The following is a 55,699-nucleotide window of genomic DNA, read 5'->3' on the forward strand; positions in this document are numbered from 1 at the left end:
AGTGCGGCGAGATCTGCGCGCGCAGCGCCTTGATCTCGGCCTGCTGGAGCTGGTGCTTGGACTCGTCGAGCCGCGCCAGCTCGAACTGGGTGCACACGAACTGGGCGACGGCGTCGGCCATCTGCACCAGCCGGCCGCGGGTACGGCCGACGACGATCAGCGCCGCCTCGGTCTCGCCCTCCACCAGCAGCGGCACGATCACCGCGGTCTTCATCCGGCACGTGCCGCGGTGGTTGCACGGCATCCGGTCGTGCGCGACGACCTCACGGCGGTGCTTGCGGATCGCCGCGCCGATCGCCTCGACCAGGTCGACGTAGTGCTCGTTCGCCTCGCCGTCCCAGGACAGCAGCGTGCCTTCGCTGTCGGTGATGCCGACGGCCACGCAGTCGAGCATCTGCAGCAGCTGGGTGGTGATCTTGTCGGCGGCGTCCTCGTCCAGGCCGGAACGCAGGTTCGGCGCGGCCTTCGACATCCGGTGCACCGCCTGCAGCATGGCGTCCTCCACCACGCTGGCCGGACGGCGCTGCCGGACGAACAGCACGATCACCGCGACCGCGAGGAGCACCACAAGAGCCCACGGGACGATCTGCGCAAGCGGGAACCCGGACACGGCGTCCATGCTCTGCGCTCGACCGACCGGGTGCAAGGCCTGATCCCACTTTCTGTCCAACAGCGATGACCGAGGGTAGAGGAGACCCTACCCAGCGTCGGCGTCGCGCCTACTTCAGGAGGCGCGACATCCGGCGGTCGGCGAGCGGCTTGCCGCCCGTCTGGCAGGTCGGGCAGTACTGGAACGACTTGTCGGCGAAAGATATTTCGCGGATCGTGTCGCCGCAGACGGGGCACGGCAGCCCGGTGCGCGCGTGCACCCGCAGGCCGGACCGCTTTTCGCCCTTCAAGCGGGCCGCCTTCTGCCCCACCGACCGCTCGACGGCGTCGGTCTCGATCTCGTGGATCGCCTCGGCCAGGGTTTCCAACGCGCCTTCGTCGAGCTTGCCGATCGTCGCGTACGGCGAGAGCTTCGCGCGGTGCATGATCTCGTCGGAGTAGGCGTTGCCGATCCCGGCGAGCAGCGACTGGTCGGTCAGCGCCCACTTCAGCCGGGTGTTCTTGCCGGCGAAGAGCTCACGCAACCGGCCGGCGTCGACGGCGAGCGCGTCCGGCCCCAGCCGCGCCACGCTCGCGATCTCCTGCGGGTCCCGCACGATCCACACCGCGAGGCCCTTCTTCGTGCCCGCTTCGGTGAGGTCGAAGCCCGGCCCGGTGGCGGACTCGAGGTGCACCCGCAGCGAGATCGGGCCCTTGCCGGGCTTCAGCGGCGCCGCCGCGAGGCCGTCGGACCAGCGCAGCCAGCCCGCCCGAGCAAGGTGGACGACCAGATGCAGGTCGCCGGCCACGACGTCGAGGTGCTTGCCGTGCCGGGTCGCGCCGGTGATCTCGCGGCCGTGCAGCTCGGTCCACGGCGGCGTCGCCGTCTTCAGCACGCTCAACGATGCGACATCGATGCGGAAGATCGTCCGGCCGACGGCGTTCTCGCGCAGGTGGTGAGCCAGTGCTTCGACCTCGGGTAGCTCGGGCATGGCTCCAGTGTCCTACTCGACCGGGTGCAGCGGCCCGTCGAAGTCCGGCAGCGAGTGCCGCTGGATGGTCTTGGAGATCTTCTTGACCTCGCCCTGCACGGTGAACATGCCGCGGATGGTGCCGACCCAGCGCTCGGACGGCCTGTCACCCGTGACGTCGCCCTCGGTCTCCGCGACCACGGTCCACGGACGGCGCAGGATCCACCGCAGCGGGAAGAACAGCACCACGAGCAGCAGCGCCAGCAGCACCCACGCCGGGATGTTGACCTGGTCGGGCGTCCACACGACCAGGATCACGGCCAGCAGCGCCGTCACGACGATCATCGCGATACCGGGCCCGTAACTGCCGGCGACGTCGTGCTCGAAGTCGTCGGCCGTCGCCGGTGCGCGCCATTCCATCTGGGCACGGACCACCCAGTCGCGGCCGTCTTCGCCGCGTACCAGCCGGTTCATTCAGTTGCCTCCCGGGGCGCCCGCAGGGTGAGCATCACAACGGTACCGTGCCCGGGCTCACCCGCGCGAGGGAGGAATCCGGACATCCCGCCCGCCGGAACCGATCACCGCTGATCAAGAACCCGTCGGCGCACTCGGCGCCGGGTCCGCCGGTTCGCCCGACCCGGTGACGGCCGACGCGCTGCTCGGGCACGGCTTGCCCGACGTCGGCGTCACCGTCGTCGACGGCTCGGGCGGCGTGTCCGTGTCCGTGGTCTCGTCGTCCTTCGGCGCGGGCTGCTCCGAACCGTCCGGCGGCGGGAACGGCTTCCCGGTCGGCGACAGCTCGGGCGCGCCGACGTCTTCCGGCGCCGTCGCGTCGGTGGATTCGGTGGTCATCGTCATGTCGGGCCTCGACGTCGTGTCCAGCCGCGGCGACGTCGCCTGCTGGTCGGACGCGGCGAAGCTCGACGAGATGGGGTCTTCGCGCGGAGCCGGCTGGTCGGCGGCACCGCCCACGGCCCCGACCGGGACCTCCCCGGCGACGGGCAGCTGCGGCACTTCGTTCACGGCGACGTGCCGCTCACCGCCCCGCGCCCGAGCCGGGACGGCGGCCCCGGTGCCCCGGCCGTTGAGCACGCCGATGCCGATCCGCGGCTCCGGCGGCGCCTGCGGCGGCGGCTGGTGGTGCGTTTCCGACGGCGGCACCACGACGAGCTCGGGCGCCCCACCGGGCAACCCGACGTCCTGCACCGGCCCGGTCGAGAACAGCACCGGCCCGGCCGCGACACCGACCGCGCCCACGGCGGCGGTCGACGCCAGTGCCATGCCGATCTTGACCTTCGAACCGACCAGCACGCCCTTGATCGTCGCGCCGAGCCCGGCCAGCACCCCGCTGCCGCCCAGCGACGCGGCGGCCGGCACCAGCAGCACCAGCACACCGGCGTGCGCACGCAGCGACGAACAGACGTCACGCAGCTCGTCCTGGGTCGCCCGGCACGACGGGCAGCCGAGCAGGTGCGCCTTGATCCGCTCGGCCTCGGCGCCGGTGACGCTGCCCGCGGTGAACCCGCCCAGCTTCTCGACGACCGCGCGGCACGAATCCGGCCCGCGGTTCACCGAAAGGTGTGCCTGCAGGTACGCCGCACGCAGCCCCTGCCGGGCCCGGCGCGCCAGCGCCGCCGTCGCGTTCGCGCTCAAGCCGAAGTGCGGCGCGACCATGGCGGGCTGCTCGCCCTCCACCTCGGTCTGCCACAGCACCGTCCGCCACCGCTCCGGCAAGCTGGTGAACGCCGTCGTGATCAGCGTGTGCTCGGCCGTGCGGGCGTGCGTGTCGGCACCCGCGCCCGCCCGGAAAGTCAGTTCGTCGTCCGAAACCGGGACGTCCCGGCGGGCACCGTGCCACTCCCAAGACACCCGGCGCGCCACGGTCAGCAGGTAGGCCCGGACGTAGTCACGGGGGCCGGCGCCACGACGAAGGGCCTGCAACACGCGGAAGAACGTCTCCGCGGTGATGTCCTCGGCCTCCGACCGGTCCGCCGCCAGGCTCTGCGCGAGCCGGCGAACCGCGGCGGCGTGCAGCTCGAACAGCTCCCCGAACGCGGCGTCCTCGCCGTTGCGCAGCCGTTGCAGCAGTGCCTGTTCGTCGGATTCCGAGGCCGCTTGTGGCGGCACCGTGCCCAGCTCGGTCATCCGGCCCGGCACCTCCTCCCCGAAGGTCTCCCCATTCGGTCGAATGGAGACACCATACGGAGGGAATCAGCCGTCGTCACCCCTTGTACGCCAGCTGTGACGCCGAAGCACCGGTCCGGGCGAGGGGGACCCCCGGTGACCGGGCCCGCGCCGGAGGGTATAGAGTTCTTCCCATCAGCAAGACAACGCGGATGTAGCGCAGCTGGTAGCGCATCACCTTGCCAAGGTGAGGGTCGCGGGTTCGAATCCCGTCATCCGCTCAAGATCGAGAACCGCTCCCTGGTCCAGCCGGGGAGCGGTTCTTTTTTGTTGTCGCCATCACAGCCGCGGCGGCTACAGCTCGTAGACGTCCAGGACGGTCGGGGCTACCGGGGTCAGGTGGGGGTCTTCGCGCTCTGTTACCTGGCCTCGGGCCATTCGGTACACGCGGAAATTGTTGTCGTTCTCCGTGTCCTGGTCGTCCCATGTGTACAAGAGACCGTAGGAGCCCGGGGCAAGTTCGCCCGCTCGGGTGAAGAGCGTGAGGAGTTCGGGGGCCAAGTGGCCGCCGTGCTTGTCGAAGCCCGCGAAGTGGAGCATGGGGATTCCCGCGCTCCAGCGGAGGTCGACCAGGTCGAAGTCGGCCGCGTCGCGGATGGCCCGGTGGACGCGGTCGACCAAGCGCTCCAGGAGCGCCGCGTCGTCGTCGCCGCTCGCGGTCGCCTGGATGGTCACCCAGCCGTGATATTCGAACACCCGCGAAACGGTAGCAAGAGATCAACCAGCGGTTCAGCGGGCCAGCGCGGATGGCTTCCCGTCGCGGCGCAGCACGTTCGACAGCACCCCTTCGCCCAGCCGCTCGAACGCCGGCACCAGCTTCTCGCCGAACACGCACAGCGTCCGCTCCCACGGATGCCCGAGCGTGCCGAAGGAGAAGTCCGCGGCCAGGAACAGGTGGTAGTCCGCGCGCGGGAACACCGGCACCGGCCAGCGGGCGCCCTCGGTCATCAGGTGCGGGCGGACCCGGTAGGACTGGTGCTGCCAGTGCAACGCCCACATCCAGTCGTCCGGGCCGCAGACCTCGCGGAACGCGGCCAGCGCGATGGCCGCGACCTGGTGCTCCTCGACCGCGTACGGGCCCAGCCGGAACTCCGCCGACGCGCGATCCAGGGTGCCGGGCGAGAGGTCCCACGTCCGCGACGGCGCCGGCTCCCGGAACCCCGGCCAGGCGTGGGCGTACGTGCTCGGCCAGAACCCCAGCTTGTCGTACACCCAGTACCAGGCGGGCTCGTCGACGACACGGGAGACGGCTTCCCAGGCAGCGTTCACGGTTACGACCTCAAGAAGTTGGCCAGGCACGGAAGAACACGCGAAAGCTTCGTGTTCGGTCTCCGGTTTGTCCAGTCCCCGTCCGCCCGCCGCGAACTGCGTCACTCATCCGAGTGGATTCTGCCAAGTTGTCACCATGCGGGTCCTCTTCGTCCACGGTGCGTTCGTCCGCGACGGCGCCTGGTGGTGGCAGCCGACGGCCGACGTGCTCGCCCGGCACGGTCTGCGCAGCTCAGCGGCCGTGCTGCCCAGCTGCGAGGGCGAGCCGCGCGGGGACCTGTACGCCGACGCCGCGGCCGTCCGCGCCCTGCTCGACGCCTCCGCCGAGCCCGCCGTGCTCGTCGGGCACTCGTACGGCGGCATGGTGATCACCGAAGCGGGCGACCACCCGGCGGTCCGGCGGCTCGTCTACGTGACGTCGTTCCTGCCGGACGTCGGCGAGGCGCTCGCGGACTTCGGCACCGGCGAGCCGGTGCCCGGGAGGAGCTGGTGCGGCCCCTCTTCGCCCAGGATTTCGACGACCGCACCTACGCCGCGGCCGCCGGCCGGCTCACCGCCCAGAACGAGGCGGTGTTCGGCCAGCCGGCGACCCGGGCGGCGTGGCGGGACGTCCCGTCGACCTACATCGTCTGCGGCGAGGACCGCGCGACGCTGCCCGAGACCCAGCGGACCCAGGCGGCGCGCGCCACCGACGTCTTCGAGCTGCCGGTGGCGCACCACCCCTTCGTCACGCGGCCGGACCTGGTGGCCGGCGTGCTCAGGCCGCGTCCCACAGCGTGAGGAACGCCGACGCCTCGCTGCGGGCCCAGAGCCGCAGCCGTTCGCGGTCGCGGGCGGAGAGCTGGTACTCCTTCGCCCGCCGGACGTCGATCACCAGCGCCTCGCCGCCGGGCAGGATGTCGGGCATCGCCTGCTCCAGCACCCACAGCGCGAGCTGCGCCGACGCCCTCGTCAGCGGTTCCTCCTTGAAGTAGAGCCAGGTCGCGTACCGGCGGCCGTCGCTCTTGCGCAGCCCGAGCTGCGGGCTGACGCCGATCTCGAGGTCGCCGATCGCGCACCGGCCGCGGCCGACCTCGACCAGCCGCGGCGACCTGCGGCCGAGGTAGCGCAGCCAGCCCTCGGCGATCGCCGCGTAGTGCGGTTTCGTGCGCTCGTCGGCGGCGTTGACGAGGGCGCGCAACGCGACCTCGTCCTGGTTCGCCGCCCGGCCGGACCGCACCGCGTTGGCCGCCCGCCGGTAGTAGTTGAACGCCGCGCGCGCCGGATCGAGGTACTGACGGCGCTGCCGCCGTACGAACGACGACCGCGACGGCCCGGAACTCGCGCTGTAGCCCACGAACGTGGACAGGGTGATGTAGGCCATGGCCCTGCCTTCCTCCATCACGCCACCCGCGGGTGCGGGCGGCATCTCCCCTGGACAACGCCAATTTTAGAACATACGTACGACAGTTTCCGGGGCCTGACGGGTGACCTGGATGGGCGCGAAAACGGGTCTCCCGCAAACGCCGGACTTGCGCTACGTTGCCGATCAACCTCAAACCGCAACCTTGCAGGTCGGCCGTGCGTGCCAGACTGATGCCCCGAACGGTGGATGGGGGTCCAGAGGATGAGCTGGCAGGAAGAGCTTCGCCGTCTTGACGCGGAGCTTGCCGAGGGTCGCATCGAGCCGGCTGAGCACCGCAAACAGCGGGACGAGCTGCTCGCGCAGGCCTCCGGTTCGACGGTGCCGTCACCGGTGCCGTCGCCGCTGCGCCGTCCGGGTGAGACCTGGCGGAGCGCCAACCCGGCGAACCACCCGGCACCCGCCCAGCCGACGCAGCCGGTCCAGCAGGCCCAACCGGTCCAGCAGGTCCAGCAGGTCCAGCCCGTGCCGCCGATGCTGCCGCCGCAGCGCGTCGAGTCGCCGCGGCCCGCGGTGCCGCCGCCGCCCTGGCAGCGCACCGGCCTGCCGAAGTCGCTGGCCACCAGCCACGTGCCCGCCATCCCGGACCACATGACGACCGCGCCGAGCCCGGCCGACATCACGCCGACCCGCTACCTGCGCGTCGACGGCCCGGCCGAGCAGGGACCGGGCAGCCGGTTCCCGCCGATCACGCCCCCCGGCGGCGAATCGCGGCCGGTCCCCGTGCCGGAGGAGCCGGCCGGCAAGCACCGGTGGGCCACCGGCGGCGAGCCGTCCGAGCGCACCGGGAAGACCTGGCCGTTCCTCGTGCTCGGCGTGCTCGTGGTGGTCGGCATGGTCATCGGCGCGACGATGTGGCTGGGCGACGACGACCAGCCCAACGCGCTGTCGACGTTCACGCCCGTCGTGACGCAGCCGCCGGCCGCCGCGGCCCAGCCGCAGCTGGAGGACCAGGTGCCGCCGCTGCCCGGGGTGCAGCACCCGGAGAGCTCCGCGATGTCGCTGGCCCGCGGCCTCGACCTGAAGCTGTACCCGAAGGAAGCCGCCCAGGTCTTCTCGCAGAACGGCGTCACGCAGTTCGTGTACCGCGCCTCTTCGGCCGGGGAAACCGGGTTCCTCGGCTACGCGATCCCCGCCGAGAACGAGGAAGGCGCGAAGGCGATCATCAACTACCTGCGCGAGGCGGCCGCGGCCGGCGGGTACTCCCCGATCCCGGCCGACCCGGGCACGGTCACCGGCCGCAACGGCGACCTGCGCATGGACGGCACCTGGTACACCTCGGGCAAGGTCGCGATCGTCCTCTGGGCGTCCCAGCCCTTCACCAAGGACAAGAACGAGCTGAAGACCAGCCTCGACAACGCCGTGGCGGTGTTCAAGAAGGCGTTGCCGCCGAGTTGATCACCCCGGCCAGGGTGTCCCTGGCGACGTCCGCGCCGAAGAGGCGGTCCACCACGGTCTTGCCCTCTTCGGACAGCCGCTGCCACAGCTTGTCGTCGTCGAGCAGGGTGACGATCTCGTCGGCCAGCTCCTGCGCCGTGTCGCCCACGAGGACGTCCCGGCCGTGGGTCAGGTGCATGCCTTCGGCCGCCAGCGGCGTGGCGACGACCGGGACCCCGTAGCCGAGGCTCTCCCCCAGCTTCCCCTTCACGCCCGCGCCGAAGCGCAGCGGCGCGACGACCACGCGGGCCTCGCCGTACGCGCTGTCGAGGTTCGGCACCCAGCCGCGGACGACGACGCCGTCGCGGGCGAGGTCGAACATCTCCTGCGGCGGGTTGCTGCCGACGATCTGGGCGACCGCGTCCGGACGGCGGCGACGCACCAGCGGCATGATCTCCTCCGCCAGCCAGCGCGCCGCGTCCCGGTTGGGCAGGTGGTCGAAGCTGCCGACGAACAGCACGCCCGACCGGCCTTCCGGAACCGCCACCGAGCCGTCGGCGTAGTGCACATTGGACAGCACCTCGACGCGCGCCGAGGGCACGAGCTCGCGCAGCAGCGCACGCTCCACATCGGACACGACGAAGGTGACGTCGGTGGCGCGGGTGAGGCCGAGCTCGGACTCCCGCAGCACTTCGGCACGCCGGCGCAGCGTCAGCTCTTCGCGCGTGTTGCCCAGTTTCGCGGCCAGGTCGGCCTGGCGGTTGAGCCGGACGAAATGCAGGTCGACCGTGTCGTAGGCGATGACGCAGTCCGGCGCGTGCTCGCGGACCTGCTCCAGCAGCTGCCAGGCGACGTGCGGCCGCGACAGCACGGCCAGGCTCAGGTCGGGGCCGGCGTCGCGCAGGAACTCCAGCTGCTCGCCGAGCCCGGTCACCACCGTGACGCCCGCGCGGTACAGCGCACCGGCGTACGGCTCCGGGAGCGCGTTGTTGAGCGGCATGAACACGACCCGGTGGCCGAGGCCGACGAGCTGTTCGAGGATGCGGAACATCCGCACCGAACCGGAGTCCTTGTCCGGCATCGGCACCTGGTGGTCGGCGACGAGCACGGTGCCGCCGCGGTGGCCGTCGGCCGTGCGCTGCCGCCCGGCCCACACCGCGCGCGGGCTCGCCTCGGGGAAGTGGTCGCGCAGCTGGACGCTCCACTTGTCGACGAAGATGCCGCGGTTGAGCTCCTGGTGGCGCTTGACGCCGGAGGAGACGTCCGTGCCGTTGGTGATGCCCTCGTGGTGCACGACGACCGACGCGGGCTGGACCATCGTCCGGTACCCGGCCGCCCGCACGGCGAACGCGAGGTCGGTGTCCTCGTAGTACGCGGGCGCGAAACGCTTGTCGAAGCCGCCGATCCGCTCGAACAGCTCCCGCCGGACGAGCAGGGCCGCGCCCGAGCAGTAGTCGACGTCGCGCAGCGCCTGGTACCAGGGGGCGTCCGGGTTCTGCAGCCTGCCGTAGTTCCAGCCGGTGCCGTCGGCCCAGATGATGCCGCCGCACTCCTGCAGGCGGCCGTCCGGGTAGACCAGCTTGGCGCCGACGAGCCCGACGTCCGGCCGCGTTTCGACGACGGCGACCAGCTCGTCGAGCCAGCCCGCGCGGACTTCGGTGTCGTTGTTGAGGAACATGACGAAGTCGCCGCGCGCGTGCTCGGCGCCGAGGTTGCAGGCGCCGACGAAACCCAGGTTCTTCGGCGCGCGGACCAGCCGGACCCCGGCGCAGCCGGCCACGCGGTCCGCGGAGTCGTCGGGCGAGGCGTCGTCGACGACGATGACCTCGAACGGCGTCGACGGCAGGTACCGCTGGATCGAGTCGAGGCAGCCGCGGGTGAACCGCCAGTTGCCGTAGACCGGGATGACGACGCTGACGATCGGCTGGTCGCTGGTGGTCACCGCGACCGGGCCGGGCACCGCGACCGGATCGCCGGGCAGCACCCCGGCGGGCCGGCCGAGCGCCGTCTCGTAGAAGTCGCGGCGGCGGGTGCCGCGGGGCGCGTACCGCTCGATCGCGCCGCGGTACTTCCCGATCGCCCGCTGGACGAGCGCGGACGTCTCGGCGCGCAGCTTCTCGTTCTCGGCGGCCAGCCTGCCGATGGTCTCGCTGAGGCTGGAGTTGTTGCCGGCCAGCCACTCCAGCCGTTCGCGGTCGTAGCCCGCCTTGCGCTGGAGCCGGTTCAGCTCGTCGGCCGCGCGCTGCCGGTCTTCGCGGGCGCGTTCGGCCTGCCGGAGCGCCTCGTCGCGCTCGGCCGAGGCCACGCGCTCGGCCGCGGTGACCTGGGCCAGTTCGCCGGTGAGCCGGGTGACCGACGCCGTCGCCTGGTCACGCTCGGCTTCGGCGCGGCCCAGCCCGTCGCGCAGCCGGCCCGCCTCGGCGGCGGCGCGGGCGACGAGGGTGAGCTTCGGGTCGATCATCGCCGACGTCGAGGGCACGTCGATCGGCTCGGCCGAGGCGACGGAGACGAAGTACGTGTGCGGCGCCCCGGCTTCGACGACCCAGCCGTCGGCGTCGTCGGCCCGCATGGTGAGGACCTCGGCGCCGGTCCCGGCCCCGTTGTCGTGGATCAGCGAGCCGACCGCGACGTTCTGCCGCAGCACCACGACGTGCTCGAAGCTGCCGGACAGCAGCGAGCGGAACGCGGACTCGGTCAGCTCGTGCACGTGGTACGGGTTCTCGTTGCCGTGGTCGTGCGTGTAGACCTCGATGTCCGGCGTGCTGCAGAGGAACACCCCGCCCGGCGCGAGCCGGTTGCGGACCAGCGCCATCAGCCGGTCCTGCTCGTCGACGTGCTCGATGGCCTCGAAGCACGTGATGACGTCGAAGACTTCGCCGTCGAGCGCGTCCGGGTCGGTGATCGAGCCGACCTCGAAGCGGACGTGCGGGTAGCGGGCGCGGGCGTGCTCGACGGTCCGCGGGTCGATCTCCAGCCCGACGACCTCGGCGGCCGACCCGGCGACCAGCGCGGCGCCGTAGCCCTCGCCGCTGGCCAGGTCGAGGACGCGCTTGCCGGCGGTGAACCGGTTCGCGAACGCGTAGCGGTGGTAGTGCTCGTAGATCACCTGCAGATCGTCGGTCCACGGCACGCACCGCTCGCCGGTCCACTCGATCAGCCGATCACCGCTCGTCCCCTTGCCCATGGCGGGCAGATTAGCGGAGGCCCAGTCCGACCAGGACGTACGCCAGGGTGCGGCGATCTCCGCCCGCCGTCACCGACCAGTCCGCGTCGAACGAGAGCCGCACCTGCCGGTGCGCCTCCAGCCGGACCGGCAGCACCAGCTCGGTGAGGCCGGGGCCGACGTCGGCCTTCGCGACCGGGACGCCGTCGACGGACACGGTGACGGTGCCGTGCTCGGTGGCGTCGTCCGGCAGGTAGGTCTTGAATTCGAGGGCCTCGACCGCGGCCGTGGTGAGTACCGGGAACTCGACCGACGGCGCCGCCCAGTCGTCGTGGGCGACGCCGTTCATCCGGCCGGTGACCAGGCCCGCCCCGCGCACCAGCCGTTCGCCGTTGGTGCCGCCGGGCCGGAAGGAGACGCGCCCGGCCGGGTCGACGACCCGGGTGTCCCGCACCGACCGCTCGGGGGTGCGGGTGCCGTGGACGCGCAGCGGCCGCGGCGTGGGGTGGAAGAGCGCGGTCAGCCGGGTGCCGGTGACGAGCCCGAGGTCGAGCAGGCTGTCGTCGAGGACGCCGATCTCGTCGATCAGGGCGACGTGCGCGGGGTTGTCCATGTCGAAGTTGTGGCCGTAGATGCGGTCGACGAACGGGTCGATCACGTTGCCGTAGGGCAGGAACAGGCTCGGGTGCAGGAAGTCGAGCAGCACCGGCAGGACGTCCTGGGCCCGGATGCCCTCGAAGCCGTCCGCGGCGCAGTCGACGTCGACGAACTGTTCGTCGATCTCCCCGGTGAGCCCGTTGCGGCGCAGCTCCGGCGGCAGCGTGGCCCAGATCCGGTCGACGACCTCGTGCGCCTCGGGCCACCGGCGGTGCCCGTTGCGGCCGATCATGTCGTGCACCACCAGGACGCCGTCGGCGGCGAGGCTGTTCGTGATCTCGCCGTAGAGGTGTTCGAGGTCGAGCACGTGGTGCAGGGCCTGGAAGCCGACGACGACGTCGTGCCCGGCGTCGGCCCGCCAGGTGTTGAAGTCCGCGGTGATCAGCTCGACGCGGTCGGCCACGCCCTGTTCGCGGGCCGACGCCTCGGCGCGGGCCTGCATCTCGGGGTTCAGTTCGAGCAGCCGCAGCCGCACGTTGTCCAGGCCTTCGGCGGCCAGGCCGCGCAGCCAGCCCAGCTCCTGGTCGCCGTTGCCGCTGCCCAGCGACAGCACCACGGCGTCGCGGGAGAGCTTCCGCGCGCGTTCGGCGATCTGCCCGACGATCAGCTCATCGAGGCCGGGGACGCCGAGCGCTTCGAGCTTCGGGCGCACGTGCCGGTTGGACCACCGGTGCGCCGACGGCGGCAGGTTGCCGTGGATCTCCTCCTGGCCGGCGAAGGTTTCGCGCTCCCTGGCCAGCCGCTGGTCGTAGCCCGGCCCTCGGCCACCGTTCATCGCCCGTCCCCTCGCGTTCACCCGTTCGGGACCGTCCGTCACCGGCCCGGCGCTAGGATACGGCTGTGTCGTTCCGTCCTCCGTCGCAGTTGCCCGCCGAGCAGGGCCTGCCGAGGACCCCGGAGTCGTTCCTGCCCAAGGAGCACAACCTCTACCGGCCCCGGCACAGCAAGCGCCAGCGCACGGCACTGGCCTGCGCGGCCGTCTTCTTCGTCACGCCGCTGCTGCTTTCGCTGGTCGGCGTGCGCGCCACCGCCTTCGAAAACCGGCCGCTGCGCGAGTTCCCCAGCCTGGCCGACGGCTGGGGCTTCTTCACCGGCATGTCCGGCTGGGCGACCGACCACCTGCCGCTGCGGCAGGCCGGGGTCCAGGCCGCCGACGCCGTGAGCACCGGCGTCTTCGGCGACCCGCCCGGGTCCGGGCAGGGCACCGCCCACGACGGCGGCACGGTCGGCGTCGACCAGGGCAAGCCCGACAACGGCGACATCCCGGGGTACGTCTACCCCACCGTGCTGCCGGGCAAGGACGGCTGGCTGTACCTCGGCGAAGACGTCAACGCCCGGTGCCGCCCGGTGATGGACACCGACCACGTCGTCGCCGCGCTGCGGAAGCTGCGTGCCGTCGTGGAGCGCTCCGGGCGGAAGTTCGAGCTGGTCATCGCGCCGGACAAGTACAGCGAAGAGCCCGCGTACCTGCCCGACACCTACGTCGGCAAGCCGTGCGCGCAGGCGCGGACGGCCGAGTTCTGGAACCGCGTGCCGCGCGAGACCGGCGCGATCGACCTGCGGCCCGCGCTCGCCGACGCCGAAAAGCGGGTCGGCCACCCGCTGTACGACCGCAACGACACGCACTGGTCGTTCGACGGCGGCCTGGTCATGACGTACGCGCTGGGCGCGGCGATCGCGCCCGGCAGCACCGCGGGCTGGCAGGCGGCACCCAACGGCGTCCGGCCGTGGCCCGCCGACCTGGCCCGGGTGCTCGGCCGCGACGAGCAGCGGCAGCTGACGACGTACAGCCTCTCGACCGACGGCGGCGCCGACCGCACCCGCTACATCGCCAGCGACTTCAAGAGCCCGCTGCAGCTCACCCAGCCCGACGGCGCCGCGCCGGCCGGCTCGATCGCCCCGAAGATGGCGGTCGTGGCCGACTCGTTCACCCAGTTCGCCAGCCCGTTCCTGGCCGCGACCTGCCAGGACGTCACCATCGTGCACGCCGAGACCGTCGCGCAGAGCACCGCGCAGGAGCTGACGAGCCTGTTCGCCGACCGCGACATCGTCACTTTCGAACTGGTCGAACGCAGCGTCATCGGCGGGTCGACGGCGCTGCTGCGCGACCAGACGATCGACCTGCTCGGCCAGGTGCTGGCCGCCCACCCCCGCTGAGCCCCGAGGCCTCTGCCACACGAAGGTAACGACGGGGTGGTGGGCGACGAACAGGTGAGCACACCCGTGCACAATGGCTCCGTGCAGCCACGCTCGGCGTGAGCAGCACCGACACGTTCCGCATTCGCAGGCGATATACCCAAGGGGGTACCGGGGTGACCTGGCAGGAAGAGCTGCGCAAGCTCGACGAGGAGCTGGCGGCGGGCAACCTGACGGCCGACGAATACCGGGCGCGACGTGATCGGGTGCTGTCCATGGCCGTCTCGACCGGCGACCAGTCGCAGGCGCAGCCCGCGCAGCCGCAGGCGCCGAGCACCGCGGCCGACACGCAGATCATCTCGCCGGTGTCCCCGCCGGCGCAGCCGGACCAGCAGGCGAGCTCGGCCGAGGCGACCCAGGTCGTCTCCGCGGCCGACGCCGGGGGCGCCGAGCGGACCCAGGTCGTCCCGCAGTGGCAGCAGCAACAGCAGCAGCACCCGAACTCGCCGTCGGGCGGGTTCCCGCAGCCGATGCAGCAGCCGCCGTACGCCCAGCACTCGCCGGCCGGCGGGTTCGCCCAGCCGATGCAGCAGCAGCCGCAGAACCCGTGGGGTGCGCAGCAGCAGGACGCCAGCCCGCCGTGGGGCGGCTCGGAGTTCCCGCCGCTGGCCCCGCCGTCGAACAACGCGGACTGGATCAGCCAGGGTCCGGAGAGCTTCCAGACGCAGCCGTCGTCGGGCAAGGGCAAGAAGATCGCCTTCGCCGTGGTCGCGGTGCTCGTGGTGGCGGGCCTCGGCTTCGGCGTCTGGGCCCTGTTCATCAAGGACGGCGGCACCGGGTCGACGCCGCCGGTGGCGCAGAGCTCGAGCCCGCAGCCGCCGCCCGCGCCGACCGTCAAGCCGCTCCCCGAGCCGCCCGCGCCCAAGCCCGAGCCGAGTGACAACTCGTCGGCGCTGGTCACCCCGGCGGGCACCACCCGCGCCGGCGGTGGCGAGTTCGACATCGACAAGCTTCAGTCGGCCAAGTACCTGCCGACGACGGTCATCGAGAAGGCCAAGTCGGGCGGCATGACCGAGGGCCTGCTCAAGACGACCAAGGACGGCGACGTCACGCTGGGCCTGTTCGCGCTGGAGATGCCGAACGCGCAGGCCGCGGCGGCGGTGGCCGCCGAGTACGGGAACGCGGAGCAGGAAGGCGGCCTGACCGTCAACCGCAACCTGTCGCTCCACGGCGTGCCGGTGTACTCGGCGGCGGACAGCAACCAGCAGGTCTACCGCGCGGTCTACGTGCTCTACAACCGGGTCGTCATCATCGACTCGTTCGGCCCGTCCAAGGACGCGACGCTCAGCTCGTTCAAGACGCTGCTGACCGCGCAGGTCCAGAAGGCGCCGCCGACGGAGCGCACCAACAACTGACCTGACCCGAAAGTGTGACTTTCGCCGTGTCGGTGAACGTCGTCCCCCTCCCGGACGCCCTCTGAGCAGAGCATCGGCCGGGAGAGGAGGCGCCGTGATCTGGATCTGCCTGGTCGGCGTCCTCGCCGTGGTGTTCCTGGTGCGCGCGGTCCGCGTGGTGCGCCGGGTCAGGCGGGGCGACGCGGTGTGACGAGCCCGGACTCGTAGGCCAGCACCACCAGCTGGGCGCGGTCGCGGGCGCCGATCTTCGTCATGATGCGGCTGACGTGGGTGCGCGCGGTCGCCGTCGAGATCACCAGGTGGGCGGCGATTTCGTCGTTCGACATCCCGCCGGCGACCAGGCCGAGCACCTCGCGTTCGCGGTCGGTGATCTCGCGGACGGCGCTGGTGTCGATGCGCCGGTTCTCCGGCCGCCCGACGAACTCCTGGATCAACCGGCGGGTGACCGTCGGCGCCAGCAGCGCCTCCCCGCTCGCGACGACCCGCAGCGCGCGCAGCAGCTCGACCGGCTCGGTGTCCTTCAGCAGGAACCCGCTGGCACCCGCGCGCAGGGCTTCGTAGACGTACTCGTCGACGTCGAACGTGGTCAGGACCAGCACCTTCGTGCCGGTGAGGTCCGGGTGCGCGGTGATCCGGCGGGTTGCTTCGAGGCCGTCGACGCCGGGCATGCGGACGTCCATCACGACGATGTCCGGCTGGTGCTCGATCGCTCCGGCGACCGCCTGCTCGCCGTCACCGGCCTCGCCGACGACCTCGAAGCCGTCTTCGGTCTCCAGCAGCACGCGGAACCCGGCGCGGACCAGGACCTGGTCGTCGGCCAGCAGGACGCGGATCATGCTTCCCCCTCGATCGGTAGCTCGACGCACACTTCGAACCCGCCGTCGACCGGCCCGGCGGCGCACCGCCCGCCGAGCGCCGCGGCGCGCTCGCCCATGCCCCGGAGGCCGTGGCCCGGCATCGGCGGCGCGGTGCCGCGGCCGTCGTCACGCACCTTCATCGTGAGCACCCCGGGACGGCGTTCGAACCGGACGTCGACGTGGTCCGGCCGGTCGGCGTGCCGGACGACGTTGGTCAGCGACTCCTGCAGGATCCGGTAGGCGGCGGCGTCCACCGGGGCCGGGAGGTCGCCGGGTTCGCCGTGGACCTCGACCGTGAGCCCGGCGTCGCGGGCGTGGTCCAGCAGCTCGCCGGCCTGGGCGAGGCTCGGCGCGGGTGCCTTGTCCTCCCCGGAGCGCAGCACGGCCAGGGTCGCGCGCAGGTCGTTCAGCGCGGACGCGCTGGCCGCCTTGATGTTGAGCAGGGCTTCCTTCGCCTGCTCGGGCCGCCGGTCGGCGACGTGCGCGGCGACGCCGGCCTGGACGTTGATCATCGCGAGGCTGTGCGCGACGACGTCGTGGACCTCGCGGGCGATGCGCAGCCGTTCCTGCTCCGCGAGCCGGTGGCGGTGCTCGTCGGCCTGCGCGCGGCGGGCGGCGAGCGCGTCGAGCTGGTACCGGACGGCCGTGCCGACGCCGATGACGGCGGTCAGCCAGACGACGAGGAACGCGGCGCCGACCGCCAGCTCGAACGACCCGGTGAGGACGACGTGCAGGACGTAGGCGGCGGCGAGCGCGGCCGCGCCGGTGCTGCCCGCGGTGAGCGGCCCGCGCTGGCGGGTCAGCACGAACAACGCGATGGTCGGTACCAGGATGACCGGCCCGCCGGGCAGGCCGGAGGCGTAGTAGCCGAACGCGGACGCGGCCGTGCCGAGGAAGAGCGTCAGCGGGAAGCGGTGGACGAGCAGCAGGGTCAGCCCGGTGGCGGCGAGCCACGCGGCCGCGAGCGGAGTCATCGGCGCCGAGCCGGGCTGCCAGCGAGACGCACCGCTGGTCGCCCCCACCACGAACGCGGTGACGACGACGGCGCGCACCACGCGCCCCACCCACGGCGACCATCCCATGCCGCGAAAGCTACCGGTCGCGGCCGGGCAGCGCGTCCGTCTCGGAGCGCATGGCCGGCGTACGTCGTCAGTCGAACGCGCGCGGCAGCTTCGCCGCCGTCTCCTCGTCGGCCGGGGTGTAGGTCGACATGGTGATCTCCGACCGGCGGCCGTGGTAGAGGTAGGTGAAGTTGAACTGGAGCAGCCCGACGTCCGGGTGCAGGTACCGCTTGGTGCGGATCGGCTCCGAGTTGACGTCGTGGTGCGGCCACAGCTCGGCGAACAGCGGCGACTCGGCCTTGAGGCGCTTCACCAGCTGCTTCCACGCCGGCTCGGCGACGTGGTCGGCCATCGCCGCGCGGAAGGAGGCGATCACGCGCGGGATGTTCGCGTCCCAGTCGAGCATCCGCTTGCGCCATTCGGGGTTGAGCAGGCACTGGACCAGGGTGTTCCGGTCGCCGAACGGGATGGCGTCGACGTCGCCCATCAGCCAGGTGTACCCGCGGTTGTAGCCGAGCAGGTCGCAGCGGGCGTTGCGGATCGCGACCGGGTACGGCTCGAGCTTCTCGAGCATCAGCTCCATCGCGGGCGTGATGACCTGGCAGTCCTTCTCCCGCTCCGGCTCGGGCGCCCCGGCCAGGCGGAAGAGGTGGACGTGCTCGTGCGGGTCGAGCCGCAGGGTGCGGGCGATCGCCTGCAGGACCTGCTCCGACGCGTTGATGTCGCGGCCCTGCTCGAGCCAGGTGTACCAGGTGACCCCGACGCCGGCGAGCTGCGCGACCTCTTCGCGGCGCAGCCCCGGCGTCCGGCGGCGGCCCACGATCGGGAGGCCGACCTGCTCGGGCGTGATCCGCTCGCGACGGCTGCGCAGGAACCGCGCGAGCTCTTGGCGGCGGAGGCCGGATTCGACGGCGGTGGTCATGGTGCCAGGATGACACGCTCCCGAACCTGGTACCAGGTAGTGGCCAATACCTGGATAACCAGCAACTGGTACCAGTTTAAATTCGGGTTGATCGTAGTACTCATGACCACGACCGAACTTGCGCCGAACACCCCCGGCGCCCCGGACCGGCCGGGACTGACCCCCGCCGGCCTGGTCACCGTGCTGCTGGGGGCAGCACTGCCGATCATCGACTTCTTCATCGTCAACGTCGCGCTGCCGACGATCGATGCCGACCTCCACGCGTCCACCGCCACCCTGGAGCTGGTGGTGGCCGCCTACGGCATCGCGTACGCGGTGCTGCTCGTGGTCGGCGGCCGCCTCGGCGACTCGTTCGGCAGGCGGCGGCTGTTCATCGCGGGCCTCTGGCTGTTCACGCTGACGTCCCTGGCCTGCGGGATCGCCCCGACAGCGGGCACGCTGGTGGTGGCCCGTGCCGCGCAGGGGGCGGCGTCGGCCCTGCTGCTGCCGCAGGTGCTTTCGATCATCCAGGCGGCGACCTCGGGTGAGAAGCGGTCGCGCGCGCTCGGCCTGTTCGGCGCGACGGGCGGCATCTCGACGGTGGTGGGCCAACTGCTCGGCGGCGCGCTGGTGGCCGCGGACCTGTGGGGCACCGGCTGGCGGCCGATCTTCCTGGTCAACGTCCCGATCGGCCTGGTGGTGCTCGTGATGGCCCGCAAACTGCCGGAGAGCCGCGCGCACAACCCGCTGGGCGTCGACCGGCTGGGCACGGTGCTGCTGGCCGTGACGCTGCTGTCGTTGCTGGTGCCGTTGATGGAGGGCCGGGCGCTGGGCTGGCCGGTGTGGACGATCGCGCTGCTGGTCGTGGCGCCGTTCGCCGCGGCGGCGTTCGTGCACGTCGAACGCCGTCTGGAGCGCCGCGGGGGAACGCCGCTGCTGCCGCCGTCGGTGATGCGGCTGCCGAGCGTGCGGCGCGGGCTGATGGTGGCGGTGCCGTTCTTCGGCGCGTTCGGCTCCTTCATGTTCGTGTTCGCGATGACGCTGCAGGAGGGCCTGCACTTCGGCCCGCTGGGCGCGGGTGGCGCGCTGACGCCGCTGGCCGTCGCGTACTTCACGGTGTCGATGCTGAGCAGCCGCCTGGTGGCGCGCTACGGCCAGAAGGTCGTGCCGATCGGCGGCGCGATCACGGCGACGGGCATGGTGGCGCTGCTGTGCACGACGCTGTCGACGTGGCCGCACGTGACGATCCTCGACCTGGCGCCGTCGATGGTGGCGATCGGTGTCGGCAACGCACTGGCGATGACGACGTTGTTCCGGATCGTGCTGTCCCACGTGCCGACGGACCTGGCCGGTGTCGGGTCGGGCGTGATGACGACCAACCAGCAGACGGCGCTGGCGCTCGGCGTGGCGACGCTGGGCAGTCTCTACGCGGCGCTTTCGGGTTCGCTGGGGAGCCGTGACGCGTTCGCGCTGGTGATCGGGCTGGTGGCGGTGCTGGCGGCGATCGTCGCCGTCACCGGACGGCGGCTGCCGGACCCGCGAGTGTAGAAATCCGGAATTCACCCGTCGGAAAAACCGGCCGCCGGACGACTATGAAGGTGTGACGGAACCTCGGGTGCGACCGGACCCGGCCTTCGCGCTGCTCGGGCTGTACGAGACGGCCCTGCCGGAGGTCTACGGGTACCTGCTGTCCCGGTGCGGTGACCGCACGCTCGCCGAGGAGCTGACGTCCGAGACGTTCCTCGGGGCGGTCGCCGCCTGTCGCAAGGAGTACGCGCCTTCGGTGAACACCGGGTGGCTGATCGGCGTGGCCCGGCACAAGCTCGCCGACCACTGGCGCCGCCTGGAACGCGAGGAACGCGGCCTGCGGCTCGTCCACGACAGCGAGCCGGACGTCGACGACCCGTGGGACGAGCAGCTCGACGCTCTGCGCGCCAGACAGGTGCTCGGCTCGCTCGGGCCGCACCACCGGGCCGCGCTGACCCTGCGGTACGTCGACGGCCTCGGGGTGCCCGAGGTCGCCGGCCACCTGGGGCGGAGCGTGCACGCGACCGAGGCGTTGCTGGTGCGGGCCCGCGCCGCGTTCCGGCGTGCCTACGAGGAGAAGGAGGGTCGCGATGCCTGAGCCTTTCGACGCGCTTCGCCGTCCCTCCGAGCGGGTGGCGCCGGACCCGGATTTCGCCGCCGAACTGCGCGACAACCTGCGTCGCCTGATCTTGAACGGAGCCGAAATGACGACCACTGCCGCCCCCGCTGCCACCGCTTCCCTGCGTTCGCTGACGCCGTACCTGGCGGTTTCCGACGCCCGCGCGGCACTCGACTTCTACGTCGAGGTCTTCGGCGCGGTCCGCCGCGGCGAGCCGATGCTCATGGACGACGGCCGCGTCGGGCACGCGGAGCTGGCCATCGGCGACGCCGTGCTGATGCTTGCCGAGGAGTACCCGGAGATCGGCCACGTGGCATCGCGGGAGGGGGGCGCGTCGGTGCGGGTGGAGGTGCCGGACGTCGATGTTTCGGTGGCCCGCGCGCTGGAACTGGGCGCGACGCTGATCCGCGCGGTGAGCGATTCGCCGTACGGCCGCGGCGGCTCGTTCCGCGACCCGTTCGGCCAGCGCTGGCTGGTTTCGCAGGCGGCGACGCCGGCCGCGGGCCCGAAGCCCGCCCGGCACGGCGAAGCCATGTACTTCACGTTCCAGGTCCCGGCAGCCGCGCCGGCGAAGGAGTTCTACGGCGCGGTGCTGGGCTGGCAGTTCACGCCGGGCTCGGCGCCGGACGCGTGGGGGTTCGCGGGGCCTGGTCTCGAAGGCGGGTTGTGGGCCGGGGACCGGCAGGTGGGCTGGAAGCTGATGTACGCGGTGGACGACCTGGAGGCGGCGTTGGCGCGGGTGCGGGAGCAGGGCGGCCAGGCGGGCGAAGTGGAGCACCACCCGTACGGGATCACCGCGGACTGCACGGACAACCAGGGCATCGAGTTCTGGCTGTGGGAGAAGCCCTAACGGCCCGCCGCGTAACCCTGCATGCCGCGGGCGTTGGCCGCGGCCCGCAGGACACCCTCGGTGCGGGAGACCGCCGAGAGGCGGCCCAGCGCCCAGTCGCCCGCGTCCACGACCTGGTGGCCGCGGGCGCGCAGGGCGTCCAAAGTGGACGCTCCCAGCCGGGACTCTGCCACCAGCTCACGCGGGTTCCACGAGCGCGGGTAGAACGAGCTGGGGAACGCCGTCGTGTGCCAGGCCGGGCTGTCGATCGACTCCTGGAGGTTCAGGCCGCCGTAGACGTGCGCGAGCCAGAAGCACAGCTGCCACTGGTCCTGCTGGTCGCCGCCCGGGGTGCCGAAGGCCAGCGTCGGGACCCCGTCGCGCAGGGCCAGCGACGGCGACAGCGTGATGCGCGGGCGCTTGCGCGGGGCCAGTGAGTTCGGCAGGCCCTGCTCCAGCCAGAACATCTGCCCGCGCGAGTCGAGGCAGAAGCCCAGGGACGGGATCGCCGGGCTGGACTGCAGCCAGCCGCCGGACGGCGTCAACGAGACCAGGTTGCCCGCCGCGTCGGCGACGTCGAGGTGGACCGTGTCGCCGCGGGTCTGGCCCTGGGGGCCGACCGTCGGCTCGCCCGTGGCGCCGTCGCCCGCCTCGATGCCCTGCAGGGAGTCCAGGATCGCCGGGAGGCGGGCCGGGCCGCGGGCGTCGCCCGGGCGCAGGTCGGGGGACGCCGTGTCGGTGATCAGCGCGCGCCGGGCGTCGGTGTACGACGGCGAAAGCAGCACGTCCAAGGGCACGTCGGTGTCGCCGTACCAGGCCTCGCGGTCCGCGAAGGCCAGCTTCGCCGCTTCGGTCGCCAGGTGCACCGTGCGCTCCGAAGGCACGCCGTCCACATAGGACAGCTCGTCGCGGAACCCGTGCAGCAACAGTGCCTGCTGGAGCAGCGCCGGTCCCTGCGTCCAGCCACCCATCTTGACCAGGCGCCAGTCGCCGACGTCCACGGCCGCCGGGTCCTCGTACGACGCCGACCACGACGCCAGGTCGTCACCGGTCAGCAGGCCCGCGTGGTCGCGACCCGAGTCGTCGCGGAACGCCCGGCGGCTGAACTCGTCGATCGCCTCCGCGACGAAGCCCTGCGACCAGGCCCGGCGGCCGGCGTCGATCTGCGCTTCGCGGCCCGAGACGGACTCCGCCTCGCGCAGCAGCCGTTCCCACGTGTCCGCCAGCGCAGGGTTCCGGTGCAGGCCCGACGCCGGCTTCCCGTCCGGCATCCAGAGCGCGGCCGACGTCGGCCAGTGCTCGGTGAACAGCCGCGAGACGGCGCGGATCGTGTCGCCGACCCGCGACACCAGCGGGACGCCGTTGCGGGCGTAGCCGATGGCGTACTTGAGTACCTCGCGAAGCGGCTTCGTGCCGTAGTCGCGAAGCAGCAGCAGCCAGCCGTCCCAGGCACCCGGCACGGTGGCCGGGAGCAGGCCGCTGCCCGGGATCAGGTCCAGCCCGAGCGACGCGAAGTGCTCCGGCGTGGCCCCCGCGGGCGACGGGCCCTGGCTCGCCAGCGCCCGCGGGGTCGGGTCGTCCGCCGTCACGAAGAGGCCGGGCACCTGCCCCGCCGGACCGCACAGGTGCGGCTCGGCGACCTGCAGGACGAAGCCGGCGGCGACCGCCGCGTCGAACGCGTTGCCGCCGTCTTCCAGCACCGCCATCCCGGTGGCCGAAGCCAGCCAGTGCGTCGACGCCACCATCCCGAAGGTGCCGGTCAGCTCCGGCCTCGTCGTGAACATGCCCCGATAGTACGCAACGCTAACGAACTACCAAGTGTTCGGACGGCGGCGGTCCGGCTCGTACGGCTGCGTGATGATTTCCATCCCGTTCCCGCCGGGATCGAGGAAATAGACACCACGGCCACCGTGGTTGTGGTTGATTTCGCCGACCTGCTTCCCCATCGGGTCGGCGTGGTAGGTCACGCCCGTTTCGACGAGCCGCGCGAAGACGGCGTCGAAGTCGTCCTCCGGGATCAGGAAGCAGTAGTGCTGCAGGCGCAGGTCCTCTTCGGGGATGGTCGCGAAGTCCAGCCGGACGCCGTTGCGCGTCTCGACGGGGATGAACGGACCCCATTCCTCGCCGACTTCGAGGCCGAGCAGGTTCGCCAGGAATTCGGCGGATTCCCGGTTGTTCCGGGACGGGACGATCAAATGGTTCAACTCAACGGAAACTGACACGGTTGAAATGCCTCCACGGGCACTCCCGCCACCTCCATGCCTCACCCAGCCGGTGACCGACACGCGATGCCGTACCGATCACCCTAGCGGGCGAGCCACGATCACGAAACCTTGATTCGCGCCGCCGCCCGCGGCCGCCCGACGCCCTGCCAGGACAGTCCGGCGTCCACGATCACCCGCGGGTCGAGCAGGTTGCGCGTGTCGACGACGTCGATGCCGTCCATGAGCTCGGCCATCGCCGCCCAGTCGAGGTGCTTGAACTCGGCCCACTCGGTCAGCACGACGACGGCGTCCGCGTCCTTGGCGACCTGGTAGGCGTCGTCGACGACGGTCATCCCGGCGATCTCGCCGTCGACGGCCGGGTCGTAGGCGATCAGCTCGGCCCCCAGTGCGCACAGCACCGAGCACACGGCGAGCGCGGGCGAGTCGCGCAGGTCGTTGGTGCCCGCCTTGAACGCCAGGCCCAGCACGCCGATCCGGGCGCCGGCCAGTGTCCCGCCGGCCGCGCCGGCGATCTTCGCGACGATCCGGTCGCGCTGGGCGAGGTTCTCGTCGATGGCCGAAGTCAGCATGGTGAAGTCGTAGTTCACCGACTCGGCCACCTTGACCAGCGCGCTGGTGTCCTTCGGCAGGCAGGAGCCACCCCAGCCGGGGCCGGGCTTGAGGAACGTCCGGCCGATGCGCTTGTCGTGGCCCATGCCCTCGGTGACGAGGTCGATGTCCGCGCCGAGGCGTTCGCACAGCTCGGCGATCGAGTTGACGTAGGAGAGCTTCAGCGCGAGGTAGCAGTTCGCGGCGTACTTGACCAGCTCGGCGCTCGCCGCGTCGGCGACGACGACCGGCGCGGCCAGCTCGGCGTACAGGTCGCCGACCCAGCGCGCGGCGGCGAGGTCGTCCGAGCCGACGACGATCCGGTCCGGGCCCAGGAAATCCGCGACCGCGGTGCCTTCGCGGAGGAACTCGGGGTTCGACACCACCGGCACGTCGGCCCGGCCGACCAGGTCCCGGATCCGCTTCGACGTGCCCACCGGCACGGTCGACTTGGTGACCAGCGCGCAGCCGGCGGGCAGGACGTCGCCGATCTCGGCCGTCACCGCCTCGACCGCGCGCAGATCGGCGGAGCCGCCGGCCCCCATCGGCGTCGGCACGCAGAGGAACACCGCCTGCGCGTGGCGGACCGCGTCCCGCGCGCCGACGACGAACTGGAGGCGCCCGGCCGCGATGCCGCGGTGCACCAGGTCGGCGAGGCCGGGTTCGAGGATGTCCACCCGGCCCGCGGACAGGCGGGAGACCTTCGCGCGGTCGACGTCCACGCAGGTGACGTAATGACCCAGACTGGCCAGGCAGGCCCCCGTGGTCAAGCCGACGTATCCGGTTCCTACCACCACGATCCGAGCTGGTGTCATGCCGCTGAAGGTGACAGCCGGAGTTGACCACGACGCTAACGGAAACAGTCGGGCCCGAGAGCGGTGAGCGAAGACACGAACCGCGGATGCGAACGAGCGTTAACCTGGGTCGGCGAATCGGAGCAGCGAAGGGAACGGCAGAGATGCAGATCAACGGCACCGCGGCGCTCGTCACCGGCGGCGCGTCCGGCCTCGGCGGAGCGACGGCGAAGGCCCTCGCGGCCAAGGGCGCGCGGGTGTTCGCGCTGGACCTGGCGTCGTCCATCGAGAAGGCCGAGCAGATCGACGGCATCACCTACGTCGAGGCCGACGTCACCGACGTCGAGCAGGTCGAGGCCGCCGTGGCCACGGCGGCGGGCTCCGGCGTGCCGCTGCGGACGGTGGTGAACTGCGCCGGCATCGGCCCGTCCGCGCGGATCCTGTCCAAGAAGGGCCGCCACGACCTCGCGCTGTACGCGAAGGTCATCCAGATCAACCTCGTCGGCACGTTCAACGTGCTGACGATCGCGTCCGAGGCGATCGCGAAGACCGAGCCCCTCGAAGACGACGCCCGCGGCGTCATCATCAACACCGCCTCCATCGCGGCGTTCGACGGCCAGATCGGGCAGGTCGCCTACTCGTCGTCCAAGGGCGGCGTGGTCGGCATGACGCTCCCCGCGGCCCGCGACCTGGCCTCGCACGGCATCCGCGTGCTGACCATCGCGCCGGGCATCGTCGACACCCCGATGCTCGCCACGGTCAGCGACGAGTTCCGCGCGTCGCTCGCTTCCGGCGTTCCGTTCCCGAAGCGGCTCGCGCGGCCGGACGAGTACGCGCAGCTCGCGCTGTCGCTCATCGACCACGACTACCTGAACGGCGAGGTCGTCCGGATGGACGGCTCGCTCCGGATGGCCCCGCGCTGACGCCGAGGGCGGCACTTTCACGTGAAAGTGCCGCCCGTGCCGATCAGCGGGTCAGGCGGACTTCGAGGCCGATGCCGTCGGTCGTCACCGGGCAGCCGCCGAACTCGCTCTCCGCGGCCAGCGCCTCGAACTCCCCCAGTCCGGGAATTCGCCGGTTTCGTGGTAGCGCCGCCAGGCGTCGAGGCCCGGCAGGGCGCCGGTGGTCAGTTCTTCGAGGAAGCCGCACACCCGGCGTCAGCCACTGGACTACTCAGAGATCGAACATGTACGGCACTTCGGCCTGCGCCCGGGCGTCGATCCACTCGCGCAGTGCCCGCGTCGCCAGGACGTCGTCCTCGTTGTAGCGGAGGAGGCGTTCGCGCTGGTCGTCGTCCGGTTTCTCGCCGTCCATGCCCACGGCGTCGCGGTACCAGCGCATCGATGCCTCGCCGCCCGCCTCCGGGTCGCGCCAGGAGAAGCCGGCCACCGGGGCGATCACCTTCAGGCCCTTGCCGTGGGAGCAGAGGAACTGGTCGGTGACGCTGCGGAAGAGGTCGACCCACTCCTCGGAATCCACAAAGGACTGGATGGCCTTCTTCGTGGGGACGCCGGGGTGGTCGCCGAAGCGCTCGACGGACCCGAAGAGCCAGCGGTTCTCGGCCAGCGCGTTGTAGCAGTAGGCGCGGAAGGTCAGGCCCGCCGCCTCGGTGCGCTCGCGGACGTCGGTCAGCCAGGCCCAGAACTCGGCGAAGGACCGGGCTTCGTCGTCGGTGGGCAGCGGGTCCCACGTCGCGAAGGCGCGATAGCCCTGCGGGACGCCGATGTCGGCGCCGCTGAGCAGGCAGCCCCAGAGGTACGCGCCGGCGTCGCCGAAGCTCTCCATGTCGACGTCGACCTCGACGTCGGCGCGCGGCACCTCGACCTGGTCGACGCGGCGCACCAGCGTCAGGTCGGCCAGCCAGGCACGGGCGAGCACGACGGCGTCCGGGAAGGTGACGCCGGTCCAGTTCACCTCCGGCGGCTCGCCCGCCGGGTCGAGCGCGGCCAGCTTGTCCACAGTGGACACGCCGGCCCGGCGCAGCTCGACGGCGTCCTCGCCGCGCACCACGAGGCTGACGTCGCGGGTTTCGGTGAGCACGACCTCGCACGTCGGCCACCACGGGCAGCGACGGCACTCCAGCACGCGCGACGGCTCGGCGAGGGGCTCCTCGCCGTTCGCGGCGGCGGTGGCGATGGCGAGCCGGTCGGCGAACCGGGCCTGGTACTCGGTGAGGGCGTTGCGGCCGCCCGGCCAGGTGCCCGCCGTGAGGTCGTGCCAGACGACGACGTCGGCGTCGAGCCCGATGACGCCGCCGAGGGTGCTGCTCTCGTCGGCCTGCCCGAGCGTCTGCAGCATGCGGCGGATGTGCACGAGCCGGAACTGGTCGCGCGGCTGCGACCGGACCTTGCGGCCTTCGTCGGCTTTCCGGTGCGCCGGGTCGAGGTCGGTCAGCGCGGTGACGATCGCCCCGGCCCCGCGGTCGGTGATGCGGTGGCGCACGACGAGCACCGGGACGTACCCGCGGCCGGTGCGGACGAGCAGGTCGATGCCGCCACGCCGGTGCCCGGCCGGGTCGACCGGCAGCAGCGCACCCCAGATGTAGCGCGCCCCGTCGGCGAAGGCCTGCAGCGTCTGCTCGACGCGCTCGTGGGCGGGCAGGTCGCGGCCGATCTTCACCCAGTGGTCGTCGTTGGCGGCCATCAGCCGGGTGACGATGTCCTCCCGGTGGGCGGCGGCGTCGGCGATGCGCTGCTGCGCGGTGGGGTCGGGCGGGGAAAGCGGGACCTCGCGCATGGCGGGGTCGTGTTCGAGGTGCACGCGGCGACGGCAGCGGCTGACCGCGCCCGCGTCGAGTACCACCTCGGTGTTCATGGAGATCACTCTAGATTCCCACCGCCGAGCCGACATGCCCGCCACCCAGGCGACCAGTAAGTTCGACCTCGACACGTCGCAGGGAGGTGCCATGGCGCGCAAGGCCAAGGTCGTGGGTGAAGCCAGGTTCACCCCTAAGAGGGCGAAGAACGCGGTCGCGGTGGCGAAGGTGCTGGGCCCGGCCATGCTGCCGGTGGTGGCACCGCTCGCGGTCCGCGCGGCGGGCGCGGCCCGGGAGGCGTACGACCGCTACCAGGCGCGCAAGCTGGGAGTCTCGGTAGACAGGCTGGGCGAGTACACCGGCCGCGGCGCGGCCCTGCACGCCCGGATCGCGGGGGTGGCCGAGGGCTGCCAGGACCTCCGCAAGTCGGAGAAGGCGTCGAAGGCGGACGAGGAGTTCGCGGCGGGGGCGCTGGGAACGCTGGAGCAGCTGTCGGCATCGGTGCGCGCGGCGGAGCGGATGCCGACGGCACGACGGAAGTCGGTCCACCGCGCGGTGGCCGGCGAGCTGGAGCGGCTGGAGGGCCAGCTGCTGCACCGGCTCGGCCTCTGACGACAGCGGCCCCACCCTCTTCCTCGCGGGGTCCCGGAACCCTACGCCCAAGTGTCTCACCGGTGTGACAGAAAGCCGTAGGCACAACCGGGCACCACCCAGACCTCCCCGCCCACCCCGATACGAAGCCGAAAACACGGACGGTGGCACCGGGTCAAGGCACGCTTTCCCGCCTTGACGCGGTGCCACCGTCCGTAGTCACAATCAGGCTTCGGGGTGGAGCAGCGGCTACTGGATGAAGCCCTTCTTCACCATCCAGTCATGCGCCACCTTCCCAGCGTCCTCACCATCGACATCGACCTGCTTGCAAAGCTCGATCATCTGCTCGTTGTCGATCGCCGCGCTCACCTTCTCCAACGGCCCGCGAACCTCCGGGTGCTGCTTCAGCCACTCCGTGCGCAGCGTTGCCACCGCGTTGTACTGGGGAAACGCCTTCTTGTCGTCCTCCAGCACCCGCAGGTTCAACCCCGAGATCCGGCCGTCCGTCGTGAACACCTCGCCCACCGGACAAGTCCCGCTCGCCACCGCCGAGTAGATCGTGCCGATCCCGAAGTTCTTCACTGTCGGGTTCTGGAAGCCGTACGCCTTGACCGCGGCCGGGAAGCCGTCCTGGCGGCTGGTGAACTCCGTCTCCAGGCAGAACACCGCCTGGTCCGGCTTCTGCTTGATGAACGCCGCCAGGTCCGACGTCGTCTTCAGATTGTTGGCAGCGCCGTACGCCTCCGTCACCGCGAAGGCGTACTGGTCGTTCAGCGGCGAATAGTTGAGCCAGGTGACGCCGAACTTCTCCTCGTCCGCCTTGGCCGTCGCCTCGTACTGGGCCTGCTCGCCGCCCGGGACGGGGAGCTCGTTGCCCTGGTAGTTGATCCAGCCCGTGCCCGTGTACTCCCACGTGACGTCCGTCTGGCCGGACAGCAGCGCCTGGCGCGACGAGTTCGAGCCCTTGATGTCGGACAGGTCGACCACGTCCGCGCCCGCGGCCGTCAACGCCATCTCGGCCATGTACGCCAGGATGATGTTCTCGGTGAAGTCCTTCGACCCCACCGTGATCTTCACGCCCTGCAGGGCCGGGATCGGCTGGATCGAGCCGGGCCTGATGTCGTACGGCACCGCCTGGTTGACCGTCAGGCCGCAGGACGACAGCGTCACGCCCAGCAGCGCCACGACGGCCAGTCGCCGGAGTTTCATCGCAGCCCCTTCGGTCCGAAGTACTGTTCGGCGACCGCGCCCAGCCAGTCGACCAGCAGCGCCAGCGCGACGGCCAGCACCGAGCCGGTGACGAGCACCGGGGTCAGGTTGAGCTTGTAGCCGGTGTCGATGAGCAGCCCGAAGCCGCCGGCGTTGACGAACATGCCGAACGTCGCCGTGCCGACCGCCAGGACCAGGGACGTGCGCAGGCCGGCCAGGATCAGCGGGACGGCCAGCGGGAGTTCGACCCGCCAGAGCACCGCGCCCGCCGACATCCCGATGCCGCGGCCGGCGTCGATCAGCGCCGGGTCGACCTGCTGGATGCCGACCATCGTGTTCCGCAGCACCGGCAGCAGCGAGTAGAACGCCAGCGGCAGCGCCGCCACCCAGATGCCCCCGGTCGCGCCGGTGATGATGAACCACAGCACCAGCACGCCCAGCGCGGGCGCGGCCTGGCCGATGTTCGCGATGGCCAGGAAGACCGGGGCCAGGAAGCGCGCCCACGGCCGCGTCACGACCACCCCGAGCGGCACCGCGACGAGCACGACGATCGCCGTCACCACGAGCGTCATCAGCAGGTGGTCCCACAGCGCCGTGAGCAACGTCGACGCGTTCAGCGTCTCCTTCTCCGTCGCGTTCAGGCCGCTGGAGAACACGGCGGCGAGCGTCACCGCGACGATCACCAGCACCGCGATCGGCTGGGCGAACAGCCGGACGCGTTCCGCGCGTTTCGAGCCCGATTCGGTGCTGAAGCCGGTGTCGACGACCGCCGTCATGCCGGCACCTCTTCGTCGCTGGTGTGCTCCTCGCGCAGCTGCTGGATGGTCGCGATCACGGTGTCCAGCTGGATCGTGCCCGCGTACTCGCCGCGCGCGCCGGTGACCGGCACCGACCCGCCCTCGGCGAGCATCGCCTCGAGCGCGTCCTGCAGGGTCGACTGCAGGCTGACGACGTCGCGCAGCGGCTTGCCGAGGTTGGCCAGCGAAGTCGCCGACGTCAGCTCGCGGACGTGCACCCACCGCGTCGGACGACGGCGGGCGTCCAGCACGAGCGCGAAGTGCTTGCGCGACTTCTGCAGCTTCTCCCGGACCGACGCGGGCGACTCGTCGACGGTCACCGTGAGCGCGTCCTGCTGGAGCTCGACGTCGCGGACGCGCAGCAATGTCAGCTGCTTCAGCGACGCGCCCGCGCCCACGAAGCCCGCGACCGTGTCGTCCGCCGGGTTCGCCAGGATCGCCTCGGGGGTGTCGTACTGCAGGATCGACGACTGGTTGCCGAGCACCGCGATCTTGTCGCCGAGCTTCACGGCTTCGTCGAAGTCGTGCGTGACGAACACGATCGTCTTCTTCAGCTCGCTCTGCAGGCGGAGCAGCTCGTCCTGCAGGTTGCCGCGGGTGATCGGGTCGACCGCGCCGAACGGCTCGTCCATCAGCAGCACCGGCGGGTCCGCGGCGAGCGCCCGCGCGACGCCGACGCGCTGCTGCTGGCCGCCCGACAGCTGGCGCGGGAAGCGGTCGCGGAAGTCGGCCGGGTCGAGCCCGACCAGGTCCATCATCTCCTCGACCCGGTCGTTGATCTTCTTCTTGTCCCAGCCGAGCAGGCCCGGCACCACCGCGATGTTCTGCGCGACGGTGAAGTGCGGGAACAGCCCGGCCTGCTGGATGGCGTAGCCGATGCGACGGCGCAGCGTGTCGACGTCGAGCTTCAGCGCGTCCTCGCCGCCGATGGTGATCCGGCCGGACGTGGGCTGGACCAGGCGGTTGATCATCCGCATGGTCGTGGTCTTGCCGCAGCCGGACGGGCCGACGAAGACCACGATCTTTCCGGCGGGCACGACCATCGAGAAGTCGTCGACGGCCGCTTCGCGGGTGCCGGGGTACCGCTTGGTCACGTGCTCCAGCTCGATCTCGACGCCGGAGACTTCCTCGTTCTCAGCCACGGACACCCCTAGAGACGGTGAAACGCTTGATCAGGACGTAGACGCCGTCGAGCAGCAGGGCGAGGATGACCACCCCGACCGTGCCGGTGACGGCTTGGTTGAGGGAGTTCGTGCTCCCCGCGTTCGTGAGCCCGGAGAAGACCTCGGCGCCGAAGCCCGGGCCCTTCGCGTAGGCGGCGATCACGGCGATGCCCATCAGCATCTGCGTGGCCACCCGCATGCCGGTGAGGATCGCCGGCCAGGCCAGCCGCAGCTCGACCCGGGTGAGCACGCCGAAGCGGCTCATCCCGATGCCGCGGGCGGCGTCGGTGACCGCCGGGTCGACGCCGTCGAGCCCGACGATGGTGTTCCGGACGATCGGCAGCAGGCCGTAGAGCACCAGCGCGATCACGGCCGTCGTCGGACCGAGCCCCGAGATGGGGATCAGCAGGCCCAGCAGGGCGAACGACGGAACCGTCAGGATCGTGCTCGCCAGCGCCGTGGCCACCGCCGAACCGATCGGGCTGCGGTACACCGCGACCCCGATCAGCACGCCGAGGACCGCGGCGATGATCGTGCACTGCACCACCATGCTGGTGTGCAGGTAAGCCTCCAGCCACAGCTTGCTCGCCCGGTCGGAGATGTAGTCGAAGAGGTTCATCCGTGTCGCTCTCCCGCCCTTCGCGCCGGCCTTCACCCGAACGGGCTAGTTCCTGACCGACGGCTCAGTACCCACGACACGGCCGGTCCAAACCCCCGTCTTTCGGCCCACCGTGGCCCACCTGCCGGAGATCGGCAACAAATTGCCTGAACCGAGGCGCCACGCGGGACGTGAACTCGGTGTGTGCTCACTTCACGGGATCACACGCTCACGGCGGAGCAGGTCCCTTAGGCTGCTCTTCATGAGCGATCCGGCCCGGCGTCCCGCCGCGCTGGGAGCTACCCGTGGAATGTTGCTCGCCGTGAGCTGTGGCGCACTTTCCGTCACCGCACACCGGCTCGCCGACGGCGGGCTGCCGGATCCCGCGATGACCCTGCTGCTCACCGGCCTGTTCGGCTGGACGGCGGCCGCGCTCGCCCGCCGGGCCCGCGGGCCGCTCGCCACGATCGTCCTGCTGGGGACCGCCCAGCTGGTGATGCACCTGCTGCTCACCACGCTCGCCGGCCACCACGACATGTATGCGACGCCCGGCACCGCCGGGCTCGGCATGACGGCCGCGCACACCGTCGCGACCGTGCTCACCGCGCTGCTGCTCGCCCGCGCGGACACGACGCTCCTCACCGTGCTGGCCGTGCTGCGCGCGATCCTGCCGCGCCTGCTCACGCCACTGCCGGTGCCCGCGGCGGCGCCCGCGCTCATCCCGGCCCGCGTGGCCGGCCCGGACCACCTCGTCGGCGTCGACCTGCGCCGGATCCGCGGGCGGCGCGGCCCGCCCGCGCAATGAGGCTTATTCAGCCGTCGCCCGCCGCATGGCTTCCGAGCCGATCGGTCGTTGGTGCGCGGGGCGCGGCGGGCTAACCAGAATAAGCCTCACTCCTGAACCCAGCTCGTCCCCGAAAACGGCCGGTCCCCGAACCGAGCCGTCCCCTTCTTGTGTTCATCAGGAGTGAACCCATGTCCCAGCACGTCTTCAAGCGCGCCGGTTTCCTCGCCGCCGCCGTCGGTGCCGCCGGCCTGCTCGGCGCCGGCATCGCGTCCGCGCACGTCACGGCCAACGTCTACGGCCCGCAGCCCACGAAGGGCGGCTACGCGGCGATCGTGTTCCGCGTGCCCAGCGAGGAGAAGGACCCGATCACGACCACGAAGGTCACCGTCGACTTCAAGCCGGACTACGGCATCGGCTCGGTGCGGACCAAGCCGGTCCCCGGCTGGACCGCCCAGGTGACGAAGTCGAAGCTGCCCGCCCCGATCACCAAGGACAACGGCACCCAGATCACCGAAGCCGTCACCGCGGTGACCTGGACCGCGCAGCCGGGCAGCGAGCTCAAGGCCACCGACTACCAGGAGTTCTCGGTGAGCTTCGGCCCGCTGCCGTCCAATGTGGACCAGGTGGAGTTCCCGGCGCACCAGACCTACAGCGACGGCAAGGTCGTCGACTGGAACCAGCCGACGCCGGCCGGTGGCGAGGAGCCGGAGCACCCGGCGCCGGTCGTCAAGCTGGCCGCGAAGGCCGCGGACGGCGACGCGCACGGCACCATGGCGGACACGGCGTCCACCACCGGTGACCAGGCCCAGGCCGCGGCGGCGACGTCGGACAGCACCGCCCGCTGGCTCGGCGGAGCCGGCCTGCTCGTCGGCGCCGTCGGCCTCGGCGTCGGAGCCGGCGCGACCATCCGGGCCCGCAAGGCCACGGCCAAGTCGGGAGGCAACAGCTAAATGCGCAAAGCGCTCGTCGCGCTGGCGTTGACCGGGGTGGGGGGGGGGGGGGGGGCCCCCCCCCCCCCGGGCCCCCAACGGCAGGTAAACACCGACCCCCCCCACCCCCCGGCCCGCGGCCCTGCTCGGCACGGCCACCCCGGCGCTGGCGCACAACGTGCTGATCTCCTCGGACCCGGCGAACGGCTCGTCCGTCGCCGCCGGCCCGGCGAAGATCAGCCTGACGTTCGACCAGTACGTGCAGGGCGCGGACGTCAACCAGATCGCGGTGACCGGACCCGGCGGCGGCCAGTGGGCCGAGGGACCGATCAGCGTGGTGAACAACGTCATCAGCGCGCCCCTGCGGCCGCTCGGGCCGGCCGGGAAGTACACCGTCGGCTACCGGGTGCTGTCCGCCGACGGTCACCCGGTGACCGGTGAGCTCAGCTTCACCCTGACCGCCGCGGGCACCGGCACGCCGGCGACCGTCGACGCGGCGCGGTCGCCGGGCGGTTCCTCGTCGGCGGCGCCGGAGTCGTCGGGGTCGAGCGGGGTGCCGATCTGGGTCTGGATCGCCGGCGCCGTCGTGCTGCTGGCGATCGGGCTCACCGTGGCCCTGCGCTCGGGCGGAAAGATCGAAGAGAAGAACTGATGACCCAGGCCGAGACCACCACGAAGGTCCGCTACTCGACACTGTTCTGCGTCGTGACGGCGGGCCTGCTCGGCGCCCTCATCGGCGTCGCGCTTACCGCCACCGCGCCGGTCCCCGGCGTGGTGCAGCCCGACGCGGTGGTCTCGGCCGGCATCCCGGTCGTGCGCGTCCTGCTCGACCTCGCCGCGGTCACCACCATCGGGCTCGCGCTGCTTTCCGTGCTCGTCGGCTACGACCGGCCGAAGCTGACCGAGCCGGTCATGCGGCTGGCCCGCCCGGCCGGCGTCGCGGCCGCGCTCGTCTGGGCCACGTCGGCGGTCGTCGCGCTGATCCTGCAGACGGCGGAGTACAAGCCGGGTGCCTCGACGCTCTCGCCGTCCGACATCGGCGAGTACATCGCGAACGTCGGTGCCGGGAAGGCGCTCGTCATCGTCGCCGTGCTCGCGCTCGTCCACGCCGGGATCGGCGCGCTGGCGCTGCGCTTCGGCGAGAAGGTGCCCGCCGAGGTCCGCGTCGGGCTCGGCCTGTTCGCGCTGCTGCCGCTGCCGGTCACCGGGCACGCGTCGAACTGGAACTACCACGACTACACGATGATCTCGATGGAGCTGCACGTGATGAGCGCCGTCGCCTGGACCGGCGGCCTCGGCGCGATGGCCGTGCTCCTGATGGCGAACCGGACGCTGCTGGCGCACGCGCTGCCCCGGTTCTCGAAACTGGCGACGCTCTGCCTGGTCCTCTCCGCGGCGACCGGGTTGTTCAACGGACTGGTCGAGATCTCGCTCAACCCGACCATCGGGTTCTGGGCGGCGATCTTCACGACGCCGTACGGGCAGCTGCTGATCCTGAAGCTCGTGTGCACCGGGGTCATCGCGCTGCTCGGGGCGAACGTCCGCTGGCGGCTGATGCCGCGGATCGTCCGGCACGACCGCACGGCGCTCGCCGCGTGGGCCACGCTCGAACTGACGGTCATGGGACTGGCGTTCGGGTTCGCCGTCGTGCTGACGCGGGCGCCGGTGGCCGTCTCCTGAGGTCGTCCTCGCAGGTAGACCCCGTGCGAAGTCACCGCGAGTAGCTGCAAATTGCGCATTGGGCTGACCGGTAATCCATTGGGGGTGACCGGTCGGGCAGAACTTTCTACCCAGAGCGGACCGCTTTTCGGATGCGACGAACGGTCATTTGCAGTCGGCGAATGCACGTGCAGACTGTGGCGTCGATCACACGAAGTGACAGATGGCGCTCAGCGGTAACGCGTCCAGCGTGCGCCCGTCCGGCCGCTCCGAAGATCGTCCAGGCGGCGGAACAGCTCCGGCCGGACCTGCGGCCGGCTGCGCAGGATGGGCAGCACGCTGGTCGTCAGCTTCAGCTCGCGGATGCCCCGGAGCACGGCGAACCCGGGCCAGGACGTCACGTCGAAGCCGTACGCCGCGGCGAACGTCCGGTAGCGCACCGGCGGGTCACCGAACCGCTCGCGGCCGACCGCCAGCGGCGTCAGGTCCCACTCCGGCGGGCCGACGCACGAGGAATCGAAGTCGCAGAGCACCGGGCCGTCCGGGCCCGGGATGACGTTGCCGGGGTACGCGTCCCCGTGGACCAGGCCCCTGGGCAGCGGAAACTCCAGCTCGGCCAGCTCGGCTTCGAGCTCGGCGCAGCGGTCGAGCAGGAACTCGCGGTCGGCGTCGCTGATTTCTTCGGCGTCGGACACCCGGGCCCGCACCGCGGCGAACGGCGCCCACTCGGCGAGGCCGGGCGGCGCGGGCAGGGCGTGCACCTGGCGCAGCAGCCGGGCCAGGTCGACCGACGTCGCCGCCCGGCCGATGCTCGGCACCTGGTGCCACACGGTCACCAGGTGCCCGCCGACCTCCAGGGGCTGCTCGAGGCCGGCGAGGAGCCGGATCGCGGGGACGCCGTGGTGTTCGAAGTGCCGGGCCACGCGCACCACCGTTCCGACGCGGTGCCGCAGCCGCGTCGAGCCGACGATCCGGACCACGAACGGGGCCTTGACCAGCGCGTACACCGCGTTGTTGGTGAACCGCAGCAGCCGCGCGCCTGCCGGGTCGAACCCCAGCAGCGCGCAGGTTTCGGCCAGCACGCCGCGCAGCTTCCCGGAGGTGAACCGGCCGTCCAAAACCGCGCCGGCGCCTTCGGGGTTAAGCGGCGTAGAAAGCGTGGAGGCGGTCGGCGAGGTCACGGGCGTCGGCGTTGTTGCGGCGGCGCTCGGCTTCTTCCTGCAGGGGCCGCATCCGGTCCTTGACCCGCTCGGACTTGATGCCCTCGGCGCAGTCGATGGCCTTGCCGCCGACCTTGGCGCCGTGGTCGAGGTCGCCGTCGAGCAGGTGGTTGGTGGCGAGCGCGCTCAGCATGAACGTCTTGGAGCGGGCCATTTCGTCGTCGTAGGACTCCACGGCCTTGGTCAGCGCGGGGATGGCGTACTTGGTGTGCTCGGCGTTCTTCTGCGCGAGGACCGTGTGGACGGTGCCGACCATGGCGTAGACGTCGGTTTCGTTGAAGAACTTGACCCACGACTCGGCTTCGGCCAGGTTGGCGCGCTCGAACTCGTCCTTGCTCCGGCCGAGCAGCTTCACCGCCTGCTCTTCGTTGCCCATCATCGCGTAGGCCCAGGCCTCGTTCGCGCACAGCACGGAGACCGCCAGCTCGGAGCCGCTTTCCTGGGCGGCGATCTGGCCGAGCTGGAAGAGCTTCAGCGCGTCATTCGGGGCGTCCTGGTGCAGGTAGACGCGGCCCATGCGGTAGAGCACGTTGGCCACCAGCGGGTGGTTCTCGCCCTGCTTCGCCAGGTCCAGCGCGTTCGCGAAGTGACCGCGGGCGGAGTCCATCAGCCCGGTGTCGAAGGAGGTCCAGCCGGCCAGCGAGTGGAGGTCGGCGAGCGCCACGTACAGCCGGTTCTTCACCAGGTCGGTGCCGTGCGCCTCGAGCATCTGCTGTCCCCAGGACAGCTGGGCGACGACGGCGTCGCGGCAGAACCCGCCGCCGTACTGGTAGTCCAGCGCCCGGAGCGCTCGCGTCGCGGCTTCGACCTGGCGGACGTCGGTCATGCCGATGCGCCCGGGCGCCGGCGTCCTGGCCGGTCCGGCCGACCACGTGCCCGATTCCGGACCGAACACCGCCGCACCCATCGTGACCTGGGCAGCGTGCGCGAGGAACCTCCGTCGCTTCACGGACTCGTCCTCCTCAGCCTGCTGGCCGTCGGCGGAGCCGACGACCCGTATCGCCGTGGCCTCGTCGTAGGCGAGGCCCATGTATCCACGGGGCACGCCCAGGCCGTCGGCGATCCTCGTGAGCACGTCGTAGGCCATGACCTGCCGACCCTTGAGGATCTCCGACACCTCGGACTGGGACTGGCCGGTCATCGCGGCGATCTGGCGCTGCGAGACACCGTGCTTGCGCAGGAGCCGGTACACGGCGCTGATCTCGCGTGACGCGAGAGCCGTTCTCATCTCCGGCTGCTCCCACGCGTCAGCGGGAACTGCGTGGCTCTGCCGGGCGTCGGCACTGCCACCGTTACTGGCGTCCATCGCGCCCCCTCCACTGTCCGGTCGGGCGTCTGTGAAACAGCGTAGGCAAACCTGCGGAACCGTGTGAACAGCCGAACTGGTGCCCTGATCGGTCCGGGCGAAGTCCGCTGACCGTTTACCGTGGAACCGAGTCCAGTCACCGCTATGACGCCGATTCCACCTTCTATCGCACTCGGTTTCACCTCACTGTAGTTGTCAGATCTCCGTCACCGGCCGCACACCGGTAGCGATCACGGAGAGCTACGGAAACCGTGGGGATGTTGCAGAAGGCATCTTCGGAGACTTTCGACAGAGCGGAGAAGGGCGTGGAGTTCGTGGACTCGTTCGCAGGGGGACATGCCGGCACGGCGACCCGCGCCGTGCGGCCGGCGACGGTCTCTCCCGTCTCCGCCGTCCGCCCCGTCACGCCCGCCGCCGCGGTGGATCCCCGCACCGCGAGCGTCCGTCACTACGAGGGCGGTCAGCTGGTGTGGCGCGTGCAGTGCGGCGACCTCATCAGCCGCGAGCGGGCGGTGACGGTGTTCGTCGAAGACAACCAGGTGGTACTGGTCTCGCCTCCCGGTGAGACCGCGCGGCTGACGTCCGGCCAGCTCGGACAGCTGCGCGCCGCGCTCAACGAAGCCGCCAAGATGGCGGAAAGGTAACGGTGAGCTGACATGGATCAGGTACTCGGGCAGGTCCTCCGCAACGCGGTCTGGGAGCGCCTCGACATGCTGACCGACCTGGCGAACCGCGCCGACGCCCAGTCGCTCGTCTCGGTCGCGCGCTCCGAACTGCCCCGGTTGACCGAGGCGTGGCGCGCGATGCTGAAGATGCACGAGCCCGACGAGCGCGGTGACTGCCCGACCTGCTCGACCCGGTGGCACCGCTGCAAGGCGCCGTGCTCGGTCTGGCAGGTCGCGCACGAACACCTGGTGGCCGGCGGCCTCGCCCCGCAGCAACAGTCCGCGACGGACAGCCGCCTGCAGGGTCGCCGCAAGAGCCCGGTCCCTGCCCGCCCGGCGGCGCCCAGCGCGGCCGAGACCACCGGTCGCCACGCGCTGGTGAATCCGCGCCGAGCGGTCACGGCCTGACCCCCTGAACCGGCGAGCCGCGGCCGGCCGATCGCCCCATCGGACCCGCGTCGGCACTCGCCCCGGCCGAGGACTGTTTCGCCCGCACCCCCGAGCAGCGCGAACCAGTCCTCGGCCAACACCCGGTCCCCACCGCGATTAATCGAAAAAGTTCCGCGTTAGGCCTAGCCCAGGCGGTAATCCCCGGCTAGATTGATCAACGAAGACAGCATGGACCAAGGGTCTGGTCCACCTGTAAGCCCGCTGTGAGCGGCCCTCGAATTCCGCGGGCCGGTGCCGTTGCACTCCCCTCCCCCGACCGGCACCGGCCCGCGGTTCCACGTCTAGCGAACCGCCTTCACGCGCAGCACGAGCACCGCGGCCAGGAGCGTCGCGACCGCCGAAGCCGCGAAGAGTCCCGAGTACCCGCCGAGGTACGTCAGCACCAGCGGCGTCACCAGCGGGGCGACCACCTGCGGCAGCGAGTTCGCGATGTTGATGACACCCAGGTCCTTCGCGCGGTCCTGCGCCGTCGGCAGCACCTGCGTCAGCATCGCCAGCGCGACCGCCATGTACGCCCCGAAACCGACGCCGAGCAGCGGGGACGCCGCGAGCGCGACCGGCCAGCTCTGCCAGACGACGAGCAGCAAAGCGGCCAAAGCCATCACCCCGGACGCCACGAGGACGTACGGCTTGCGCCGTCCGGACTTGTCGGAGAAGTGCCCCGCGAGCAGCGCGCCCACCACGAGCGCGAGGCCGTAGAGCGCCATCATGATGAGCAGCCCGGTGTCCGGGTCCGGGTGGTGCACCGCGTCCTTGAGGAAGAACAGCAGGTACAGCGTCCCGAACGCGTTGCCGAGGTTGATCATGAAGTGGCACGACCACGCCCACGCGAAGTCCGGGAACCGCCGCGGCGAGACCCACAGGTTGCGGATGACCTCGCCGGCCTGGGACGACGGCCGGAACTCGACTGGCAGGCGCGCGTCCGGCGTCCGCAGGACGAAGAACGCGGCGCCGACCAGGACGATCCCGGCGCAGGTGGCGTAGGCCAAGGGCAGCCCGGCAAGGCCGAGCATCACGACGACCACGACCGCGCCGAGCACGGTGCCGAGCATCTGCGCGATGCCGACGAGCCCGCCGACCTGCGCGCGCTGCCCGACCGGGACGCGGTCGGCGATGGCGGACATCAGCGTCGCGAGCATGCCGTTGAGCCCGGCCTGGACGAGGCACCAGCCGGTGATCATCAGCGCCACGTTGGGCGCGAACGCCAGGACGAGCAGCCCGACGGCGGCGACCGCCGCGCCGGCCACCGTCCACGGGTGGCGACGGCCGAACCGCGAGCACGTCCGGTCCGACAGCAGCCCCACGGCCGGGTTGACGACCAGCGCCACGACCGCGCCGACACCCATCACCAGGCCGAGCACGAACTCCTTGTTCACCTGGTCGAGGAGCTCGGCCTGCTGCGGCAGCAGCACCTGGATCGGCGCGTAGATGCCCAGCCAGAGCGCGATGTTCGCGAAGAACAGCAGGCTCATCCAGCCGGGCCGCACCCGCACGAGCGGTTCCGCGAGCGCCTCGGGGAGGGCGTCGGCCCGGGTCGTTTCACTCATTCCGCACCAGCTTCCGGTACCAGTGGAACGAATCCTTCGGCGTCCGCCGCAGGGTCTCGTAGTCGACGTGCACCAGGCCGAAGCGCGGCGCATAACCCTTGGACCACTCGAAGTTGTCCAGCAGCGACCAGCAGAAGTAGCCACGGACGTCGACACCGGCGTCCATCGCCTCGCGCAGCGCGGCCAGGTGGCCGTGCAGGAAGTCGATGCGTTCGGGGTCGTGCACCCCGCCGTCCTCGGCGACCTCGTCGGCGAAGCTGCAGCCGTTCTCGGTGATCTGGATCGGCGGGAGCTTCTCGCGGTAGCGGTCGTGGAAGCCGAGCAGCAGTTCGCGCAGGGCGTGCGGGACGATCGGCGAGCCGTTGGTCGTCATCGGGTAGCCGTCGATGTCACGCAGCTCGAAGGGCAGCGGGTTGCCCGGCCCGGGTTTCGCGACACCCTGCGGTTCGTAGTAGTTGATGCCGTAAAAGTCGAGCGGCTGCGCGATGGCAGGCAGGTCGTCGGCGAACCCGGCGGGCAGGTGGGGGTGGAGCTGCTCGGGGTAGCTGCCGAGCAGCATGGGGTCGGCGTAGAGCCGGTTGAGCAGGGCGTCGAGGTATTCCGCCGCGTCCTGCGCGTCGTCGTCCGCGGGCCAGATGGGCGAGTGGTTGTTGGCGGTGCCGATGTTCGTGGCACCGGCCGCGCGCAGGGCCTGGACGGCGAGACCGTGGGCGAGGTTCTGGTGGTGCGCGGTCGGGATGGCGTCGAGCAGGAGCATCCGGCCGGGCGCGTACTCGCCGATGCCGTAGCCGAAGATGGACATGACCATCGGCTCGTTGAGCGGAATCCACAGTTTCACCCGATCGGCGAAGCGCTCTCCGAGGATCCGGGCGTACTCGGCGAAGCGCTCAGCGGTCGCCCGGGCGAGCCAGCCGCCGTCGTCTTCGATGGCCTGCGGGGTGTCCCAGTGGTAGAGCGTGACGGCGGGCGCGATGCCGGCTTCGCAGACGGCGTCGATGAGCTTGTCGTAGAAGCCGAGGCCTTCGGGGTTGGGCGCGCCCTTGCCGTCGGGCTGGATCCGGGGCCAGGCAATGGACATCCGGTAGGCGCCGATGCCGAGTTCCGCCATCAGCGCGATGTCTTCGGGGTAGCGGTGGTAGTGGTCGGCGGCTACGTTGGCATGCTCACCGCGAGCGATCTTGCCCTCGGTCGCGGTGAACGTGTCCCAGATGGACGGTCCGCGCCCACCTTCGCTGGTGGCACCTTCGATCTGGAACGCCGATGTCGAAACACCCCAGAGGAAGTCGGACGGGAAGGTCGGGTTCTGCACCGGCTGCTGACCCCTTCGTCAGGGCACCCGTACGGGTGAACATGAAAAGTTCTCATATACTAGGTCTTCACTCGTCCGTGGGGAAGCCCGTCGGCACGATAAAGTCCCAGATCAGACGAGGAGGAGCGCCGTGTCCGACAGCCAGGCCGCGAAGGTGCCGGCAGAAGCCACCCCCTTACGCCGCCAGCCGGTTCAGCAGCGTAGTGCGAAGCGGGTCGAGCAGATGCTCGACGCGAGCGCGGCGTTGATCGACGAGCTCGGTTACGACGCGCTGACAACGACGTTGATCGCCAAGCGGGCGGGCGTCGCGGTGGGTTCGCTGTACCAGTTCTTCCCGGACAAGCGAGCGGTGGTGCAAGCGCTCACGGCCCGCAACCTGGAGCGCTTCGTGGGCGCGGTGAACGAGCGGCTGAAGCAGCTCGGCCCCGAGCACTGGTGGGACGTCGTGGACTCGATCCTCGACATCTACCTGGAGATGCACCGGACGGTGCCGGGGTTTTCCAAGGTCCACTTCGGCGACATCATCGACCGCCAGCTGCTCGACGAGACCCGCGACAACAACGCGGTGATCGTGGACTCGCTGACGGAGCTGGTGGCCAAGCAGGTCGACCGGCCGGTGGAAGACCTGCAGTTCGCGATCACGATCGCCAACGAGGTGGCCGACGCGCTGATGAAGCTGGCGTTCCGGCGGGAGCCGAGCGGGGACGAGAAGATCGTCGCTGAGGCGAAGTACGTGGTGAAGGGGTACCTGGCGGCTCGGTTCGGGGAGCAGTCCTAGGTTGTCCACAGAAGTTGTCCACAGGTATGCACAGCTGTGGACAACACTGTGGCTTCAGCCGAAGTTCTGGTGCTCGCCCCGGTACGTCGGAACCGTTCGCTCCACCCGGTCGCCCAGCACCAGGTGGTAGTGCGTGAACCGCTCCGCCAGCTCGCCGGCCTTGGCGTGCCGCAGCCACACCCGGTCGCCCAGCTTGAGAGTGCGGGCCGCTCGGCCCGTTACCGGCGTCTGGACCTCGCCCGCTCCCTCGAAGCCGAGGAACTTCAGCCCCTTCGGCAAGTACGGCGCAGGCTGGCGGGACGGGCCCGTCGGGCCCGAGGCGATGTAGCCGCCCGAAAAGAGCGTGGCGATGTTGCGGGTCGGGCGGCGGACCACCGGCAGGGCGAACAACGCCGCCGGGCGGGGCCTGAACCGCGTGTAGCCGTCGAAGAGCGTGGGGCCGATCAAGCCCGAGCCTGCCGCTATCTCCGTGACCACCGCGTCCGCGCCCGTTGACTCCAGGCTGCCCGTTCCGCCTCCGTTGACGAACTCCAGGGGCGTCACCTCCTGGATCGCCCGGACCGCTTCGCCGCGGCGGCGGGCCAGCTCGGCCGCCGACCGTCGTTGCATCCAGCCCACCACTGCCCGGTTGAGGCGGTGACCCGCCGCGTCGCCGAGGCCCGCTATCTGGCCTTCGTACGCCATCACGCCCACCAGGCGGAAACCCGGACGGTCGACGATCTGGCGGGCGAACGTCGAGGCCTGCTTCGGGGTGAACACCGGCGACCGGCGGGTGCCGACGTGGATGCCCGGCAGGGGGCGCCAGGACGCGTCCAGCTCCAGGCACACGCGGATCTCCTCGTGGCCGTGGCCGAGGGCCGCGTCCACCAGGTCGAGGTGCGCGGGTGAATCCACCATGATCGCGATCGCCGCTCGGGCGCGCTCGGACGCCGCCAGCCGGCGGAGGGCTTCGTGGTCGGCCGTCGGGTAGGCGACGACGATGTCGTCCGTCGTGCCCTGCTCGACGTGCCAGACCGCTTCCGCCAGCGAGTAGCACATCAGGCCCTCGAAGCCCGGCATCGTCAGCGCCCGCTCCAGCAGCGCGCGGCAGCGCACCGACTTGCTGACGACGCGGATGGGCTTGCCCGCCGCGCGGCGCCGCAGGTCGGCGGCGTTCGCGTCGAACGCCGACAAGTCGACCACGGCCAAGGGGGGATCGAGGTCCTTGGTCGCCAAGTCGTACACCGTCGCACTGGTCACGAGGTCTAAAGTACGACACGAAGGCTTGAAACGCGAATACTATTCACTTACTGTTTCGGGCACTCGACTATGAAGGGTGCGCGCGGATGACCCGGTGGACCAACTGGGCGGGCACGGCGTCCGCCTCGCCCCAGCACGTTCACCAGCCGCGCACCGCGGCTGAGATCGCGGCGGCCGTCGAGCGCGTCGCCACGGCCGGCCGGACCGTGCGGCCCTGGGGCAGCGGGCACTCCTTCACCGCCATCGCCGCCGCCGACTCCGACGCGCTCGACCTGCGGCACTGGACCGGCATCGAGCGCGCCGACCTCGAGACCGGGCACGTCACCGTCCGCTCGGGCACGACGATCCGGGAGCTCAACGCCGCGCTCGACGCGCTCGGGCTGGCCATGACCAACCTCGGCGACATCGACGCACAGACCATCGCCGGCGCGATTTCCACCGGCACGCACGGCACCGGCGCGAAGCTCGGCGGCATCGCGACGCAGGTCGTCGCGCTCGAACTCGTCCTCGCGGACGGCTCGCTCGTCACCTGTTCGGCCGACGAAAAACCCGACCTCTTCGCCGCCGCCCGCGTCGGGCTCGGCGCGATCGGCGTGATCACCACGGTGACGCTCAACTGCGAACCGGCCTTCGTCCTGCGCGCGCAGGAACGCCCGGAGCCGCTGGAGCAGGTCCTCGAGGGCTTCCACGACTTCGCCGACGACAACGAGCACTTCGAGTTCTACTGGTTCCCCTACGGCAAGAACGCCCTGGTCAAGCGCAACAACCGGACCGAGGTGGCGCAGCCGCTGAGCAAGGTCCGGGAGTTCGTCGACTACCAGATCATGGAGAACGTCGCCTTCGGCGGGCTCTGCCGGGCCGGACGGCTGATGCCGAAGCTCGTGCCGTCGCTCGGCAGCTTCGCGTCGAACGCCCTCTCCGCCCGCGAGTACAGCGACCTCTCGCACCGCGTCTTCGTCACCGCGCGGAACGTCCGCTTCACCGAGACCGAGTACGCGGTGCCCCGCGAATCCGTCCTCGACGTGCTCGCCGAGCTGCGCGCGCTGGTGCCGAAGCTGAAGGACCCGGTGATGTTCCCGGTCGAGGTGCGGGTCGCCGCGGCCGACGACATCTGGCTGTCGACCGCGCAGGGCCGCGACTCCGCCTACATCGCCATCCACCAGTTCGTCGGCATGCCCTACCGCGAGTACTTCGGCGCGTTCGAGAAGATCGCCGGCGCCGTCGGCGGCCGCCCGCACTGGGGCAAGATGCACGACCTCGACGCCGGCGTCCTCCGCTCGCGCTACCCGCACTTCGACGACTTCCTGCGCGTGCGCAAGGAAACCGACCCGAGCGGCGTCTTCGCCAACACCTACCTGGACCGGGTGCTCGGCCCGGCCTAGAACAGCGCGGACACCGATTCGCCGTTGTGGATCCGGCGGATCGCCTCGGCCATCGCCGGCGCGATCGACAGGATCTTCAGCTTTTCGGTGCGCTCCTCCTCGGGCACCGGGACCGTGTTGGTGCAGACGATCTCCAGCACCTCCGGCCGGCTGCCGATGCGCTCGATGGCCTTCGCCGCGAACAGCCCGTGCGTGCAGGCGACGCGGATCGAGCGCGGCCGCAGCTCGGCCAGCCGGTCGAGCAGTTCGAGCACCGTGCTGCCCTTGGCGATCTCGTCGTCGAGCACGATCACGTCCCGGCCGGTGATCTCGCCGATGACCGAGGTGATCTGGACGCGGTCGTCCGGGAAGCGTTCCTTCGCCCCGGCCGCGACCTGGACGCCGAGGAGCCGCGCGAAGTGCGACGCCTCCTTCGCGTTGCCCAGGTCGGGCGAGACGACGGTGGCGCGCGAAAGGTCGTATTGGCGGAAGTGCTTGGCCAGCTCCTGCAGCGCGTGCAGGTGGTCGACCGGGACGCTGAAGAAGCCGTGCACCTGCGGCGAGTGCAGGGTCATCGCGAGCACGCGGCTCGCCCCGGCGGTCACCAGCAGATCGGCGACCAGGCGGCCGCCGATGGAGATGCGCGGTGCGTCCTTTTTGTCCGATCGCGCGTACGAGTAGTGCGGCATGACGGCGGTGATGCGGGACGCCGACGCGCCGCGCGCCGCGTCGAGCATCAGCAGCAGCTCGACGAGGTGCTCCTGCACCGGCTTGACCAGTGGCTGGATGATGAAGACGTCCCGCTCGCGACAGTTGGCCTGCAGCTGCACCTCGAGGCAGTCGTTGGCGAACCGCTGGATCTCGACCGGCCGCAGTGGCACGCCGAGGTGCCGGCAGATCTCTTCGGCCAGCTCGGGGTGCGCGCTGCCGCTGAAGACGGCGATCTCTCTCGACGTGTCGTTCACAGTGCGGAGATCGCCTCGCCGATGGCGGCCTCACCGGAGATCAGCGTCAGGGTGCGGCCGATGGAAGCGGGGGTGTCGAGCAGGCCGACGAGCACGGCGGCGACGTCGTCGCGCGGGATCGGGCCGCGCCCGGTGTTCTCGGCCAGCAGGACGAGGCCGGTGCCGGGGTCGTCGGTCAGCGAGCCGGGCCGGAGGATCGTCCAGTCGAGGTCGCGGGCCTTGAGGTCGTCCTCCGCCGCGCGCTTAGCGCGCAGGTAGTGCCGGAATTCCTCGGTGACGTCCGGGTTCTCCGGGTTGTCGGCGCCGATCGAACCGACCTGGATGTGCCGCCGGACGCCGGCCCGCTCGGCCGCTTCGGCGAACAGCGCCGCCGCACCTCGGTCCACAGTGTCCTTGCGGGCGGTACCGCTGCCCGGGCCCGCGCCGGCCGAGAACACGGCGGCGTCGGCGCCCTTCAGGACTTCGGCGACGGCGTCCACATCGGAGTTCTCCAGGTCGAGCACGACGGCCTGGGCACCGGCGGCTTCGAGGTCCGCCACGTGGGCGGGGTTCCGGACGATCCCGACCGCTTCGTCACCGCGCGCGGCGAGCAGCCGCTCCAGCCGCAGCGCGATCTGACCGTGTCCACCTGCAATGACGACTCGCATGGAGCCGACCCTAGTGCGAAGCGGGTGCCTCCGCGGTGCGGAGCAGGTGGTCGTAGACCAGCTCGTTGACCAGGCGGGAGATCGGGTCTTCGGCCAGCACGACACGCTCGGTGCGGCCCTCGAGGTCGAGGTCGACGACCGCGTTCGGGTCGGCGGTCACGACGGCGAGGCCGTACGCGCGGGCGCGCGGCAGGCAGTTGCCGACGTAGTCCTCGGTGAGGATCGCCGGCGACGGGAGAACCATCGCGGCCTCGCCGTAGCGGGCGAACGGAACCGCGGAGGCCATCGCGGTGCGCCAGTGGCGCGCGACGGCCAGGACGCCGACGATCTCGGCGGCCGGGGCGGGGGCGGTTCCGGCCAGCTCCGGCCAGGTCCAGGTGTCGACGGTGGCGCGGTCGGCCACCGGGCCGGCACCCATCGCGATGCGTTCGGCGTGCACGTCGGTGCGGAGCTTGGCGACCACGCAGACCTTGCGGCCGAGGATCGTGGTCTCGGGCAGGACGACGCCGTTCCAGCCCAGCTGGGCGGCGGCAGCGCGGGCGAGCTCGTCGACGCTCGCGGGGAGCTCGATCGGCGGCACCACGCGGCTCGGCATCGACCGGCTGCGCTTCGCGCCACCGGCGACCGTCGAGCGCTCGGTGTTCTGAGGTGTAGCCGCCACGAGTCCGCCTCCTTCAAACCTGCACCGCTTCGTGACCGGGGGAAACCGGCACCTCATCTGTCTAACAGCGCGGCGGCGCGGCGTCGCCGGGTAGTGCGAGTGGCTGCGATCGGCGGCGCCCAGCGGTCGATGACCGGTCGGTAGGCGGTCATCGGACTTCGGTCGAACGGTGCGGCCAACCGAGTGATCGCGGGGTGAGTGGCACTACGGTCCGCCCATAGGCGATTACCCGCGGCACGATCGGGCAAACAGGGTCCTGCTAGCCCGTTCGGCGCAATAGGGGGAAAATCCACAGTGGACGCGGTCCGCTGAGCTGCGAAGGTCCGTCGTCACCCACATGGCCGTGACTTGCGCCGCAGCGGTCACGCCCGTGCGCGACTAAAGTTACCGACCAGTCACTTAGTCGCCGCAGTGGAGGACCGATGCGCTCCCCGAAGGACTTCTTCGCCCCGCTCGCCCTGGGCGCGCCCGCCCCCGTGCGGGAGATCCCGGTGACGCCGTCCCGGATGATCCACTTCTTCGACCCCGGCAACGAGAAGATGGCGGCCAAGGTGCCGGACATCGCGAAGAAGGTCGACGTCCTGCTCGGGAACCTCGAAGACGCCGTCCGCGCCGACCGCAAGGAGGCCGCGCGGGCCGGGCTGGTCGCGATCGCCAAGGCGAACGACTTCGGGAAGACGCAGCTGTGGACGCGCGTCAACAGCCTGGACTCGCCGTGGGTGCTCGACGACCTGGTCACGCTGGTCACCGAGATCGGCGACAAGCTCGACGTCATCATGGTGCCGAAGGTCGAGGGCGCGCAGGACATCCACTACGTCGACCGGCTGCTGGCCCAGCTCGAGGCGCGCGCCGGGCTGACCAGGCCGCTGCTGGTGCACGCCATCCTCGAGACCGCGAGCGGCGTGGCCAATGTGGAGGAGATCGCCGGCGCGAGCCCGCGCATGCAGGGCATCTCGCTCGGCCCGGCCGACCTGGCCGCGAGCCGTCGCATGAAGACGACCCGGGTGGGCGGCGGGCACCCCGGCTACCTGGTGCGCACCGACCCGACCGGCGACGACCTGACCGCGGGCCGGACGACCTACCAGCAGGACCTCTGGCACTACACGGTGGCGCGGATGGTCGACGCGTGCGCGATGCACGGGATCCTGCCGTACTACGGGCCGTTCGGGGACATCCGCGACGTCGTCGCGTGCGAGGACCAGTTCCGCAACGCGTTCCTGCTCGGCTGCGTCGGCGCGTGGAGCCTGCACCCGGTGCAGATCGACATCGCGAAGAAGGTGTTCTCGCCGTCGCCGTCCGATGTGGCCTGGGCGCGCCGGGTGATCGCCGAGATGGGCGACGGCACGGGCGCGGTGATGATCGACGGGAAGATGCAGGACGACGCGTCGGTGAAGCAGTGCCGCGTGGTCGCCGAACTGGCCGACGCCCTCGCGGCGGACGACCCCGAACTCGCCGCGGCCTACGACGCGGCCACCAAGGAGGCCCTCGGATGACCACGCCCCGCCGTTCGGTGCTGTACATGCCCGGCGCGAACGAACGCGCGCTGGAGAAGGCCAAGACGATCCCGGCGGACGCGCTGATCCTCGACCTCGAGGACGCCGTCTCCCCCGACGCCAAGGAAGCCGCCCGCGAGCGCGTGTGTGCGGCCGTCGGTGACTACGGTGCCAAGGAAGTGACGATCCGGGTCAACGGCCTGGACACCCAGTGGCACGACGCCGACCTGCGCGCGGCCGCGTCGGCCGGCCCGGCCGCGGTGGTCGTGCCGAAGGTGAACTCGGCGGCCGAGGTGCACAACATCGAGCGCGCGCTGGAGCTCGGCGGGGCGCCGGACCACACGAAGATCTGGGCGATGGTCGAGACACCGGTCGCGATGCTGCACGCCGAGGAGATCGCGGCGGCGTCCGAGCGGCTGACCGTGCTGGTGATGGGCACGAACGACCTGGCCAAGGAGCTGCACGCGGAGCACGTCCCGGGCCGCGGCCCGTTGCTGGGCGGCCTCTCGCTGTGCCTGCTGGCGGCACGGGCGACCGGTCGCGTGATCCTGGACGGCGTCTACAACGACGTGAAGGACCTCGCCGGTTTCGAAGCCGAGTGCGAGCAGGGCCGCCAGTACGGCTTCGACGGCAAGACGCTGATCCACCCGGCGCAGGTCGAGCCGTGCAACCGGGTCTTCGCGCCGTCGGAGAAGGAGATCGACTGGTCGCGGCGGATCATCGAGGCCTTCGAGGAAGCGCAGGCGTCCGGAAAGGGCGTCGTGACGGTGGACGGCCGGATGATCGAGAACCTGCACGTCGACACCGCGCGGCGGGTGCTGGCGCTGGCGGAGGCGGTCAAGGGCTGAATCACCGGCTCACTGCGGCAGCGCGTCCGTCCACTCGGCACTGACCTCCGCGGCCGCCCGGGACGGGACCGAGGTCCACCCCTGCTTCGCCGAAGGTCCGGAACTTCTTCCCTACCCGACCGGCCAGGGACGCTGCGGCGGGCGGAGCCGTTCGTAGGCCGCCGCCACGCGGAGGACACCCAGGTCGTCGAAGCGGCGGCCGGCGATCTGGAGGCCGATCGGCCGGCCGTCGTCGGTGTACCCGCAGTTCACCGACGCCGCGGGCTGGCCGGACATGTTGTACGGCACGGTGAACGCGATGTGCTCGAACGGCCGGGCCGGGTCGTTCGTCGGCGACGCCCACTCCGCCGGCGGCGCGGCGACCGGGCAGGCCGGGGACAGCACGACGTCGAACGCCGAGGTCGCGCGCAGGGCCGCCACGCTCATCACGTCGATCTGGGCGAAGCCGCGGTAGACGTCCACGCCGGACGCGGTCGCCCCGCCCGCCGCCCAGTCCGCGATGTACGGGAGGACCTTCGCGCGGCGGTCCGGCGGCAGCGCTGCCAGGTCCGACCAGGCGCGCGTGCGCCAGAAGGTGTCGAGGCCCTCGAGCATGCCGCGGGTCAGGAACGGCTCGACCGGCTCGACGACCGCGCCCGCCGCTTCGAACGCCCGGGCCGCCGCGGTGACGGCGTCGCGGATCGCCGGGTCCACCGGGAGCCCCACCCCGGCGTCGAGCTGCAGGCCGACGCGCAGACCGGCGACCGGGAGATCCAGCGAAAGCCAGTCCAGGTCCGACGGCGGCAGGCACAGGTGGTCACGCGGGTCCGGGCGCGAGAGCACGCTCATCAGCAACGCCGTGTCGGCGACCGTGCGGGTCATCGGGCCGGCGACGCGGCCGAGGAACGGCGGGTCGACCGGCACCCGGCCGAAGCTCGGCTTCAGCCCGGCCAGGCCGCACCAGCCCGCGGGCAGCCGGATCGAGCCGCCGATGTCCGTGCCGACGTGCAGGGGGCCGTAGCCCGCGGCCGCCGCGGCGCCGGCGCCCGCGCTGGACCCGCCCGGTGTGGCCGAGGGCAGCCACGGGTTGCGGGCCGTGGTGTGGAAGCTCGACAGCCCGGACGTCAGCATCCCGTAGTCCGGCATGGTCGTCTTGGCCAGCAGGACGGCGCCGGACTCGCGGACCCGCGCGGCCGCCGGGGCGTCCTCGGCGGCCGGCACCAGCGCGGTCGCCGCCGTGCCCAGCGGCACCGGCGTGCCGCGGGTCGCGATGTTCTCCTTCAGGGTGAGCGGGACGCCGTCGATCGGGCCCAGCGGTTCGCCGGCCGCCCAGCGGGCTTCGGCCGCCTTCGCGTCGTCACGCGCGCCCGAAGGGTCGTACGCGTACAACGCGTGCAGCTCCGGCTCTCGCGCTTCGATGCGGGCGAGAACGGCTTCGGTCACCTCGACCGGCGAGAGCGTCTTCGCGCGGTACTGCGCGACGAGCTCGACGGCGGTCAGGTCAGGTAGCTCGGTCATGCGCGCTCCTCACGAGGCAGGCGGGTCGAAGCGGCCGTCGACGGCGGTCCAGCCACCGTCCACCGCCAGCACTGAGCCGGTCACGAACGACGAAGCGTCCGAAGCGAGGTACACGACGGCTCCGGCCAGCTCGTCCGGACGCGCCCAGCGGCCCAACGCGCCCTTCGTCGCATACGCGGCATACCACTCCGGGTTCGCCTTGATCTGCGCGGTCAGCGGGGTCTCGACGACGCCGGGCGCGATCGCGTTGACCCGGACGCCGGCCGGGCCGAACTCCGCCGCCGCCGTGCGGAACAGCTGGACGAGCCCCGCTTTCGTCGCCGCGTACGGGCCCTGGCCGGGCTCGACGGTCGTGCCGCGGATCGACGAGAAGCCGATGATGCTGCCGCGCCCGCGCGCGACCATGTCGGCGCCGAACACGCGGACCACCTCGAACGTCACGCCGAGGTTCAGCGCGAGGACGCGGTCGAACTCCTCCCGCGTGTAGTCGAGCAGCCGCTTGCGGACGTTCGTCGCGGCGGTCAGCACGACGACGTCCTGCGGTCCGAGGTCGGACGCCGCCTTGTCGAGGGCGCCCGGTTCGAGCAGGTCGAGTTCGTACGCCTCGCCGACACCGGCCTCGCGCGCGGCTTCGACATCGCGGTCCGCGCACACCACGTCGGCGCCGTGCGCGGCCAGCGCCCGGGCGGCTTCGCGGCCGATACCGCCCGCGCCGAGCACGACGGCCCGCCGTCCGTCCAGCCGGAACAACGTCGAGTAATTCACGGGCGCAGCACCGCCATCCTCGTCACGGTCAGTTCCTCGACGGCGAACCGCGGTCCCTCGCGGCCGATGCCGGAGTCCTTCACGCCGCCGTAGGGCATGGTGTCCGACCGGAAGCCGGGCACCTCGTTGATCACGACGCCGCCGACTTCCAGCTCGTCCAACGCGCGGAAGGCCGTGTTCAGCGACGTGCTGTAGACGCTGGCGTGGAGGCCGTAGCGGGACGCGTTCACCGCCGCGAAGGCTTCGTCCACATCGGACACCGTGCGCACGCAGACGACCGGGCCGAAGATCTCCTCGTCCCAGGCTTCGACGCCGTCCGGGACGTCGAGGAGGACGGTCGGCCTTAACACCGTGCCCTCGACACCCCCGCCGACCCGGCGCGCGCCGGACTTCTCGATCCACGCGGCGACGCGCGCGGTGGAGGCTGGATCGATCAGCGCGGACACCCGCGTCTTCTCGTCCCGCGGATCGCCGACGACGACTTCGTCCAGGCGCGCCAGCAGCCGTTCGGTGAACTCCGCGGCCACCGGCGCGACGACCAGGACCCGCTGCACCGAGATGCACGCCTGCCCGGACGCGTAGAACCCGCCGCGCAGCACGGCGTCCACGGCGGCGTCCAGGTCCGCATCCGAAGCGACGACCAACGCGGCGTTCGAACCCAGCTCCAGCAACGTCTTCGTCGGCGCCGCGTCGCGCGCGATGCGGTGGCCGACCGCGGCCGAGCCGGTGAACGAGACCGCGCCGATCCGGCGGTCGGTCGTCAGCGCGGCACCCACCGCGGCGTCGCCGGTGACCAGCTGGACCAGCGCGGCGATCGGCGCGAACGACCGGACCAGGTGCACCAGCCACAGGGTGGCCAGCGGTGTCTGCGGTGCCGGCTTGACGATCACCGGACAGCCGGCGGCGATGGCCGGCGCGATCTTGTGCGACGCCAGCAGCAGCGGGTAGTTGAAGCCCGCGATGCCGACGACCACGCCGATCGGCTTGCGTTTCCAGAACCCGACCAGGCCGTCGCCCGCGGGCAGCAGGTCGAGGGGCACGGTCTCGCCGTGCAGCCGCGACACCTCTTCGGCGGCGGCTTCCCAGGTGACGATCGTGCGCGCGACCTCGACGCGGCAATCGACCAACGGCTTGCCGGTCTCCAGGACGAGCAGGTCTTCGAACTCGGAGCGACGGGCCGCGAGAGCAGCAGCGACGTCGTTGAGCAGGGCACGACGGACCCGCGAAGGAAGCGAAGCCACTTCGCGCGCAACGGCGACGGCTTCGTCCACAGCCTGACGAGCCAGCTCCGGCGTGCCGACCGGCGCGGTCCCGATGACGCTCCCGTCGTACGGGAAAACGATTTCTTCGGCATCCACAGTGGACACCCAGCCGCCGCCGATCGGCAGGCCGTCCGGGTACTCAGGCATCGTCACCTCCGCGCAGCCGGGCCAGTTCCGCGCGCAGGTTCGGCGCGGCTTTCAGAAGTTCCCGCGTGTACTCGTGCTGCGGCGCGTCGTAGACCTGCGCCACGTCACCCAGCTCGACGAGCTCGCCGCGGCGCAGCACGGCGACCCGGTCGCAGACGTGCCGGACGACGCCGAGGTCGTGCGACACGAAGACCAGCGTGAGCGCGAACTGGTCCACCAGCGAGCCGAGCAAGTCGAGGATCTGGCCGCGCACGGAGACGTCGAGGGCGCTGACCGGCTCGTCGGCGATCAGCACGCTCGGGTTCGGCGCGAGGGCGCGGGCGATCGAGATCCGCTGCCGCTGGCCGCCGGAGAACTGGTGCGGATAGCGCTGGGCGGCGTCGGCGGGCAGGCCGACGGCGGCGAGCAGCTCGGTGACGCGGTCCGGCTCCCGGTGGCCGATCGGCTCGGAAACGATGTCCAGGACACGCATCCGCGGGTCGAGCGAGCCCATCGGGTCCTGGAAGACGATCTGCAGTTCCGAGCGCAGGAAGCCGAGCCGGCGTTCCGGCAGGTTGTCGATGCGCTTGCCCTGGAACGAGACCGTGCCCGCGGTCGGCTTGTCGAGCGCGGCGAGCAGCCGGACCAGCGTGGACTTCCCCGAGCCGGACTCGCCGACGATGCCGAACCGCTGCCCGGCCTCGACGTCGAAGCTGACGCCCCGCAACGCGTGGACGTCCCGGCGGGCGTAGCGGCGTTCGAGGTCGCGGACTTCGATGATGCTCATCGCCGGGCCTCCAGGTCCGAGGCGGCCAGCAGCTTCCGGGTGTACTCGTGCGAAGGCTGCGTCAGCACTTCGCGCGTGGAGCCCGCTTCGACGATCTCGCCGTCCAGCATCACGAGCACGCGCTCGCACACCGAAGCCACGACGGCGAGATCGTGCGTGATGAACAGCAACGCGCTTTCGGCGGGCAACGACGTCTTGATGAGGGTGAGGATCTGGGCCTGGACGGTGACGTCCAGAGCCGTCGTCGGCTCGTCGCAGATCAGCAGCGACGGCTCGTTGGCCAGCGCCATCGCGAGCACGACCCGCTGCCGCTGCCCGCCGGACAGCTGGTGCGGGTACGCGCGGGCCGTGCCCGGCAGGCCCACGGCGCCGAGAAGCTCTTCCGCGCGGTGCCGGCGGCCGTGGACGCGGCCGGGCTCGGTGACCTGGCGCCCGACGCGCATGGCCGGGTTCAACGCCGTCATCGGCTCCTGGAACACCATGGCCAGCTCGTCGCCGCGCAGCCGCGATAGGTCCTTTTCGGACATTCCGAGCAGCTCGCGGTCACCCAGCCGGATCGACCCCGACGCGGGCAGCTCCTCGGGCAGCAGGCCCATGATCGACAACGCCGTCAGCGACTTCCCGGAGCCGGACTCGCCGATCAGGCCGACGCGCTCACCCGCGCCGATCTCGAAGGACACGTCGCGAACGAGCGACGACACGCTGAGGCCACGCACCGAAAGCGTCATACGCGGGCCGCCAATCGGGGGTCCAGGCGGTCGCGGAGGCCGTCGCCGAGGAGGTTGAAGCCGAGCACGGCGACGGCGATCGCGATGCCCGGCACCAGCGCCAGCCGCGGCTGGACGGTCAGGAGTTCCTGGGACTCCTGCAGCATCCGGCCCCACGACGGCGTCGGCGGCCGCGTCCCGAACCCGAGGAACGACAACGCCGCTTCGGCGAGCACGGCGATCGCGAACGACACCGACGCCTGCACGATCAGCAGGCCGGAGATGTTCGGCAGCACGTGCCGGAGCGCGATGTTCAGCCGCGACCGGCCGCCCGCGCGGGCCGCGAGCACGAACTCCGTGCTCATCACCTGCAGCGTCCCGGACCGGGCGATCCGGGCGAACGACGGGATCGTGGCGATGCCGATGGCGACCATCGCCGTCAGCGTGTCCGCCCCGAACACCGCGCCGAACATGATCGCCAGCAGCAGCGCGGGGAACGCGAGCACGAGGTCGTTGACGCGCATGACGAACTCGCCGAGCCACCGCGGCGACATCCCGGCGAGGATGCCCAGCGGTGTGCCGACCACCGCGGCGATGCCGACGGCGACGACCCCGACGTACAACGTGGTCCGCGCGCCGACCATGAGCTGGCTCAGCAGGTCGCGGCCGAACTTGTCGGTGCCGAACCAGTGCGAGCCGGTGAAGCCGAGCAGCCGGTGGGTCGCGTCGACCTTCACCGGGTCGAACGGCGTCCACGCGAACGACAGCAGCGCGGCCACCACGACCAGGCCGACGAGCACCCCGCCGACGACGAGATTGCGCATCACGAACCCCGCAATCTCGGGTCGAGCACGGTGTAGAGGACGTCGACGACGAAGTTGACCAGCAGCACGCCGGCCACCAGCACGAGCACGATCCCCTGCACGGTCAGCAGGTCACGCGCGGAGACGGCGTCCAGCAGCATCGACCCCAGTCCCGGCAGCACGAACACGCGCTCGACGACGACGGCGCCGAT

Annotated in this window: 53 protein-coding genes, 1 tRNA gene and 1 pseudogene (2 of these 55 running past the window's edge); 20 read left to right on the forward strand and 35 right to left on the reverse strand. The window is 71.4% G+C overall.

Annotation, left to right across the window (positions count from 1 at the left end; genetic code table 11):
• The 4 genes from I4Q55_RS01155 to I4Q55_RS01170 all read right to left on the reverse strand — a co-directional run.
• Positions 1–619: the 5' portion of a histidine kinase gene (locus I4Q55_RS01155; RefSeq protein ID WP_206784120.1), read on the reverse strand. It extends 698 nt beyond the left edge of the window; only the first 619 of its 1,317 coding nucleotides appear in the window; its start codon is at positions 617–619; its stop codon lies beyond the left edge, outside the window.
• Between the two features lie 100 nt (positions 620–719).
• Positions 720–1,580, reverse strand: coding sequence for an Fpg/Nei family DNA glycosylase (locus tag I4Q55_RS01160; RefSeq protein ID WP_206784121.1), 861 nt, complete (start codon positions 1,578–1,580; stop codon positions 720–722).
• A 12-nt stretch (positions 1,581–1,592) separates the two neighbouring features.
• Entirely contained in the window at positions 1,593–2,033 is a 441-nt protein-coding gene (locus tag I4Q55_RS01165; RefSeq protein ID WP_206784122.1) for a DUF983 domain-containing protein, read from the reverse strand.
• Between the two features lie 114 nt (positions 2,034–2,147).
• Positions 2,148–3,704, reverse strand: coding sequence for a sigma-70 family RNA polymerase sigma factor (locus tag I4Q55_RS01170; protein ID WP_206784123.1), 1,557 nt, complete (start codon positions 3,702–3,704; stop codon positions 2,148–2,150).
• Positions 3,705–3,891: 187 nt separating this feature from the next.
• Between I4Q55_RS01170 and I4Q55_RS01175 the strand changes: the two genes are divergently transcribed.
• Positions 3,892–3,964 (forward strand) — tRNA-Gly (locus tag I4Q55_RS01175).
• A 73-nt stretch (positions 3,965–4,037) separates the two neighbouring features.
• Here the strand turns inward: I4Q55_RS01175 and I4Q55_RS01180 are convergent.
• Positions 4,038–4,439, reverse strand: a complete 402-nt coding sequence (locus I4Q55_RS01180; RefSeq protein WP_206784124.1) for an immunity 7 family protein — start codon at positions 4,437–4,439, stop codon at positions 4,038–4,040.
• A gap of 33 nt (positions 4,440–4,472) precedes the next feature.
• The gene (locus I4Q55_RS01185; RefSeq protein ID WP_206784125.1) at positions 4,473–5,012 is read right to left on the reverse strand and encodes a DUF2716 domain-containing protein; all 540 of its coding nucleotides are present in this window, start codon (positions 5,010–5,012) and stop codon (positions 4,473–4,475) included.
• A 136-nt stretch (positions 5,013–5,148) separates the two neighbouring features.
• Between I4Q55_RS01185 and I4Q55_RS50895 the strand changes: the two are divergent.
• A pseudogene (locus I4Q55_RS50895) lies at positions 5,149–5,727 on the forward strand (alpha/beta fold hydrolase); the annotation flags it as partial.
• A gap of 42 nt (positions 5,728–5,769) precedes the next feature.
• On the opposite strand, the gene I4Q55_RS01195 reads toward I4Q55_RS50895, so the two are convergent.
• A complete protein-coding gene (locus tag I4Q55_RS01195) occupies positions 5,770–6,375 on the reverse strand; it encodes a hypothetical protein (RefSeq protein WP_206784522.1) in 606 nt (201 codons plus the stop codon).
• A gap of 243 nt (positions 6,376–6,618) precedes the next feature.
• Here I4Q55_RS01195 and I4Q55_RS01200 point away from each other — a divergent pair, with 243 nt between their 5' ends.
• Positions 6,619–7,812 (forward strand): hypothetical protein, encoded by a 1,194-nt coding sequence (locus I4Q55_RS01200; protein WP_206784126.1) that lies wholly within the window; start codon positions 6,619–6,621, stop codon positions 7,810–7,812.
• Here the strand turns inward: I4Q55_RS01200 and I4Q55_RS01205 are convergent.
• Together I4Q55_RS01205 and I4Q55_RS01210 are read right to left on the reverse strand one after the other, a co-directional pair.
• Positions 7,787–10,975, reverse strand: a complete 3,189-nt coding sequence (locus I4Q55_RS01205; protein WP_206784127.1) for a glycosyltransferase — start codon at positions 10,973–10,975, stop codon at positions 7,787–7,789. The two genes, I4Q55_RS01200 and I4Q55_RS01205, sit on opposite strands and share 26 nt — an antisense overlap.
• A 10-nt stretch (positions 10,976–10,985) precedes the next feature.
• Positions 10,986–12,386 carry a cyclopropane-fatty-acyl-phospholipid synthase family protein gene (locus I4Q55_RS01210; protein WP_206784128.1) on the reverse strand — a complete coding sequence of 467 codons (1,401 nt, stop codon included), beginning with the start codon at positions 12,384–12,386 and terminating at the stop codon, positions 10,986–10,988.
• Between the two features lie 65 nt (positions 12,387–12,451).
• Between I4Q55_RS01210 and I4Q55_RS01215 the strand changes: the two genes are divergently transcribed.
• Positions 12,452–13,768, forward strand: a complete 1,317-nt coding sequence (locus I4Q55_RS01215; protein WP_307793088.1) for a hypothetical protein — start codon at positions 12,452–12,454, stop codon at positions 13,766–13,768.
• Between the two features lie 155 nt (positions 13,769–13,923).
• Positions 13,924–15,162 carry an SHOCT domain-containing protein gene (locus tag I4Q55_RS01220; RefSeq protein WP_206784129.1) on the forward strand — a complete coding sequence of 413 codons (1,239 nt, stop codon included), beginning with the start codon at positions 13,924–13,926 and terminating at the stop codon, positions 15,160–15,162.
• A gap of 167 nt (positions 15,163–15,329) precedes the next feature.
• Here I4Q55_RS01220 and I4Q55_RS01225 read toward each other — a convergent pair whose 3' ends face one another.
• The 3 genes from I4Q55_RS01225 to I4Q55_RS01235 all read right to left on the reverse strand — a co-directional run bounded on the left by I4Q55_RS01225 (position 15,330) and on the right by I4Q55_RS01235 (position 18,002).
• On the reverse strand, positions 15,330–15,998 hold the full coding sequence (locus I4Q55_RS01225; protein ID WP_206784130.1) for a response regulator transcription factor: 669 nt from the start codon (positions 15,996–15,998) through the stop codon (positions 15,330–15,332).
• Positions 15,995–17,101 carry a sensor histidine kinase gene (locus tag I4Q55_RS01230; protein WP_206784131.1) on the reverse strand — a complete coding sequence of 369 codons (1,107 nt, stop codon included), beginning with the start codon at positions 17,099–17,101 and terminating at the stop codon, positions 15,995–15,997. The genes I4Q55_RS01225 and I4Q55_RS01230 overlap by 4 nt, the downstream gene beginning before the upstream one ends.
• Before the next feature lie 67 nt (positions 17,102–17,168).
• Positions 17,169–18,002, reverse strand: coding sequence for a helix-turn-helix transcriptional regulator (locus I4Q55_RS01235; protein WP_206784132.1), 834 nt, complete (start codon positions 18,000–18,002; stop codon positions 17,169–17,171).
• Between the two features lie 102 nt (positions 18,003–18,104).
• Here I4Q55_RS01235 and I4Q55_RS01240 point away from each other — a divergent pair, with 102 nt between their 5' ends.
• The 3 genes from I4Q55_RS01240 to I4Q55_RS01250 are packed head-to-tail and all read left to right on the forward strand — an operon-like array spanning position 18,105 to position 20,977.
• Positions 18,105–19,529, forward strand: coding sequence for an MFS transporter (locus I4Q55_RS01240; protein ID WP_206784133.1), 1,425 nt, complete (start codon positions 18,105–18,107; stop codon positions 19,527–19,529).
• Between the two features lie 52 nt (positions 19,530–19,581).
• A complete protein-coding gene (locus I4Q55_RS01245) occupies positions 19,582–20,106 on the forward strand; it encodes an RNA polymerase sigma factor (protein ID WP_206784134.1) in 525 nt (174 codons plus the stop codon).
• A complete protein-coding gene (locus I4Q55_RS01250) occupies positions 20,099–20,977 on the forward strand; it encodes a VOC family protein (protein WP_206784135.1) in 879 nt (292 codons plus the stop codon). The genes I4Q55_RS01245 and I4Q55_RS01250 overlap by 8 nt, the downstream gene beginning before the upstream one ends.
• Here the strand turns inward: I4Q55_RS01250 and I4Q55_RS01255 are convergent.
• The 3 genes from I4Q55_RS01255 to I4Q55_RS01260 all read right to left on the reverse strand — a co-directional run bounded on the left by I4Q55_RS01255 (position 20,974) and on the right by I4Q55_RS01260 (position 24,632).
• Entirely contained in the window at positions 20,974–22,740 is a 1,767-nt protein-coding gene (locus I4Q55_RS01255; protein WP_242545100.1) for a gamma-glutamyltransferase family protein, read from the reverse strand. The two genes, I4Q55_RS01250 and I4Q55_RS01255, sit on opposite strands and share 4 nt — an antisense overlap.
• Before the next feature lie 27 nt (positions 22,741–22,767).
• Complete coding sequence (locus I4Q55_RS48900; RefSeq protein ID WP_242545101.1) at positions 22,768–23,151, reverse strand: VOC family protein; 384 nt, start codon at positions 23,149–23,151, stop codon at positions 22,768–22,770.
• Positions 23,152–23,279: 128 nt separating this feature from the next.
• Complete coding sequence (locus I4Q55_RS01260; protein WP_277991808.1) at positions 23,280–24,632, reverse strand: UDP-glucose/GDP-mannose dehydrogenase family protein; 1,353 nt, start codon at positions 24,630–24,632, stop codon at positions 23,280–23,282.
• 95 nt (positions 24,633–24,727) lie between these two features.
• Between I4Q55_RS01260 and I4Q55_RS01265 the strand changes: the two genes are divergently transcribed.
• Positions 24,728–25,486: an SDR family NAD(P)-dependent oxidoreductase gene (locus I4Q55_RS01265; protein ID WP_206784137.1), complete on the forward strand. Its 759-nt coding sequence runs from the start codon at positions 24,728–24,730 to the stop codon at positions 25,484–25,486.
• 250 nt (positions 25,487–25,736) lie between these two features.
• Here the strand turns inward: I4Q55_RS01265 and I4Q55_RS01270 are convergent, their stop codons facing one another.
• Positions 25,737–27,377, reverse strand: coding sequence for a TM0106 family RecB-like putative nuclease (locus I4Q55_RS01270; RefSeq protein ID WP_206784138.1), 1,641 nt, complete (start codon positions 27,375–27,377; stop codon positions 25,737–25,739).
• A 91-nt stretch (positions 27,378–27,468) separates the two neighbouring features.
• Between I4Q55_RS01270 and I4Q55_RS01275 the strand changes: the two genes are divergently transcribed.
• Positions 27,469–27,930: a DUF6474 family protein gene (locus I4Q55_RS01275; RefSeq protein WP_206784524.1), complete on the forward strand. Its 462-nt coding sequence runs from the start codon at positions 27,469–27,471 to the stop codon at positions 27,928–27,930.
• Between the two features lie 228 nt (positions 27,931–28,158).
• Here the strand turns inward: I4Q55_RS01275 and I4Q55_RS01280 are convergent, their stop codons facing one another.
• The 4 genes from I4Q55_RS01280 to I4Q55_RS01295 are packed head-to-tail and all read right to left on the reverse strand — an operon-like array spanning position 28,159 to position 31,697.
• A complete protein-coding gene (locus tag I4Q55_RS01280; protein ID WP_206784139.1) occupies positions 28,159–29,118 on the reverse strand; it encodes a glycine betaine ABC transporter substrate-binding protein in 960 nt (319 codons plus the stop codon).
• Positions 29,115–29,894 (reverse strand): ABC transporter permease, encoded by a 780-nt coding sequence (locus I4Q55_RS01285; protein WP_206784140.1) that lies wholly within the window; start codon positions 29,892–29,894, stop codon positions 29,115–29,117. The genes I4Q55_RS01280 and I4Q55_RS01285 overlap by 4 nt, the downstream gene beginning before the upstream one ends.
• Positions 29,891–31,057: an ABC transporter ATP-binding protein gene (locus I4Q55_RS01290; protein ID WP_206784141.1), complete on the reverse strand. Its 1,167-nt coding sequence runs from the start codon at positions 31,055–31,057 to the stop codon at positions 29,891–29,893. Before I4Q55_RS01290 ends, I4Q55_RS01285 begins: the two co-directional genes overlap by 4 nt.
• Positions 31,050–31,697: an ABC transporter permease gene (locus I4Q55_RS01295; protein WP_206784142.1), complete on the reverse strand. Its 648-nt coding sequence runs from the start codon at positions 31,695–31,697 to the stop codon at positions 31,050–31,052. The genes I4Q55_RS01290 and I4Q55_RS01295 overlap by 8 nt, the downstream gene beginning before the upstream one ends.
• A gap of 292 nt (positions 31,698–31,989) precedes the next feature.
• On the opposite strand from I4Q55_RS01295, the gene I4Q55_RS01300 reads away from it, so the two are divergent.
• From I4Q55_RS01300 to I4Q55_RS01315, 4 genes are all read left to right on the forward strand, one after another.
• Positions 31,990–32,481: a hypothetical protein gene (locus I4Q55_RS01300; protein WP_206784525.1), complete on the forward strand. Its 492-nt coding sequence runs from the start codon at positions 31,990–31,992 to the stop codon at positions 32,479–32,481.
• Positions 32,482–32,651: 170 nt separating this feature from the next.
• Entirely contained in the window at positions 32,652–33,413 is a 762-nt protein-coding gene (locus I4Q55_RS01305; protein ID WP_206784143.1) for a YcnI family protein, read from the forward strand.
• A gap of 157 nt (positions 33,414–33,570) precedes the next feature.
• Positions 33,571–34,044 (forward strand): copper resistance protein CopC, encoded by a 474-nt coding sequence (locus I4Q55_RS01310; RefSeq protein ID WP_307793089.1) that lies wholly within the window; start codon positions 33,571–33,573, stop codon positions 34,042–34,044.
• Positions 34,044–35,072, forward strand: a complete 1,029-nt coding sequence (locus I4Q55_RS01315) for a copper resistance D family protein (RefSeq protein ID WP_206784144.1) — start codon at positions 34,044–34,046, stop codon at positions 35,070–35,072. Before I4Q55_RS01310 ends, I4Q55_RS01315 begins: the two co-directional genes overlap by 1 nt.
• A gap of 209 nt (positions 35,073–35,281) precedes the next feature.
• Here I4Q55_RS01315 and I4Q55_RS01320 read toward each other — a convergent pair whose 3' ends face one another.
• Together I4Q55_RS01320 and I4Q55_RS01325 are read right to left on the reverse strand one after the other, a co-directional pair.
• Positions 35,282–36,169, reverse strand: a complete 888-nt coding sequence (locus I4Q55_RS01320; protein ID WP_206784145.1) for a phosphotransferase enzyme family protein — start codon at positions 36,167–36,169, stop codon at positions 35,282–35,284.
• Between the two features lie 22 nt (positions 36,170–36,191).
• Positions 36,192–37,577 (reverse strand): helix-turn-helix transcriptional regulator, encoded by a 1,386-nt coding sequence (locus tag I4Q55_RS01325; RefSeq protein ID WP_206784146.1) that lies wholly within the window; start codon positions 37,575–37,577, stop codon positions 36,192–36,194.
• A 305-nt stretch (positions 37,578–37,882) separates the two neighbouring features.
• Here I4Q55_RS01325 and I4Q55_RS01330 point away from each other — a divergent pair, with 305 nt between their 5' ends.
• Both I4Q55_RS01330 and I4Q55_RS01335 read left to right on the forward strand, forming a co-directional pair.
• Positions 37,883–38,221 (forward strand): hypothetical protein, encoded by a 339-nt coding sequence (locus I4Q55_RS01330; RefSeq protein WP_043788781.1) that lies wholly within the window; start codon positions 37,883–37,885, stop codon positions 38,219–38,221.
• Between the two features lie 12 nt (positions 38,222–38,233).
• The gene (locus I4Q55_RS01335) at positions 38,234–38,650 is read left to right on the forward strand and encodes a hypothetical protein (protein WP_206784147.1); all 417 of its coding nucleotides are present in this window, start codon (positions 38,234–38,236) and stop codon (positions 38,648–38,650) included.
• 323 nt (positions 38,651–38,973) lie between these two features.
• On the opposite strand, the gene I4Q55_RS01340 is transcribed toward I4Q55_RS01335, so the two are convergent.
• Both I4Q55_RS01340 and I4Q55_RS01345 read right to left on the reverse strand, forming a co-directional pair.
• Positions 38,974–40,239, reverse strand: coding sequence for an MFS transporter (locus I4Q55_RS01340; RefSeq protein ID WP_206784148.1), 1,266 nt, complete (start codon positions 40,237–40,239; stop codon positions 38,974–38,976).
• Positions 40,232–41,548 (reverse strand): GH1 family beta-glucosidase, encoded by a 1,317-nt coding sequence (locus tag I4Q55_RS01345; RefSeq protein WP_206784149.1) that lies wholly within the window; start codon positions 41,546–41,548, stop codon positions 40,232–40,234. The genes I4Q55_RS01340 and I4Q55_RS01345 overlap by 8 nt, the downstream gene beginning before the upstream one ends.
• A 130-nt stretch (positions 41,549–41,678) precedes the next feature.
• On the opposite strand from I4Q55_RS01345, the gene I4Q55_RS01350 reads away from it, so the two are divergent.
• A complete protein-coding gene (locus I4Q55_RS01350) occupies positions 41,679–42,326 on the forward strand; it encodes a TetR/AcrR family transcriptional regulator (RefSeq protein ID WP_206784150.1) in 648 nt (215 codons plus the stop codon).
• Between the two features lie 54 nt (positions 42,327–42,380).
• On the opposite strand, the gene I4Q55_RS01355 is transcribed toward I4Q55_RS01350, so the two are convergent.
• Positions 42,381–43,565 (reverse strand): amino acid deaminase/aldolase, encoded by a 1,185-nt coding sequence (locus tag I4Q55_RS01355; protein ID WP_206784151.1) that lies wholly within the window; start codon positions 43,563–43,565, stop codon positions 42,381–42,383.
• A gap of 86 nt (positions 43,566–43,651) precedes the next feature.
• On the opposite strand from I4Q55_RS01355, the gene I4Q55_RS01360 reads away from it, so the two are divergent.
• On the forward strand, positions 43,652–44,947 hold the full coding sequence (locus I4Q55_RS01360) for a D-arabinono-1,4-lactone oxidase (protein WP_206784152.1): 1,296 nt from the start codon (positions 43,652–43,654) through the stop codon (positions 44,945–44,947).
• Here the strand turns inward: I4Q55_RS01360 and I4Q55_RS01365 are convergent.
• Genes I4Q55_RS01365 through I4Q55_RS01375 form a run of 3 tightly spaced genes read right to left on the reverse strand, consistent with a single transcriptional unit; the run spans position 44,944 to position 47,199 of the window.
• Positions 44,944–45,891, reverse strand: coding sequence for a ribose-phosphate pyrophosphokinase (locus I4Q55_RS01365; RefSeq protein WP_206784153.1), 948 nt, complete (start codon positions 45,889–45,891; stop codon positions 44,944–44,946). The genes I4Q55_RS01360 and I4Q55_RS01365 overlap by 4 nt on opposite strands.
• Positions 45,888–46,538, reverse strand: a complete 651-nt coding sequence (locus I4Q55_RS01370) for an SDR family oxidoreductase (RefSeq protein WP_206784154.1) — start codon at positions 46,536–46,538, stop codon at positions 45,888–45,890. The genes I4Q55_RS01365 and I4Q55_RS01370 overlap by 4 nt, the downstream gene beginning before the upstream one ends.
• A gap of 10 nt (positions 46,539–46,548) precedes the next feature.
• Positions 46,549–47,199: a hypothetical protein gene (locus I4Q55_RS01375; RefSeq protein WP_206784155.1), complete on the reverse strand. Its 651-nt coding sequence runs from the start codon at positions 47,197–47,199 to the stop codon at positions 46,549–46,551.
• A 422-nt stretch (positions 47,200–47,621) separates the two neighbouring features.
• Between I4Q55_RS01375 and I4Q55_RS01380 the strand changes: the two genes are divergently transcribed.
• Both I4Q55_RS01380 and I4Q55_RS01385 read left to right on the forward strand, forming a co-directional pair.
• Positions 47,622–48,692: a CoA ester lyase gene (locus tag I4Q55_RS01380; protein ID WP_206784156.1), complete on the forward strand. Its 1,071-nt coding sequence runs from the start codon at positions 47,622–47,624 to the stop codon at positions 48,690–48,692.
• Complete coding sequence (locus tag I4Q55_RS01385; protein ID WP_206784157.1) at positions 48,689–49,540, forward strand: CoA ester lyase; 852 nt, start codon at positions 48,689–48,691, stop codon at positions 49,538–49,540. Before I4Q55_RS01380 ends, I4Q55_RS01385 begins: the two co-directional genes overlap by 4 nt.
• Positions 49,541–49,651: 111 nt before the next feature.
• Here the strand turns inward: I4Q55_RS01385 and I4Q55_RS01390 are convergent, their stop codons facing one another.
• The 7 genes in view from I4Q55_RS01390 to I4Q55_RS01420 are tightly spaced (at most 9 nt apart) and all read right to left on the reverse strand, a layout consistent with a single transcriptional unit that may run on beyond the window.
• Positions 49,652–51,037, reverse strand: coding sequence for an amidase (locus I4Q55_RS01390; RefSeq protein ID WP_206784158.1), 1,386 nt, complete (start codon positions 51,035–51,037; stop codon positions 49,652–49,654).
• 9 nt (positions 51,038–51,046) lie between these two features.
• Positions 51,047–51,802, reverse strand: a complete 756-nt coding sequence (locus I4Q55_RS01395) for an SDR family NAD(P)-dependent oxidoreductase (RefSeq protein ID WP_206784159.1) — start codon at positions 51,800–51,802, stop codon at positions 51,047–51,049.
• The gene (locus tag I4Q55_RS01400) at positions 51,799–53,211 is read right to left on the reverse strand and encodes an aldehyde dehydrogenase family protein (protein ID WP_206784160.1); all 1,413 of its coding nucleotides are present in this window, start codon (positions 53,209–53,211) and stop codon (positions 51,799–51,801) included. Before I4Q55_RS01400 ends, I4Q55_RS01395 begins: the two co-directional genes overlap by 4 nt.
• On the reverse strand, positions 53,204–53,977 hold the full coding sequence (locus I4Q55_RS01405; RefSeq protein ID WP_206784161.1) for an ABC transporter ATP-binding protein: 774 nt from the start codon (positions 53,975–53,977) through the stop codon (positions 53,204–53,206). Before I4Q55_RS01405 ends, I4Q55_RS01400 begins: the two co-directional genes overlap by 8 nt.
• On the reverse strand, positions 53,974–54,705 hold the full coding sequence (locus I4Q55_RS01410) for an ABC transporter ATP-binding protein (RefSeq protein WP_206784162.1): 732 nt from the start codon (positions 54,703–54,705) through the stop codon (positions 53,974–53,976). Before I4Q55_RS01410 ends, I4Q55_RS01405 begins: the two co-directional genes overlap by 4 nt.
• The gene (locus tag I4Q55_RS01415; RefSeq protein WP_206784163.1) at positions 54,702–55,508 is read right to left on the reverse strand and encodes an ABC transporter permease; all 807 of its coding nucleotides are present in this window, start codon (positions 55,506–55,508) and stop codon (positions 54,702–54,704) included. The genes I4Q55_RS01410 and I4Q55_RS01415 overlap by 4 nt, the downstream gene beginning before the upstream one ends.
• Positions 55,508–55,699 carry the end of an ABC transporter permease gene (locus I4Q55_RS01420; protein ID WP_206784164.1) on the reverse strand. It continues 753 nt past the right edge of the window, so only the last 192 of its 945 coding nucleotides appear in the window; its start codon lies beyond the right edge, outside the window; its stop codon occupies positions 55,508–55,510. Before I4Q55_RS01420 ends, I4Q55_RS01415 begins: the two co-directional genes overlap by 1 nt.

The sequence above is a fragment of the Amycolatopsis sp. MtRt-6 genome (genome assembly GCF_017308975.1).
In the GTDB taxonomy this organism is placed as follows: Bacteria; Actinomycetota; Actinomycetes; order Mycobacteriales; family Pseudonocardiaceae; genus Amycolatopsis.

Bases quoted from the DNA above. Each gene is read 5' to 3' on its own strand.
- I4Q55_RS01285 (WP_206784140.1), bottom strand. From the start codon at position 29,894: ATGACGGCGGTCGTCGACACCGGCTTCAGCACCGAATCGGGCTCGAAA.
- I4Q55_RS01205 (WP_206784127.1), bottom strand. From the start codon at position 10,975: ATGGGCAAGGGGACGAGCGGTGATCGGCTGATCGAGTGGACCGGCGAG.
- I4Q55_RS01335 (WP_206784147.1), top strand. From the start codon at position 38,234: ATGGATCAGGTACTCGGGCAGGTCCTCCGCAACGCGGTCTGGGAGCGC.
- I4Q55_RS01305 (WP_206784143.1), top strand. From the start codon at position 32,652: ATGTCCCAGCACGTCTTCAAGCGCGCCGGTTTCCTCGCCGCCGCCGTC.
- I4Q55_RS01380 (WP_206784156.1), top strand. From the start codon at position 47,622: ATGCGCTCCCCGAAGGACTTCTTCGCCCCGCTCGCCCTGGGCGCGCCC.
- I4Q55_RS01280 (WP_206784139.1), bottom strand. From the start codon at position 29,118: ATGAAACTCCGGCGACTGGCCGTCGTGGCGCTGCTGGGCGTGACGCTG.
- I4Q55_RS01410 (WP_206784162.1), bottom strand. From the start codon at position 54,705: ATGACGCTTTCGGTGCGTGGCCTCAGCGTGTCGTCGCTCGTTCGCGAC.
- I4Q55_RS01255 (WP_242545100.1), bottom strand. From the start codon at position 22,740: ATGTTCACGACGAGGCCGGAGCTGACCGGCACCTTCGGGATGGTGGCG.
- I4Q55_RS01265 (WP_206784137.1), top strand. From the start codon at position 24,728: ATGCAGATCAACGGCACCGCGGCGCTCGTCACCGGCGGCGCGTCCGGC.
- I4Q55_RS01360 (WP_206784152.1), top strand. From the start codon at position 43,652: ATGACCCGGTGGACCAACTGGGCGGGCACGGCGTCCGCCTCGCCCCAG.
- I4Q55_RS01200 (WP_206784126.1), top strand. From the start codon at position 6,619: ATGAGCTGGCAGGAAGAGCTTCGCCGTCTTGACGCGGAGCTTGCCGAG.
- I4Q55_RS01195 (WP_206784522.1), bottom strand. From the start codon at position 6,375: ATGGCCTACATCACCCTGTCCACGTTCGTGGGCTACAGCGCGAGTTCC.
- I4Q55_RS01270 (WP_206784138.1), bottom strand. From the start codon at position 27,377: ATGAACACCGAGGTGGTACTCGACGCGGGCGCGGTCAGCCGCTGCCGT.
- I4Q55_RS01325 (WP_206784146.1), bottom strand. From the start codon at position 37,577: ATGGACGCCAGTAACGGTGGCAGTGCCGACGCCCGGCAGAGCCACGCA.
- I4Q55_RS01165 (WP_206784122.1), bottom strand. From the start codon at position 2,033: ATGAACCGGCTGGTACGCGGCGAAGACGGCCGCGACTGGGTGGTCCGT.
- I4Q55_RS01160 (WP_206784121.1), bottom strand. From the start codon at position 1,580: ATGCCCGAGCTACCCGAGGTCGAAGCACTGGCTCACCACCTGCGCGAG.
- I4Q55_RS01415 (WP_206784163.1), bottom strand. From the start codon at position 55,508: ATGCGCAATCTCGTCGTCGGCGGGGTGCTCGTCGGCCTGGTCGTGGTG.
- I4Q55_RS01385 (WP_206784157.1), top strand. From the start codon at position 48,689: ATGACCACGCCCCGCCGTTCGGTGCTGTACATGCCCGGCGCGAACGAA.
- I4Q55_RS01250 (WP_206784135.1), top strand. From the start codon at position 20,099: ATGCCTGAGCCTTTCGACGCGCTTCGCCGTCCCTCCGAGCGGGTGGCG.
- I4Q55_RS01370 (WP_206784154.1), bottom strand. From the start codon at position 46,538: ATGCGAGTCGTCATTGCAGGTGGACACGGTCAGATCGCGCTGCGGCTG.
- I4Q55_RS01225 (WP_206784130.1), bottom strand. From the start codon at position 15,998: ATGATCCGCGTCCTGCTGGCCGACGACCAGGTCCTGGTCCGCGCCGGG.
- I4Q55_RS01390 (WP_206784158.1), bottom strand. From the start codon at position 51,037: ATGACCGAGCTACCTGACCTGACCGCCGTCGAGCTCGTCGCGCAGTAC.
- I4Q55_RS01170 (WP_206784123.1), bottom strand. From the start codon at position 3,704: ATGACCGAGCTGGGCACGGTGCCGCCACAAGCGGCCTCGGAATCCGAC.
- I4Q55_RS01210 (WP_206784128.1), bottom strand. From the start codon at position 12,386: ATGAACGGTGGCCGAGGGCCGGGCTACGACCAGCGGCTGGCCAGGGAG.
- I4Q55_RS01275 (WP_206784524.1), top strand. From the start codon at position 27,469: ATGGCGCGCAAGGCCAAGGTCGTGGGTGAAGCCAGGTTCACCCCTAAG.
- I4Q55_RS01405 (WP_206784161.1), bottom strand. From the start codon at position 53,977: ATGAGCATCATCGAAGTCCGCGACCTCGAACGCCGCTACGCCCGCCGG.
- I4Q55_RS01295 (WP_206784142.1), bottom strand. From the start codon at position 31,697: ATGAACCTCTTCGACTACATCTCCGACCGGGCGAGCAAGCTGTGGCTG.
- I4Q55_RS01235 (WP_206784132.1), bottom strand. From the start codon at position 18,002: ATGACCACCGCCGTCGAATCCGGCCTCCGCCGCCAAGAGCTCGCGCGG.
- I4Q55_RS01340 (WP_206784148.1), bottom strand. From the start codon at position 40,239: ATGAGTGAAACGACCCGGGCCGACGCCCTCCCCGAGGCGCTCGCGGAA.
- I4Q55_RS01315 (WP_206784144.1), top strand. From the start codon at position 34,044: ATGACCCAGGCCGAGACCACCACGAAGGTCCGCTACTCGACACTGTTC.
- I4Q55_RS01240 (WP_206784133.1), top strand. From the start codon at position 18,105: ATGACCACGACCGAACTTGCGCCGAACACCCCCGGCGCCCCGGACCGG.
- I4Q55_RS01230 (WP_206784131.1), bottom strand. From the start codon at position 17,101: ATGGGATGGTCGCCGTGGGTGGGGCGCGTGGTGCGCGCCGTCGTCGTC.
- I4Q55_RS01400 (WP_206784160.1), bottom strand. From the start codon at position 53,211: ATGCCTGAGTACCCGGACGGCCTGCCGATCGGCGGCGGCTGGGTGTCC.